Source organism: Streptomyces sp. NPDC006879 (genome assembly GCF_042869595.1).
Lineage (GTDB): Bacteria > Actinomycetota > Actinomycetes > Streptomycetales > Streptomycetaceae > Streptomyces.
The window spans coordinates 113,414-154,250 of the sequence record NZ_JBIAGC010000013.1; the positions used below are offsets into that span (position 1 = coordinate 113,414).

Annotated in this window: 40 protein-coding genes and 1 tRNA gene (1 of these 41 only partly in view); 22 read left to right on the plus strand and 19 right to left on the minus strand. The window is 69.4% G+C overall.

Annotated features, from left to right (window positions below; genetic code table 11):
- Positions 1 to 56, minus strand: partial view of a hypothetical protein gene (locus ACFYMC_RS13450; RefSeq protein WP_388523327.1) — the beginning only. 133 nt of this gene lie to the left of the window's left edge; the window shows 56 of its 189 coding nt (coding positions 1–56); it begins with the start codon at positions 54 to 56; its stop codon lies beyond the left edge, outside the window.
- Positions 57 to 677: 621 nt separating this feature from the next.
- Between ACFYMC_RS13450 and ACFYMC_RS13455 the strand changes: the two genes are divergently transcribed.
- Positions 678 to 1,670 carry a helix-turn-helix domain-containing protein gene (locus ACFYMC_RS13455; RefSeq protein ID WP_388523457.1) on the plus strand — a complete coding sequence of 331 codons (993 nt, stop codon included), beginning with the start codon at positions 678 to 680 and terminating at the stop codon, positions 1,668 to 1,670.
- A 49-nt stretch (positions 1,671 to 1,719) separates the two neighbouring features.
- Here the strand turns inward: ACFYMC_RS13455 and ACFYMC_RS13460 are convergent, their stop codons facing one another.
- The 5 genes from ACFYMC_RS13460 to clpB form a co-directional block, all read right to left on the minus strand.
- Positions 1,720 to 2,961 (minus strand): serine hydrolase domain-containing protein, encoded by a 1,242-nt coding sequence (locus tag ACFYMC_RS13460; RefSeq protein ID WP_388523330.1) that lies wholly within the window; start codon positions 2,959 to 2,961, stop codon positions 1,720 to 1,722.
- A 203-nt stretch (positions 2,962 to 3,164) separates the two neighbouring features.
- Positions 3,165 to 3,368, minus strand: coding sequence for a cold-shock protein (locus tag ACFYMC_RS13465; protein WP_388523333.1), 204 nt, complete (start codon positions 3,366 to 3,368; stop codon positions 3,165 to 3,167).
- 533 nt (positions 3,369 to 3,901) lie between these two features.
- Positions 3,902 to 4,333, minus strand: coding sequence for a DUF6083 domain-containing protein (locus ACFYMC_RS13470; protein WP_388523335.1), 432 nt, complete (start codon positions 4,331 to 4,333; stop codon positions 3,902 to 3,904).
- Between the two features lie 376 nt (positions 4,334 to 4,709).
- Complete coding sequence (locus ACFYMC_RS13475) at positions 4,710 to 5,240, minus strand: YbjN domain-containing protein (RefSeq protein WP_388523338.1); 531 nt, start codon at positions 5,238 to 5,240, stop codon at positions 4,710 to 4,712.
- Between the two features lie 108 nt (positions 5,241 to 5,348).
- Complete coding sequence (clpB, locus tag ACFYMC_RS13480) at positions 5,349 to 7,940, minus strand: ATP-dependent chaperone ClpB (RefSeq protein WP_388523340.1); 2,592 nt, start codon at positions 7,938 to 7,940, stop codon at positions 5,349 to 5,351.
- A gap of 113 nt (positions 7,941 to 8,053) precedes the next feature.
- Between clpB and ACFYMC_RS13485 the strand changes: the two genes are divergently transcribed.
- Positions 8,054 to 8,458 carry a TIGR03618 family F420-dependent PPOX class oxidoreductase gene (locus ACFYMC_RS13485; RefSeq protein ID WP_388523343.1) on the plus strand — a complete coding sequence of 135 codons (405 nt, stop codon included), beginning with the start codon at positions 8,054 to 8,056 and terminating at the stop codon, positions 8,456 to 8,458.
- 183 nt (positions 8,459 to 8,641) lie between these two features.
- Here the strand turns inward: ACFYMC_RS13485 and ACFYMC_RS13490 are convergent, their stop codons facing one another.
- Entirely contained in the window at positions 8,642 to 8,956 is a 315-nt protein-coding gene (locus ACFYMC_RS13490; protein ID WP_388523346.1) for a (2Fe-2S)-binding protein, read from the minus strand.
- The gene (locus ACFYMC_RS13495; RefSeq protein ID WP_388523349.1) at positions 8,953 to 9,180 is read right to left on the minus strand and encodes a hypothetical protein; all 228 of its coding nucleotides are present in this window, start codon (positions 9,178 to 9,180) and stop codon (positions 8,953 to 8,955) included. Before ACFYMC_RS13495 ends, ACFYMC_RS13490 begins: the two co-directional genes overlap by 4 nt.
- Positions 9,181 to 9,282: 102 nt before the next feature.
- Here ACFYMC_RS13495 and ACFYMC_RS13500 point away from each other — a divergent pair, with 102 nt between their 5' ends.
- Positions 9,283 to 10,296 (plus strand): helix-turn-helix transcriptional regulator, encoded by a 1,014-nt coding sequence (locus ACFYMC_RS13500; protein ID WP_388523352.1) that lies wholly within the window; start codon positions 9,283 to 9,285, stop codon positions 10,294 to 10,296.
- A 125-nt stretch (positions 10,297 to 10,421) separates the two neighbouring features.
- Here ACFYMC_RS13500 and ACFYMC_RS13505 read toward each other — a convergent pair whose 3' ends face one another.
- The 4 genes from ACFYMC_RS13505 to dnaK are packed head-to-tail and all read right to left on the minus strand — an operon-like array spanning position 10,422 to position 14,588.
- Positions 10,422 to 10,868 carry a heat shock protein transcriptional repressor HspR gene (locus ACFYMC_RS13505; RefSeq protein ID WP_388523355.1) on the minus strand — a complete coding sequence of 149 codons (447 nt, stop codon included), beginning with the start codon at positions 10,866 to 10,868 and terminating at the stop codon, positions 10,422 to 10,424.
- A gap of 1 nt (position 10,869) precedes the next feature.
- A complete protein-coding gene (gene dnaJ / locus ACFYMC_RS13510; RefSeq protein WP_388523358.1) occupies positions 10,870 to 12,048 on the minus strand; it encodes a molecular chaperone DnaJ in 1,179 nt (392 codons plus the stop codon).
- Positions 12,049 to 12,093: 45 nt separating this feature from the next.
- The gene (gene grpE, locus ACFYMC_RS13515) at positions 12,094 to 12,750 is read right to left on the minus strand and encodes a nucleotide exchange factor GrpE (protein ID WP_388523361.1); all 657 of its coding nucleotides are present in this window, start codon (positions 12,748 to 12,750) and stop codon (positions 12,094 to 12,096) included.
- Entirely contained in the window at positions 12,747 to 14,588 is a 1,842-nt protein-coding gene (dnaK, locus tag ACFYMC_RS13520; protein ID WP_388523364.1) for a molecular chaperone DnaK, read from the minus strand. The genes grpE and dnaK overlap by 4 nt, the downstream gene beginning before the upstream one ends.
- 193 nt (positions 14,589 to 14,781) lie before the next feature.
- Between dnaK and ACFYMC_RS13525 the strand changes: the two genes are divergently transcribed.
- The 3 genes from ACFYMC_RS13525 to ACFYMC_RS13535 all read left to right on the plus strand — a co-directional run bounded on the left by ACFYMC_RS13525 (position 14,782) and on the right by ACFYMC_RS13535 (position 18,980).
- On the plus strand, positions 14,782 to 15,456 hold the full coding sequence (locus ACFYMC_RS13525) for a sugar transferase (RefSeq protein ID WP_388523367.1): 675 nt from the start codon (positions 14,782 to 14,784) through the stop codon (positions 15,454 to 15,456).
- 75 nt (positions 15,457 to 15,531) lie between these two features.
- Positions 15,532 to 17,814, plus strand: coding sequence for a heterodisulfide reductase-related iron-sulfur binding cluster (locus ACFYMC_RS13530; RefSeq protein ID WP_388523370.1), 2,283 nt, complete (start codon positions 15,532 to 15,534; stop codon positions 17,812 to 17,814).
- 242 nt (positions 17,815 to 18,056) lie between these two features.
- Entirely contained in the window at positions 18,057 to 18,980 is a 924-nt protein-coding gene (locus ACFYMC_RS13535) for a Yip1 family protein (protein WP_388523372.1), read from the plus strand.
- Between the two features lie 78 nt (positions 18,981 to 19,058).
- Here ACFYMC_RS13535 and ACFYMC_RS13540 read toward each other — a convergent pair whose 3' ends face one another.
- Entirely contained in the window at positions 19,059 to 19,556 is a 498-nt protein-coding gene (locus tag ACFYMC_RS13540; protein WP_388523375.1) for a phosphoribosyltransferase, read from the minus strand.
- Positions 19,553 to 20,140, minus strand: a complete 588-nt coding sequence (gene dcd / locus ACFYMC_RS13545; protein ID WP_388523378.1) for a dCTP deaminase — start codon at positions 20,138 to 20,140, stop codon at positions 19,553 to 19,555. Before dcd (ACFYMC_RS13545) ends, ACFYMC_RS13540 begins: the two co-directional genes overlap by 4 nt.
- A gap of 483 nt (positions 20,141 to 20,623) precedes the next feature.
- Between dcd (ACFYMC_RS13545) and ACFYMC_RS13550 the strand changes: the two genes are divergently transcribed.
- Positions 20,624 to 20,694 (plus strand) — tRNA-Gly (locus ACFYMC_RS13550).
- A 222-nt stretch (positions 20,695 to 20,916) separates the two neighbouring features.
- A complete protein-coding gene (locus ACFYMC_RS13555; RefSeq protein WP_388523381.1) occupies positions 20,917 to 22,065 on the plus strand; it encodes a hypothetical protein in 1,149 nt (382 codons plus the stop codon).
- 52 nt (positions 22,066 to 22,117) lie between these two features.
- On the opposite strand, the gene ACFYMC_RS13560 is transcribed toward ACFYMC_RS13555, so the two are convergent.
- The 3 genes from ACFYMC_RS13560 to ACFYMC_RS13570 form a co-directional block, all read right to left on the minus strand.
- Positions 22,118 to 23,320, minus strand: a complete 1,203-nt coding sequence (locus ACFYMC_RS13560) for a tyrosine-type recombinase/integrase (protein WP_388523384.1) — start codon at positions 23,318 to 23,320, stop codon at positions 22,118 to 22,120.
- Positions 23,320 to 23,538, minus strand: coding sequence for an excisionase family DNA-binding protein (locus tag ACFYMC_RS13565; RefSeq protein WP_388523387.1), 219 nt, complete (start codon positions 23,536 to 23,538; stop codon positions 23,320 to 23,322). Before ACFYMC_RS13565 ends, ACFYMC_RS13560 begins: the two co-directional genes overlap by 1 nt.
- Before the next feature lie 185 nt (positions 23,539 to 23,723).
- The gene (locus tag ACFYMC_RS13570; protein WP_388523390.1) at positions 23,724 to 24,218 is read right to left on the minus strand and encodes a helix-turn-helix domain-containing protein; all 495 of its coding nucleotides are present in this window, start codon (positions 24,216 to 24,218) and stop codon (positions 23,724 to 23,726) included.
- A gap of 289 nt (positions 24,219 to 24,507) precedes the next feature.
- On the opposite strand from ACFYMC_RS13570, the gene ACFYMC_RS13575 reads away from it, so the two are divergent.
- The 4 genes from ACFYMC_RS13575 (at position 24,508) to ACFYMC_RS13590 (ending at position 29,433) form a co-directional block, all read left to right on the plus strand.
- Positions 24,508 to 25,710 (plus strand): DUF3631 domain-containing protein, encoded by a 1,203-nt coding sequence (locus ACFYMC_RS13575; RefSeq protein WP_388523460.1) that lies wholly within the window; start codon positions 24,508 to 24,510, stop codon positions 25,708 to 25,710.
- Positions 25,711 to 26,080: 370 nt separating this feature from the next.
- Positions 26,081 to 27,019, plus strand: coding sequence for a DUF2637 domain-containing protein (locus ACFYMC_RS13580; protein ID WP_388523393.1), 939 nt, complete (start codon positions 26,081 to 26,083; stop codon positions 27,017 to 27,019).
- 123 nt (positions 27,020 to 27,142) lie between these two features.
- Positions 27,143 to 27,721 (plus strand): plasmid mobilization protein, encoded by a 579-nt coding sequence (locus tag ACFYMC_RS13585; protein ID WP_388523396.1) that lies wholly within the window; start codon positions 27,143 to 27,145, stop codon positions 27,719 to 27,721.
- Positions 27,718 to 29,433 carry a relaxase/mobilization nuclease domain-containing protein gene (locus ACFYMC_RS13590; protein ID WP_388523398.1) on the plus strand — a complete coding sequence of 572 codons (1,716 nt, stop codon included), beginning with the start codon at positions 27,718 to 27,720 and terminating at the stop codon, positions 29,431 to 29,433. Before ACFYMC_RS13585 ends, ACFYMC_RS13590 begins: the two co-directional genes overlap by 4 nt.
- A gap of 272 nt (positions 29,434 to 29,705) precedes the next feature.
- On the opposite strand, the gene ACFYMC_RS13595 is transcribed toward ACFYMC_RS13590, so the two are convergent.
- Both ACFYMC_RS13595 and ACFYMC_RS13600 read right to left on the minus strand, forming a co-directional pair.
- Entirely contained in the window at positions 29,706 to 30,248 is a 543-nt protein-coding gene (locus ACFYMC_RS13595; RefSeq protein WP_388523401.1) for a flavoprotein, read from the minus strand.
- A complete protein-coding gene (locus ACFYMC_RS13600; RefSeq protein WP_388523404.1) occupies positions 30,245 to 31,528 on the minus strand; it encodes a helix-turn-helix domain-containing protein in 1,284 nt (427 codons plus the stop codon). Before ACFYMC_RS13600 ends, ACFYMC_RS13595 begins: the two co-directional genes overlap by 4 nt.
- 170 nt (positions 31,529 to 31,698) lie before the next feature.
- Here ACFYMC_RS13600 and ACFYMC_RS13605 point away from each other — a divergent pair, with 170 nt between their 5' ends.
- From ACFYMC_RS13605 to ACFYMC_RS13650, 10 genes are all read left to right on the plus strand, one after another.
- Positions 31,699 to 32,151: an ATP-binding protein gene (locus ACFYMC_RS13605; protein WP_388523407.1), complete on the plus strand. Its 453-nt coding sequence runs from the start codon at positions 31,699 to 31,701 to the stop codon at positions 32,149 to 32,151.
- Positions 32,148 to 33,470, plus strand: coding sequence for a UDP-N-acetylglucosamine 1-carboxyvinyltransferase (locus ACFYMC_RS13610; protein WP_388523410.1), 1,323 nt, complete (start codon positions 32,148 to 32,150; stop codon positions 33,468 to 33,470). Before ACFYMC_RS13605 ends, ACFYMC_RS13610 begins: the two co-directional genes overlap by 4 nt.
- Positions 33,467 to 34,699, plus strand: a complete 1,233-nt coding sequence (locus ACFYMC_RS13615) for a metallophosphoesterase (RefSeq protein ID WP_388523413.1) — start codon at positions 33,467 to 33,469, stop codon at positions 34,697 to 34,699. The genes ACFYMC_RS13610 and ACFYMC_RS13615 overlap by 4 nt, the downstream gene beginning before the upstream one ends.
- A complete protein-coding gene (dcd, locus tag ACFYMC_RS13620) occupies positions 34,696 to 35,235 on the plus strand; it encodes a dCTP deaminase (RefSeq protein WP_388523415.1) in 540 nt (179 codons plus the stop codon). The genes ACFYMC_RS13615 and dcd (ACFYMC_RS13620) overlap by 4 nt, the downstream gene beginning before the upstream one ends.
- Entirely contained in the window at positions 35,232 to 35,768 is a 537-nt protein-coding gene (locus ACFYMC_RS13625) for a deoxycytidine triphosphate deaminase (RefSeq protein ID WP_388523419.1), read from the plus strand. The genes dcd (ACFYMC_RS13620) and ACFYMC_RS13625 overlap by 4 nt, the downstream gene beginning before the upstream one ends.
- A gap of 29 nt (positions 35,769 to 35,797) precedes the next feature.
- Entirely contained in the window at positions 35,798 to 36,886 is a 1,089-nt protein-coding gene (locus ACFYMC_RS13630; protein ID WP_388523463.1) for a glycosyltransferase family 4 protein, read from the plus strand.
- Between the two features lie 115 nt (positions 36,887 to 37,001).
- Positions 37,002 to 38,045: a serine hydrolase domain-containing protein gene (locus tag ACFYMC_RS13635; RefSeq protein ID WP_388523422.1), complete on the plus strand. Its 1,044-nt coding sequence runs from the start codon at positions 37,002 to 37,004 to the stop codon at positions 38,043 to 38,045.
- 200 nt (positions 38,046 to 38,245) lie between these two features.
- Positions 38,246 to 38,749, plus strand: a complete 504-nt coding sequence (locus ACFYMC_RS13640; RefSeq protein ID WP_388523425.1) for a DUF4365 domain-containing protein — start codon at positions 38,246 to 38,248, stop codon at positions 38,747 to 38,749.
- 1 nt (position 38,750) lies between these two features.
- Positions 38,751 to 39,881 (plus strand): hypothetical protein, encoded by a 1,131-nt coding sequence (locus tag ACFYMC_RS13645; protein WP_388523428.1) that lies wholly within the window; start codon positions 38,751 to 38,753, stop codon positions 39,879 to 39,881.
- A 696-nt stretch (positions 39,882 to 40,577) separates the two neighbouring features.
- The coding region (locus tag ACFYMC_RS13650) for a transposase (RefSeq protein WP_388523466.1) at positions 40,578 to 40,837 on the plus strand (260 nt) is incomplete at its 3' end.

Consider the following 40,837-nt stretch of genomic DNA (forward strand, 5'->3'; position numbering starts at 1 on the left):
GCCGCACCCGAGAGAAGGACGACGGCGGCTGCGCGGGCGAGACTGCTGGAAAGCATGCGTATTCCTTCGCTGAGAGCGGTGATAGCGGAAATCCGGAAACCTGCCTGGTTTTGGTGCGAAACGGCTCGGTCCGGTTGTGGACGGCGTTTACGGTCCCGCCGATGACCCTCAGTTTTGCCCGACCAGCGACCCGGGTGAAGGGCGATCTGATGGCCGGATCCGGCCGAGGACCAAGGTGTCCACGATCTACGACAGGCAGGACGGGAGGCCCCCCGGAGCGCGCTGGTCTCGCATTCTGAGATGCCCCTGGCTTTAGGGCGCTCGGCAATTCCTGAGGACGACTTGCGGAGGGTTACGGTCCGCTCCATCGCCCCGAGTCCCGCCCCACGCACCCACCCGGTGGGCTGCGCGTTCACCCCGGGGCTGGGCACCCGCCCGCGCTCCTCGGCGAACTGCGGACGCCAGGACAGCCGACCTCATAAGGGGCACATTCGGGCGATCCAAGGAAAGGGCGACATGACGCGGCTATGACCTCCCGCTCTCCCGAGATAACCAGAAAGCCACTCACTCGAAGGGTTCTCACTCCCTCAGCGAACAGAGTTGTTTCAGCCACTCCGAGCCCTATATGGTCTCAGGTTTGCCGAAGGCATATGCCTTCATGGGCAAAGGGGGAAGAACTGCTCGACTCACTGGGGTTGGACCGACAGACGGAGTCCATCTACCGCGCAATGCTCGGCCATCCGCACGAGGGCTCGGCCGAACTGGGGAGGCGGCTCGGCCTACCACCGACCGAGGTCCACGCCGCCCAACAACAGCTGGCCGCGCTCGGCCTGGTCTCCGAATCCTTCGAATCACCGGGCCGGCTGCGCGCCGTGAGCCCCGACCTCGGACTGGAAGCCCTACTGGCCCGCCAGTCCGCCGAGTTGGCCGCCCACCAGCACCGCATCGAGGTCTCACGCGCCGCCGCGGCCAAACTCATCTCCGAGTACGCCGGCCAGGCCGACATCCCGAACTCAGGCATCGAACAGCTCATCGGCCTGGACCGGATCCGCGAACGACTGGCCGAACTCCAGCGTGGCATCCGCCAGGAAGTGATGAGCTTCGCACCCGACGGCGCACAGACCGAGGACGCTCTGCGCTCTTCCCGCCCCTTGGACGAGGACCTACTGCGCCGCGGGGTCCAGATGCGCACCATCTACCTCGACTCGGTACGCAACAGCTCCGCCACCATCGCCCATGCGGACCGCCTCACCGAACTGGGCGGCCAGGTACGCACCATCGCCGCCCTGCCGACCCGCATGCTGATCGCGGACCGTTCACTGGCCCTGCTGCCCATGGACTGCGAAGACACGAGCGCCGGCGCGGTCCTCCTCACCGGCAAGGGTGCCCTGACCGCACTCTGCGCCCTCTTCGAGAGCATCTGGGAGGGGGCACAACCCCTCGGCAGCGCGCGCCCCAAGGACGTGAACGGCCTCAACGGACAAGAAGCGATGGCCCTGCGCCTCCTCGCCCAAGTCCATACCGACGAGGCCATCGCCAAGCGGCTGGGCGTCTCCCACCGCACCGCACGTCGGATCGCCACCCAGCTGATGGAACGGCTCAACGCCCGAAGCCGGTTCGAAGCTGGCGTCCGTGCCGTCCAGTACGGCTGGCTACCCGGGGAGCCGTGAGTTTCGGCCCGGCCGGTCGGGGGCGGGCCCCCGCCCCCGACCGGCCGGATCAGCCCACCGGTCTGGGCTGGTCCGGCACCAGATAGTCGGCGATGCGGCCCATCAGGGCTTCGGCGGTGTTCCCTGCCGCAGCATCCGGCAAGGTAGTCGTCGCCACGGCGATCGCCACCCGCTCGCTCGGCAGGTACCCCTGAGCTGCCGCATAGCCGCTGAAGGACGGGTTCTGAACGACCCAGGCGTTGTTCACCTTGATACCGAGTCCGTAGTGCACGGCCTCGGTGTTGTGGTGGCAGACCTCCGGGGGGCAGTCCGCGGTGGGGCCGCCGAGCCCCACGGTGCCCGGGTCCAGCATCGTGGCGTAGGACTTCCTGGACAGCAACTCGCCCTTGCCTACGGCCACGGCCGAACGCGCCAGGTCGCAGATGTCGGTGGTCATCACCGCGCCGGGGGCAGTCGTCCACGAGGGGTTCCAGAAGGTGGACTCCTCGTAGGTCCCCCGCTCGTCGGTGAAAGCGTGCAGCACCGGTCGCGGGATTTGCGGCGTCCGGCTGCTGCGGGAGTTACGCAGGCCCAACGGGCGCAGCAGGCGCTGCTCCATCAGTTCCGCCAGAGGCGTGCGGGTGATCTTCTCCAGGGCCGCCCCGAGCAGGACGAAGTTGGCGTGCGAGTAGCTCCAGTTGGTTCCCGGCGCGTACCACAGCGGATGGCTGAGCGAGATGTCGACCAGTTCACGGGCGGTCCACTGACGGAAGGGGGCAGCGTCCAGCGCGGCGAGGAACTCCGGATCGGTGACGTAGTCGGCGTACCCCGAAGTGGAGCTGCCGAGCATGCGCAGGGTGACCTTGTCAGCAGCCGGTAGGTCGGGGAACCAGCGGGCGATGGGGTCATCAAGGCCCACCCGCCCCTCGTCCACGAGTTGCAGGAGGAGGTTGGCCATGTAGGCGATGGCGACGGAGCCGCTACGAAAATGCATGCGGGGGGTGGCCGGGACCCCGGTCATCGACTCGCCCAGCGCCTCGGTGGCCACTTCCCTGCCGTCCACGGTGACGCGGAGCAGCACCGACTTGAGCCGCAGCTCCTTCTTCGCCTGCTCTGCGATCCGCAGGATCTGCGCCCGCTGCCCGGCGGCCGGGCCCCATCCGCCGCGCGGGCTGGCCCCGCAGGGCCGGGCGTGCAGGGAGTCCGCCGCGAAGGAACCAGCTCCGGTCAGGGCCCCGGCAGGGGTGGCGGCTTGCACGCCGATGGCCGCCAGTGCCGCCGCACACAGGAATGAAAGGGTAATACGTCGCATGAAGCGCAGTATGGGATGAAGCGACACCATTCCCACCCCAGGGGATCGCGTGTCCCGCCCGGTAACCCGATAGGGGCCGCACGACCGCCGGCTGGCCCCCCGAACCGGATGGCGAGGGACCTTCGGCGCGCCAGCACTGATACGCCCCGGCACGGCTCGGGCCCGCACCAGGTGGTGCGGGCCCGAGCCGTGCGCGTCCGGATTCAGGAGGAGACGATGTTCTCCGCCTGCGGGCCCTTGGGGCCCTGGGTGATGTCGAAGGCGACCTTCTGGCCTTCCTGGAGCTCACGGAAGCCCGCGGCCACGATGTTGGAGTAGTGCGCGAAGACGTCAGCGCCACCCTCGTCCTGCTGGATGAATCCAAATCCCTTTTCCGCGTTGAACCATTTCACGGTACCGGTGGCCATCTTCGATCTCCTCTACTGCGGGGCAGTTCCGGGGGCCGCTACGTGCGGGCCCCGCGTCGCCGCAATGATTGCCCCGCCCCGACCCATAAAGCACCGGAAACGAAATTCGGGAACCAAAACTGCAACTGAAATCGACCCTAGCACGGGACCCAGGACATCCCTTCGGCATCGACACTCCACCTGAAATCTTCATAAGATTTCACTCACTCGGACGGACTGACGGATGGGCCCCCGTTCGCGCAGGCCAAGGACCCTGCGCGGCGAAGCGGGAGCGACCGGGAGGCGGCCCGAGGCCCTGGGCACAGCCGGATCGATCCTTTACCGAAGGCGACCTGCACAATTGCAGCCGGACCCCGAATGAGGTGCGGGTGCCGCCTCGGGCAATAGGGGTTGACGGTAGGGAACTCCATGCACGAAGCCTCACCGATCACCCAGGCGGCATCCCGCAAGAACAATTATCGGAATTACCTGGGAACTTATCCATGCACCGGCGTGCCCGCGCGCTCTCCGCCTCGGGCGACACCGCGCCGCGGTCAGATCGCACGGCCCCCCGCATTGCGGCGCCAGCGGGCGAGCATGACGGGTGAGCCGACCGGAGCAGGACGGTCGGGGCAGACGTCGAAATGGCTGATGCGACATGTGTCGGAAGGGCGGGAGGAGCCCAGGTTCACAGCGGTGCCGTCACCTGCGATCCGCCAGCGCTTACCCGCGGGCACCGCGGCCACCGGCCAGTCCCCGGGCTCCATCATGATCCAACGACCACGCACGGTCCGGTGCCAGAGCGCATTCGCCCCGCAGCCCCCACACACCGCGGCGCTCGCCCGCCGACCGTCCGGCACCGCGCGCCCCGTGCGGGCCGCCTGGCTCAGCGCGTCCGTGGTGACCGCGAGAACCTCGGCCAGCAGCACCGGAGCCCGCTCGGGACGCCCCGCCCCCGCGTCCTCGCACCCGGCACACAGTGCCATCCCCAGGCTGGCGACCCAACGGGCACAGGGCCCGGAGCAGGCGTCGCACTCCGCTCGGCGCGGGAGCGGCACCCGCGGCCGGACCGGCAGGCAGACCTCACAGGCAGCCGACCTTCCGGACGGACGACGGGACCGGACTGGACCCGCTCCGACGCACCTCTCGCACCCACGTCCCGCGACCATGACCCCACCCCGGCGAAGCGCTGACAGTCGACGTGGAAATCCTTCCACCCACCACTGACAGTCATGCCGGCCAGCGCTGGGGGTCGCTGCGGTGGCCGCCCCTGAAAACGGCCAAGGCCCTCCCCCGAACGGTGGTCATGGTGACCACCGGCCGGAGAGGGGCCTTCGCAGTGCCGGGGAGAGACGGGGGCCGTCAGCCCTCGTCGCCCGACTCGCCTTCGGCGGAGTCGATCTCCTGCTCCAGACCGAGCTGCTCGACGAGCCACTTGTCGAACTCGATCGAGGCGCGGACCCAGCTGACCGTGGAGGACACGAAGTGCTCCAGGCTGACGCCGGTGCCGATCAGCATCTGCGCCTCGCCGATCAGGCGGACGGAGCCGTCGTCGTGCGTGTGCGTGTAAACCTTGGGCCACAGGGTGCGGCGGTTCCAGTCGTCGATCGACTCGAGAAGCTGGGGCTTCTCCTCGATCTTGTGCGGCCGGTCGTAGAACGTGCGCACAGAGAAGACCTGCTGCTCGTCCTCACCGCGGAACATGAAGTACGTGCGGAATTCCTCCCACGGCGCCGCGAGGTCACCCTCGTCGTCGACGACGTACTTGAGCTCCATCTGATCCAGAAGCTGCTTGACCAGGTCCTGGTCTGGGACGACGGGGCCCGCCGGTCCTGTGGCCTGCGGATCGGGCTGGCCCCCGAAATTCGGAATCGAGGCCGGGTCGATGCTCACCGTGGATTTCCCTTCGTACGGATACAGCCATCCTCCCCCATGCGGCCCCGCATGTGGCAACCCCCACTGTCACGATCCGCTGCGGGCGGACAGCCCGGGGGCCCTGTTTCAGACCTTCGGGGCCCTGCCCACGGCCAGTCCCTCCTCGGCCACGTCGACCAGCACCGCATCACCGTCGCGCACCTCACCGGCGAGGATCTCCTTGGCCAGCCGGTCTCCGATGGCGGTCTGGATCAGGCGACGCAGCGGCCGGGCGCCGTAGGCCGGGTCATGGCCCTCCTCGGCGAGCCAGCCCAGGGCCGCCGGGGTGACCTCCAAGGTCAGGCGCCGGTCGGCGAGCCGCCCCGCCAGCCGGTCGATCTGAAGCCCGGCGATGTGCTGGAGCTGGTCCTTGTCCAGAGCCGAGAACACCACCAGATCGTCCAGCCGGTTGAGGAACTCCGGCTTGAAGGAGGCCCGCACGAGGTCCAGGACCTGCTGCTTCTTCTCCGCCTCGCTGGTCAGCGGCTCCACCAGGAACTGGCTGCCCAGGTTGGAGGTCAGGATCAAGATGGTGTTGCGGAAGTCGATGGTACGCCCCTGGCCGTCGGTGAGCCGGCCGTCGTCGAGGACCTGGAGCAGGACGTCGAAGACCTCGGGGTGGGCCTTCTCCACCTCGTCGAGCAGAACCACGCTGTACGGGCGCCGGCGCACCGCCTCGGTGAGCTGCCCGCCCTCCTCGTAGCCCACGTAGCCGGGGGGCGCCCCGACCAGCCGGGCCACGGAGTGCTTCTCCCCGTACTCCGACATGTCGATGCGGACCATCGCCCGCTCGTCGTCGAAGAGGAAGTCCGCGAGCGCCTTGGCCAGCTCCGTCTTGCCCACGCCGGTGGGGCCGAGGAAGAGGAAGGAACCGGTGGGCCGGTCCGGGTCGGCGATGCCGGCGCGGGTGCGCCGCACCGCGTCCGAGACCGCCTGCACGGCCTCGGTCTGGCCGATCAGGCGCCGGCCCAGCTCCGTTTCCATCCGCAGCAGCTTCTGCGTCTCGCCCTCCAACAGGCGACCGGCCGGAATACCGGTCCAGGAGCCCACCACGTCGGCGATGTCGTCGGGCCCCACCTCCTCCTTGACCATGGTGTCCTTGGCGGCCTCCCGCTCGGCCTCGGTGGCCTCCGCCAGCTCCCGCTCCAGCATTGGGATCTCTCCGTAGAGCAGTTTGGAGGCAGAGTCGAAGTCGCCGTCGCGCTGTGCCCGCTCGGCCTGTCCGCGCAGCTCGTCGAGGCGTTCCTTGAGCTCACCGACCCGGTTGAGCCCCTCCTTCTCCTTCTCCCAGCGGGCGGTGAGCCCGCGCAGGTCCTCCTCGCGGTCGGCGAGGTCCCGGCGGAGCTTGTCCAACCGCTGGAGCGAGGCCGGGTCGGACTCGTTCTTCAGGGCGAGCTCCTCCATCCGAAGGCGGTCCACCGAGCGCTGGAGCTCGTCGATCTCCACCGGGGAGGAGTCGATCTCCATGCGCAGCCGGGAGGCGGCCTCGTCGACGAGGTCGATGGCCTTGTCGGGCAGGAAGCGCGAGGTGATGTAGCGGTCGGAGAGGGTGGCTGCGGCGACCAGCGCACTGTCGTTGATCTGGACCTTGTGGTGGGCCTCGTAGCGCCCCTTGAGTCCGCGCAGGATCGCGATGGTGTCCTCGACCGTCGGCTCGGCCACCAGCACCTGCTGGAAGCGCCGCTCCAGCGCCGGGTCCTTCTCGATCCGCTCCCGGTACTCGTCCAGGGTGGTCGCGCCGACCATGCGCAGTTCACCGCGGGCCAGCATGGGCTTGAGCATGTTGCCCGCGTCCATGGCCGAGTCACCGCCGGCGCCGGCGCCCACGACCGTGTGCAGTTCGTCGATGAAGGTGATGATCTGGCCGTCACTGTTCTTGATCTCGGCCAGCACGGTCTTGAGCCGCTCCTCGAACTCCCCGCGGTACTTGGCGCCGGCCACCATGGCGCCGAGGTCCAGCGCCACCAGGCGCTTGTTGCGCAGCGACTCGGGGACGTCGCCCTTGACGATCCGCTGCGCCAGCCCCTCGACCACGGCGGTCTTGCCGACGCCCGGCTCGCCGATGAGCACCGGGTTGTTCTTCGTGCGCCGTGAGAGGACCTGGACGACCCGACGGATCTCGTGGTCCCGCCCGATGACCGGGTCGAGCTTGCCCTCGCGGGCGGCGGCGGTGAAGTCCGTACCGAACTTCTCCAGGGCCTTGTACTGGCCCTCCGGATCGGGAGTGGTCACCCGGCGTCCCCCTCGTACCGTCTCGAACGCCTCCACCAGCTTCTTCGGCGTGGCGCCCTGGCGGGCGAGCACCTCGCCCGCCGCGCCCCCCTTGGCTGCGATGCCGATCAGCAGGTGCTCGGTTGAGAGGTACTCGTCGCCGAGCTCCTTGGCCCGCTGCGCGGCGTCGGCGATGACGGCCAGCAGCTCGCGGCCCGGCTGCGGCGGCGCGACGGTGGAGCCGGTGACGCTGGGCAGTGCGGCCAGCAGTTGCTCGGCGCCGGAGCGGACGGCGGCCTGGTCGGCCTCCACGGCGGCGAGCAGATCGGTGATGTTGGCGTTCTCCTCGCCCGCGAGGAGGGCCAGCAGGAGGTGTGCCGGGGTCAGGTCGGCGTGTCCGTCCTTGACCGCCCGGCTCCCCGCGGCGTTCAGGGCCTCACGGCTCTTGTTGGTCAGCTCGGCGTCCACGTGTGCTCTCTCCTCCTCGCGGTGAACCTACAGGCCTGCTCCTTCCAACCTGCATAAAGTTGAGTCTATTCCACTCAAGGCAGCTGCGGTACCGGATGGCTACGCTTCCCGGCATGTCTTTGGACCCACTCCACCCGACGCCCGAGTTCCTCGCCTTCTGGGACGAGCGACACCTGGGCACGCTGACCACCCACCGTCCGGACGGGACCCCGCACGTGGTGCCGGTGGGCGTGACCTACGACCCGCGGCAGCGGGTGGCACGCGTGATCACCAGGAAGACCAGCAAGAAGGTGCGCAACGTCCTCGCCGGCGGCCCGCAGGGCATCCGGGCCGCGGTCTGCCAGCTGGCCGGAGCGCGCTGGCTGACGGTGGAGGGCACGGCGGTGCTCCGCACCGAGGCGGAGGTGGTCAAGGACGCCGAGAAGCGCTACGCGCTGCGTTACGGGCGGACGCCGAGCCCGAACCCCGACCGGGTGGTCGTGGAGATCAGCGTGGACCGCGTGATGGGGCGCCCCTGAGGAAGGCCCTGAAGGCCTCCCGAGAGCCCCGCGTCGGGCACCCGGGACGGGGCGCCGGCAGCCGACCCGGACACCCTCAGGGGCCCGGCTGCGGACAGCACAGCGGCGTCATCGTGTTCAGGTCCACGATGACGCCGCTGTGTGGGGGAAGCGCCTGAGCGATTTAACGACGGGGGAATCGCTTCAGGCACTGCGGGGGGTGGCGGTGACGGTTTCCGGCTCGGCCAACTGGTGGTCGCGCTGGTCGAGGTTGACAAAGACCATCCCGTAACGGATCGCGCAGCGCACGGGCTGCGGCGCGCCGCGCGGACGGCGAAGGCACCGGTAGGCGCGCACGTCCTCGTCCTCCTCGCGGACGACCACGATGGGCTCACCGAACAGGGTCACCATCAGCGAGTCGCCGCGGTGGGGGATTGCCGTGACGAGATCGATGAAGTGCCAACCCGAGCGGTAGGCAGAGGCCATCTCACGGCGGAAGGTGCGGTCGTCGGGGGTCATGCGTCCGCCTTCTCCGAGTCCGTGCCCAGGCCGTCGGCCGATCGAGCCGGGGCTATGTGCCAACCGGTGTCCATCGCAGTGGAGATGTCGTGCCAGCCAGTGTCCGGCGGTACGGCGTCGGCCACTGCACCCGACGTCCCGAACTCGGCGCCCCCCACCGCCCCGCAAGCCACAATGGCGGAGAAAACAACGGCAAGCGCCGAGCGAAGCATTCTCTTGTACATGGTCGGCTTCGTCCTCACTTGATGGAATCCTCTCCCCCGCGTGACAGACGATGGCTCATTTGGGCACGTCAGTGCCACAGGCACGATGCATCATGTTCTTGCATGTTCAGGACCCTGGGGGGTGGAGATTTGCCTAGAATCAGTACACAACCGACACATCCCCACCCCCTCACGGCCCTGTGCGACGAGGGAACACGGCTCTACGCCACTGCACTCAGTGCCGGGAGGGTCGCGCGGGTAGATGTCCAAAACGCGCCATGCCTGCTGGAATTCGCTCTGCTGCACCCGGATCCCGACGACCCCAACTCGCTGCGCCCGGTGCCGCCGTCCGTTGCACTCGCACAAAGACTCCATCCGCTGGAGCGCGAGATCCAGGACCGGCGGCGGCACTCGGTGGAACTGGCCGATGCTTTCGAGCCTTTTATGGCCATCAGCGCCCAAACCCCCTCCAGCACACACGCCATCACCGTGCTGGAGGGCTTCGACCGGATCAACGCCGCGCTGAACGTGGCCTCCGCCGAGTGCCACAGCGAGGTCCTCACCGTCCAGCCCGGCGGGGCCCGCCCCTCCATCTCCCTGACCCAGGCCCTGGAGCGCGAACAACCCCTCATCGACCGCGGCGTGTCCATCCGCACGCTCTACCAGCACACCGTGCGGCACAGTCAGGGCACCCTCGCCTACGTGGAACGCATCTCGGCCGGAAAGGTGGAGATCCGCACCCTCGAAGAACTCATCGAGCGCCTCATCGTCTTCGACCGGACTGTCGCCTTCATCCCGGCCAGCGACGACCGCCGGGTCGCCCTCGAACTGCGCCACCCGGGCCTGGTGGAGTACCTGGTCAAGGTCTTCGAGCAGTTGTGGCGACGAGCCACGCCGCTGTCCGACGACATCCGCTACGAGGCCACTCCCGCCGGCATCTCGGGCGTCCAACGCTCCATCGCGCAACTGCTCGTCGAAGGACACGTGGACGAGGCCATCGCGCGCCGCCTGGGCATGAACGTACGCACGGCCCGCGCCCACATCGCCAAACTCGCCACCACGCTGGGCAGCGGCAGCCGCGCCCAACTCGGCTATCTCATCGCCCGCTCGGGCATCTTGGAGGAGCCCGCCGGCTGAGCGCGAGGAGCCCACCGGATGAGCACCCGGCCACGCGCCCACGCACGACAGGCCCTGCATCGGACCGGGGGTCCACAGCAGGGCCTGTCAGGGCTCGGTGCGGCGAGTGCCACAGCGGAAACGGTTCAGTCAGATGGACGCTTGGGGCGCCAGACCACCAGGGCACTGGTCTGCTGCACGTCCTGGTACGGAACCAGGTCGCGGCGGTAGGAGGCGTGCACCTGTGCTTCCCGGGCCCGCAGCGTGGCAGCGGCGCCCTCCACAGCGGAGGAAAGCTCGGAGACCCGTGCTTGGAGCGCCGCCACCTGGTTCTCCAACTCGATGATCCGCTTGATGCCGGCGAGGTTGATCCCCTCGTCCTGGGACAACTGCTGCACGGTGCGCAGCAACTCGATGTCCCGGGCGGAGTAGCGCCGGCCCCGACCGGCTGCGCGGTCGGGGGAGACCAGGCCGAGCCGGTCGTACTGCCGCAGGGTCTGCGGATGCAGCCCGGACAACTGAGCGGCGACCGAAATCACGTACACCGGGGTCTCGTCGGTCAACTCGTAGGGATTCCTGCGGCGCCCGTCCATCTCAAGCCCCCTTCGCGGCCTGGAACAGTTCCGCCCTGGGGTCGTGGCCCGCCGTGGCCTCGCGGTAGGTCTCCAGGGCTTCCTTCGCCTTGTCGCTCAGCTCCGCCGGCACCGCCACCTCCACGGTGACGAGCAGGTCCCCACGGGAGCCGTCCTTGCGGACCGCGCCCTTCCCACGGGCCCGCATCGTACGCCCGTTGGGCGTACCGGGCGGCAGCTTCAACGTGACCGGCGGCCCGCCGAGAGTGGGCACCTTCACCTCGCCACCGAGTGCGGCCTCCGCGAAGGAGACCGGAACGGTGACGGTCAGGTTGTCGCCCTTGCGGCCGAACACCGAGTGGGCATCCACGTGCACGACCACGTAGAGGTCACCGGCCGGACCGCCGCGCTCACCCGGCGCGCCCTTGCCGCGCAGCCGAATCCGCTGCCCGTCGAGGACACCGGCCGGGATGCGCACCTGCATGGTGCGCGAGGAACGGGCACGTCCGCTGCCCTTGCAGACCTCACACGGGTTCTCGGCGATCAGCCCACGGCCCTTGCAGTCCACGCAGGGGTCGGTGAGGGAGAAGCCGCCACCGCCGCCGCGCGAGACCTGCCCGGTGCCGACACAGGTCGGGCACACCCGGGGGGTGCCGTTCTTGTCGCCGGTGCCGGAGCAAGCCTTGCAGGGCGCCTGACTGGACATCCGCAGCGGAACCGTGGCCCCGTCCACCGCCTCGGTGAAGCTGAGCGTCACCTCGGACTCGATGTCCTGGCCACGGCGCGGCTGGGTACGCGTACCCGGGCCGCCCCGGTTGAACAGGCCTCCGAAGACGTCTCCGATACCGCCGCCGAAACCACCCGCGCCACCACCGGTGCCGCCGGGCTGGGTGCCTCCGAAGAGGTCCCCCAGGTCGAAGTTGAACGAACCACCGGCGCCCGGACCGGGACGGAACCCGCCGTTCCCGAACAGCGCGCGCGCTTCGTCGTACTCCTTGCGCTTCTTGGCGTCACCGAGGACGTCGTTCGCCTCGGAGATCTCCTTGAAGCGCTCCTCGGCGGCGGCGTCACCCTTGTTGGCGTCCGGGTGGAACTCGCGGGCGAGCTTCCGGTACGCCTTCTTGATCTCGGCCTCGGTGGCGTCCTTGGGGACGCCGAGGACCTTGTAGTAGTCCTTCTCCACGAAGTCCTTGGTACTCATCCGCGGCGTCCCTCCTCTCGGACCGTCATTGCGTCAATCCCAGCGTCAGCCCTGTTCGGGGCCACCGCTCTCCTTCTCGGCGGAGTCCTCCTCCGCGGCCTTCGGCGCGCTCGCCCCGGGCTGGGGCTCGGCCACCGCCACCCGCGCGGGGCGGATGGTGCGCTCGCCGATCCGGTACCCCGGCTGAAGGATCGCCACGCAGGTCGTCTCCGTGACGTCCGGCGCGTAGCTGTGCATCAGGGCCTCGTGGATCGTCGGGTCGAAGGGCTCGCCCTCCTTACCGAACTGCTGGAGGCCCATCTTCGCGGCGACCGTCTCCAGGGACTCCGCCACCGACTTGAAACCACCGACCAACTCGCCGTGCTCCCGCGCCCGCCCGATGTCGTCGAGCGTGGGAAGGAGCTCGCTGAGGAGGCTCGCGACAGCGATCTCCTTGACCTGGACGCGGTCACGCTCCACCCGGCGGCGGTAGTTCTGGTACTCGGCCTGAAGCCGCTGGAGGTCCGCGGTGCGCTCGCCGAGCGCGGTACGGGACTGGTCCAGCTGCGCCAGCAGAGCGGTTTCCGCTCCCGCGGACTTGTTCTCCCCGGCCGGGGCCGCCTCCCCCTTGGAGGAGTCGGCGGCCTTCGGCTCGGCGTCTTCGGGGGTGGCGCCGGAGGGGACTTCGGGCTCCTCCTCGAAGCCCGGGGTCTCCTCGGTCACGCCTGGCCACCCTTCGGCTTGTCCTCGTCGACGATCTCGGCGTCGACGACGTCGTCCTCAGCCTTGGCGCCCGCATCACCGGCGGGGGCCTCGGCTCCGGCGGCCTGCGCGTCCGCATAGATCGCCTGGCCCAGCTTCTGGCTGACCGCGGCGACCTTCTCGGTCGCCGTGCGGATCTCGGCCGTGTCCTCGCCCTTGAGCTTCTCCTTCAGCTCGGCGATGGCGGTCTCCACCTCGGTCTTGACCTCGGCCGGGACCTTGTCCTCGTTGTCCTTGACGAACTTCTCCGTCTGGTACACGAGCTGCTCGGCCTGGTTACGGGTCTCGGCGGCCTCGCGACGGCGGTGGTCCTCCTCCGCGTACTGCTCGGCCTCCTGGCGCATCCGGTCGACCTCGTCCTTCGGCAGCGAGGAGCCGCCGGTGACGGTCATCTTCTGCTCCTTGCCCGTGCCCAGGTCCTTGGCGGTCACGTGCATGATGCCGTTGGCGTCGATGTCGAAGGCGACCTCGATCTGCGGGACGCCGCGGGGCGCCGGCGGCAGGCCGGTCAGCTCGAACATGCCCAGCTTCTTGTTGTACGCCGCGATCTCACGCTCGCCCTGGTACACCTGGATCTGCACGGACGGCTGGTTGTCCTCGGCCGTGGTGAAGATCTCGGACCGCTTCGTCGGGATCGTGGTGTTGCGCTCGATCAGCTTGGTCATGATGCCGCCCTTGGTCTCGATGCCGAGGGACAGCGGAGTCACGTCGAGGAGCAGGACGTCCTTGACCTCACCCTTGAGCACGCCGGCCTGGAGGGTGGCGCCGATGGCGACGACCTCGTCCGGGTTCACACCCTTGTTGGCCTCCTTGCCGCCAGTCAGCTCCTTGACGAGCTCGGCGACGGCCGGCATCCGGGTGGAGCCGCCGACCAGGACCACGTGGTCGATCTCGGACAGCGCGATGCCGGCGTCCTTGATGACGTTGTGGAACGGGGTCTTGCAGCGCTCCAGGAGATCCGCGGTGAGCTGCTGGAACTGAGAGCGGGTGAGCTTCTCGTCCAGGTGCAGCGGACCCTCGGCGGAGGCGGTGATGTAGGGGAGGTTGATCGTGGTCTCGGTAGAGGACGAGAGCTCGATCTTCGCCTTCTCGGCGGCCTCACGCAGGCGCTGGAGCGCCATCTTGTCCTTGCCGAGGTCGACCCCGTGTCCGTTCTGGAACTGCTGCACCAGGTACTCGACGACGCGCTGGTCCCAGTCGTCACCACCGAGGTGGTTGTCGCCGTTGGTGGCCTTCACCTCGACGACGCCGTCACCGATCTCCAGCAGGGACACGTCGAAGGTGCCGCCACCGAGGTCGAAGACGAGAATGGTCTGGTCGTCCTTGTCGAGGCCGTACGCCAGGGCGGCGGCGGTGGGCTCGTTGACGATGCGCAGGACGTTGAGACCCGCGATCTCACCGGCCTCCTTGGTGGCCTGGCGCTCGGAGTCGTTGAAGTACGCGGGCACGGTGATGACGGCGTCCGTGACCTTCTCACCGAGGTACGCCTCGGCGTCGCGCTTCAGCTTCTGCAGGATGAAGGCGCTCATCTGCTGCGGGTTGAAGGTCTTCCCGTCAAGGTCGATCTTCCAGTCCGTACCCATGTGACGCTTCACGGAGCGGATGGTCCGGTCCACGTTCGTCACGGCCTGGCGCTTGGCGACCTCGCCGACGAGCACCTCGCCGTTCTTGGCGAAGGCGACGACGGACGGCGTGGTCCTGGCACCCTCGGCGTTGGTGATGACGGTGGGCTCGCCGCCTTCGAGAACGCTGACGACGGAGTTAGTCGTGCCCAGGTCGATGCCGACCGCACGTGCCATTTCAATTCCTCCAACTGACTTGAGTGGAACAGGCTCAAGGATGCATGACCGTCGGCTCATAGTCAACAGACCTGAGCCGAAGGGGCTCAACTCTTCGGTCAGCCGCCCACTCATGCGCGGTCCGGGTGCCCCTGATCCGTGCGGTGCGCGTGGGAACGGGGGGATTCCCGCCGATTGGTGCAGCGTGCTCACCATGCCCTTGCCGCCGCCCTTCCGCCGGCCGCCACGCCCCCGGCCCGCCGAACGCACACCGACCCGCGGCGCGCTCGCCCACGCGCTGCGAACGTCCCCGCTGCGACTGCCCCGGCCCCCCGCCGCGAAACGGTCGCTGGACCTGGCCGGCGTCCTCCTGCTGGCCCCCCTGGCCGTGCCGGCGATCCTGCTGCTGGCCGCCCCGGCGGCCCTCCGCTCGCGGGCCGGGGCGCTCGTCGGCCGACCTTGCACGGGCTTGGGCGGGCGCCCCTTCCACGCCTGGACCCTGCGCACCGGATCCGGCCCGGTGGGCAGCTTCCTGCGCCGCTCCGGACTGGACACCCTGCCCCGGCTCCTGAACGTGGCCCGGGGGGAGATGTCCCTGGTCGGCCCCCGCCCCCTACCGCCCCCCGAGTCCGCGGACCACCCCGCCCCACGACACGGAGTGCGTCCGGGGATGACGGGGCTCTGGCAGGTCGGCCCGCGGTCCGATCTACCGTGGGAGGAGATGTCCCTACTCGATCTGCACTACGCCGAGCACCACTGGCTCGGCATGGACCTGTCCATCCTGGCCCGGACCCCCCTCGCTGCCCTGCGCAGGGGCCTCGGCCGGCCCGGTCAGGGTCGCCTGAGCGACACAGATCACCGCACGCCCGACTACAGTGCGGCGGCGTAAGTGGGTAATCTCAGCCCTGACTGACTAAGTTACTGCCCGGTAAGCGCCGGTAAGCGCCCGCCCGAGGAGCCCCCCATGCAACTCGCCGCGATCATCGTGTCGCTGGTCCTGACCGTGGTCGGCGTCGCAATGCTCTCGCGAGCCGTGGCGCAGATCTTCCGGTTCGTCTCACTCGGCCAGCCGGTTCCGGCCGGCAGCCGCACCGACGAACCGATGGCCCGCAGCAAGACCCTCGCCAAGGAGTTCCTCGGCCACACGCGGATGAACCGCTGGGGCATCGTGGGCTTCGCGCACTGGTTCGTCGCCATCGGCTTCCTGACCCTGGGCCTGACGATCGTCACCGCCTACGGTCAGCTCTTCCAGGCCGACTGGGTCCTGCCGATCCTCGGCGGCTGGCTGCCGTACGAGGTGTACACCGAGTTCATCGCCACCGCGACGACCATCGGCATCCTGATCCTGATGGCCATCCGGCTGCTGAACCTGCCCTCGCGCGCCGGCCGCAAGTCCCGCTTCGCCGGCTCCAAGGCCTGGCAGGCCTACTTCGTCGAGTACGTGATCCTGACCATCGGCGTCTGCATCATGGCGCTGCGCGGCCTGGAAGGCGCACTCCATCACGTCGAGGGTTACGAGGCCGCCTACTTCGCGTCCTACCCGCTGGTTCTGGCCTTCAAGGGACTCAGCGTCGCGGCGCTGCAGAACCTCGTCTACTTCTTCGCCATGGTCAAGCTCGGCGTGACCATGATCTGGGCGATCACCCTCGGCCTGAACACCAACATGGGCGTGGCCTGGCACCGCTTCCTGGCGTTCCCGAACATCTGGTTCAAGCGCAACGCCGCGGGCGAGACCGCGCTCGGCGCGCTCCAGCCGATGACCAGCGGTGGCCAGCCGATCGACTTCGAGGACCCGGGCGAGGACGACGTCTACGGCGTCTCCCAGGTGGAGCAGTTCTCCTGGAAGGGCATCCTCGACTTCTCCACCTGCACCGAGTGCGGTCGCTGCCAGTCGCAGTGCCCCGCCTGGAACACCGGCAAGCCGCTCTCCCCCAAGCTCCTGATCATGTCCCTGCGCGACCACGCGCATGCCAAGGCGCCCTACCTGCTGGCCGGCGGCGGCAAGACCATGGAGGGCGAGGAGAAGGCCTCCGAGGAGCAGCTCAGGGAGGTTCCGGCCGCAGCGCTGGCCGAGGCCGAGCGCCCGCTGATCGGCACCCTCGAAGAGAACGGCGTCATCGACCCGGACGTGCTGTGGTCGTGCACCACCTGCGGCGCCTGCGTCGAGCAGTGCCCCGTCGACATCGAGCACATCGACCACATCGTCGACATGCGCCGCTACCAGGTGATGATCGAGTCCTCGTTCCCCTCCGAAGCGGGCACGATGCTCAAGAACCTGGAGAAGAAGGGCAACCCCTGGGGCCTGGCCAAGAAGCAGCGGGTCGAGTGGACCAAGGAGGTCGACTTCGAGGTCCCGATCGTCGGCAAGGACGTCGAGGACCTGTCCGAGGTCGACTACCTGTACTGGGTCGGCTGCGCCGGCGCGCTGGAGGACCGGGCGAAGAAGACCACCAAGGCCTTCGCCGAGCTCCTGCACATGGCGGGTGTGCGGTTCGCGATCATGGGCGGCGACGAGAAGTGCACCGGTGACTCGCCCCGGCGCCTCGGCAACGAGCCGCTGTTCCAGCAGCTCGGCCAGGAGAACGTGGCCATGCTCAACATGGCTTTCGGCGAGTCCCTCGACGAGGACGGCGAGGTGGACCCGGCCACCAAGAAGCCGAAGTCCGCGAAGAAGATCGTCGCGACCTGCCCGCACTGCTTCAACACCATCGCAAACGAGTACCCCCAGCTCGGCGGCGAGTTCGAGGTCATCCACCACACCCAGCTGCTCCAGCACCTCATCGACGAGGGCAAGCTGGTCCCGGTCACCCCGGTCGAGGGCTTGATCACCTACCACGACCCCTGCTACCTGGGCCGGCACAACAAGGTGTACACCCCGCCGCGCGAGATCATGGACAAGGTCCCGGGCCTGCGCCAGCAGGAGATGCACCGCCACAAGGAACGCGGCTTCTGCTGCGGCGCCGGCGGAGCCCGGATGTGGATGGAAGAGCGCATCGGCAAGCGGATCAACAACGAGCGGGTCGATGAGGCGCTCTCCCTCAACCCGGACATCGTCTCCACCGCCTGCCCGTTCTGCCTGGTCATGTTGACCGACTCGGTCAACGGCAAGAAGAACGAAGGCCAGGCGAAGGACTCCGTGCAGGTCGTCGACGTGGCGCAGCTGCTGCTCGACTCGGTCAGGACCCCGGCCGATCCGGCGGGCGAGCCGGAGGCCGCCGACGCACCGGAGCCCGCGCCCGTGAAGTAGGCCCGCGGCGCCACGACGACGGCTGGAGGCCGGCCCCGGATGGGGCCGGCCTCCAGCCGTTCCTGCGGCCCCTCGCGTCGCCCGGTGTCGGTCGGACCCGTCGCGGAACGCCACATGCCGCCCCCGGCGAGCCGGCCCGAACCCCGGACCGTCCCTTAGGGGTTGTCACAGCTCAGACGCAAAGGCCCCCAGTCCGGCCCGCGATACCGCCCCAACCCCCGGGAACAGGTACGTTCGTGTACGTGGCTGGATTCAGGATCGGACGCGGCCGGGACAACCGCACCTCGCAACACCCCCCGCAACAGCAGCCGTACGGGCAACAACCGCCAGGCGGTCAGCCGTACGGCGCTCAGCCCTACCCGCAGGGACCACCGCAGCAGCAGTGGCCCCAGGCGCAGTCGGGGCACGGGGAGCCGGAGTACTTCGGGGACGGGCACCCGCACCCACCGCAGTACCCCGCCGGCGGCGGTGCACCGCACGGCGGCGGCACGGGCGCTCCGGCGGCGTACCCCGGGGGCGGCGATTCCCACGCCAACAACCCCGGCTACACACAGGCGTTCAGTGTGGGCGAGACCCCGTACGGAGCCGGCTCCGCCTACCAGGCGGGCCAGGCCCCTCCGGTCGGGGCCCGCATGCACTGGAAGGAACTACTGCGCGGCATCGTGATGAGCCCGGGCCAGACCTTCTGGCGCACCCGTGACCACGCAGTCTGGGGACCGGCGTTGGTCATCACCTTCGTGTACGGCCTGTTGGCGGTGTTCGGCCTTGAGGACGCCCGCGAGGACGCCATCAACGCCACCCTGACGAACGCCATCCCCATCGTGCTGTCCACCGGTGTCGCCTTCGTCATCTGCGGGCTGATCCTGGGCGGAGTCACGCACACCCTGGCCCGCCAGCTCGGCGGTGACGGGGCCTGGCAGCCCACCGTGGGCCTGTCCATGCTGATCATGTCCATTACGGACGCGCCGCGACTGCTCTTCGCGATGTTCCTCGGTGGCGAGAACGGACTGGTCCAGGTGTTGGGCTGGCTGACCTGGCTGGCCGCCGGTGCCCTGTTCACCTCGATGGTCAGCAAATCGCACGACCTGCCATGGCCGAAGGCCCTGGGCGCCTCCGCGATCCAACTGATCGCGCTGCTCTCGATCATCAAGCTCGGCACCCTCTAGGCGCCGCAGCCGCAACACTGAGGGAGGGTTTCTGGGACAGCCGGACGGCTGTCCCAGAAACCCTCCCTCAGTGCGTACTCAGGCGTCCAGGACCTGGCCCTCGCGCTTCACGACGGGCGGCTCCACGCTCCACGGGAACTCGATCCAGTCATCGGTGCGCTTCCAGACGTACTCGCACTTCACCAGCGAGTGCGACTTCTCGTAGACCACGGCACTGCGCACCTCCGCCACCGTGCCCAGGCAGAAGTCGTGGACGAGCTTGAGGGTCTTTCCGGTGTCCGCCACGTCGTCGGCAATCAGCACCTTCTTCTCGGAGAAGTCGATGGCGTCCGGCACCGGCGCCAGCATGACCGGCATCTCCAGCGTCGTACCCACCCCGGTGTAGAACTCGACATTGACCAGGTGGATGTTCTTGCAGTCCAGGGCGTACGCGAGGCCGCCGGCCACGAACACCCCGCCGCGGGCGATGGAGAGCACGATGTCCGGCTCGTAGCCGTCATCGGCGATGGTCTGCGCGAGCTCGCGCACGGCCCTACCGAAACCGTCGTACGTCAAGGACTCACGAACCGTGCTCATGCGGGCCTCCTGACCTGGGTTCGGTGGAAGTTCACGAAGGAGCGCGAGGCGGTCGGCCCCCGCTGCCCCTGGTACCGGGAACCGTAGCGATCACTGCCGTACGGGAACTCAGCCGGCGAGCTGAGCCGGAACATGCACAGCTGCCCGATCTTCATGCCCGGCCAGAGCTTGATCGGCAGTGTGGCGAGGTTCGACAGCTCAAGCGTGACGTGCCCGGAAAAGCCCGGGTCGATGAAGCCGGCGGTCGAGTGCGTGACCAGACCGAGGCGGCCCAGGCTGGACTTCCCCTCCAGCCTGGAGGCGATGTCGTCGGGCAGCGAGATGACCTCGTACGTCGAGGCGAGGACGAACTCACCCGGGTGCAGGATGAAGGCCTCGTCCCCCTCGGGCTCGACCTCCCGGGTCAGGTCGACCTGCTCGATGGCGGGATCGATGTGGGGGTAACGGTGGTTCTCGAACACCCGGAAGAACCGGTCGAGTCGCACGTCGATGCTGGAGGGCTGCACCATCGATTCCTCGAACGGGTCGATGCGCACCCGTCCGCTGTCGATCTCGGCCCGGATGTCCTTGTCTGAGAGAAGCACGTCCCGAGGATACGCAGGGTGCGCGGGCCCACCCCAATCGGACGGGCCCGCGCGCCCCCGTCAGCGCTTCGGCGCCCCCACCGGCACGGCATGCCGCAACCGGGCGCAACGCGGGCAACGCAGCAGTCGGCCGGGGCCGATCCGGCCCGGGCCGAGTTGCTGCATCGGGAACGTGGCGGTGCTGAACACGTGCCCTTCGGCACAACGGACGACGGTGTGATCCATCGAGTCCCTTTCCCCAACCAAGCCATCAAGCGATGAATCGCCACATTAAGGGATGAAGAGGATTCGACTCCAGGCGGCACTCCGCCTCCTCAGCCTACGCATCCGCTCACCCACCCAGGGTCCGGATCCACCCCAACTCCCGCCCAGCACAGGAGTTTCGACGAGCCCCGACACGAGGACGGCCCCGCGGCGCAGACGCCGGGGGCCGGGTATGAGGTAGAGTGTGCGGCGATGCGGGACAAGCAATTGGCCCAACTCGCGGATGTAGTTTAATGGTAGAACATGAGCTTCCCAAGCTTATAGCGCGGGTTCGATTCCCGTCATCCGCTCTTGAACGAAGCCCCAGGTCAGATACCTGGGGCTTCGTAGTTGTCTAGACCTCTTCGGGGTCGCGTGCCATTCGCGTGCCATACGGGACCTCGTGCGACGTCGGGGCAGAGGCCGATCACTCCAGCCGCGCCCCATCGGGAACGGCGACCTGGGTGAGAACGGGCACACAGCATGAGCCGAAGCCCACCCCGCCATGCGTGCGATTGGGTGATGATGGCGCCGTGATCGTGGACCTGAGCAACTACGAGCTGGTGTGGCCGACATCGCTGTTCGTGTCAGAAGGGGAACGCATCCTGAGGACCACGGGCTCGCGTTCCTCGTGGGAGGAGCGCGTGGAGTGGCTCCTGACCGAGGCCCTGGTCGGATCGACAGCCGTGGCGGACTTCCAAGAAGTCGAGGCCCCCCATGGCGGCTGGGGCTCCACGAGGGAGAGCCGACACAGGGGAGACAACCGGGAGGACTGGTTCTCGGAACTCATCAGCCGCGCTTCGGAGATCCGGCCCGCAGTCGCGCCCCGACCGTACTGGCCCCAGCGCCAGGGGCGCAGCCTGTCTGCCAATGGGAGCACCGCGCGAGATGTCCGGCGCGAGTTCGCGCTGATCGTCAGCGACTTCGCGAACAACGGCTACTTGGTCGAGCAGTTCGGCGAGGAGTGCGTCGACGGCCCGGAGGACCTGCCTGACGCCTCTGCTGTGATCGCGCGGCGCCTGGGCATCCCGGGCCTGTGGCCACTGACTCCGACGGTCTGGGACGAGGACATCTTCTACGGTCTGATCGAGGTCTTCCACGACCTCGTCAGCCGTCCCCGACTGCGACGCTTCCATTCCTACGGCGCATGCGGCTGGCACCACTCGGAGTTCCACAACGGCCCTGCCCGGATCTTGTACCGCGCGAAGATTAACGAGCTGCTGCATGAAGCCGGAATCGAGTATGAGCTCGCTGCAGAGGGCGAAGACTTGGGACGGCTTGTCACCGTGACCGACGATGCACGCCGTCACCTGGTGCACCGCGTCCTCAACGACAGCCCTCCTACCGTCACCGCCCGCGTCCGGCACTCCATCGCGCTCTTCCGCGCCCGCGACGCATCTCTGGAGAGCAAGCGGTCGGCCATCGTGGCCGCCGTCGGCATCCTGGAGGAACGCCGCACCTTGATCCGCGAAGACCTCGGGAAGCCTGACGACGGGGCCCTGTTCGAGATTGCCAACAGGTTCGACCTGCGCCACCGGCGCGCAGACCAGCTCGCCAACTACAACGACGTCTTCCTGGACTGGATCTTCTGGTGGTACCTAGCCACCATCGAACTCACCAACAAGCTGATCGAAGCAGCGGAACCCCCGAAGGCCGGCACCGGATCTGAGCCTCCCTTCTGACAGGCTCGGGAGCAGCAGGTGGAGGTCCGCTCTGGACCTCCACCTGGGCTTGTCACCTCGCTCGTGCAGTTCCCCCGGAGCCTGTCGGCAGAGCTGGAATCCCTTGGGCGGCAGCGGCTGCGCCCGGGACCCGACCCGCCGCGCGCTGACGGCGGACGTCGGCGTCGATGTCGTCGGCGAGCTTGCGCTGGTGGGCCTTGGTGGAGTGCTGGTAGATCAGCTGGGCCCGCTCGGAGGACTGGCCGGCGCGGACCATGAGGTCCTTGAGCTTGGCGCCGGTGTCGGCGGCGAGGGTGTTGCCGGTGTGCCGGAGGTCGTAGAAGCGGAACTCCTTCGGCAGGCCGACCGCGTCCCGCGCCTTGCGCCACTTCCGTCCGAAGGTGGTGCCACGGAGAGCAGCACCCCTCTCCCCCACGAAGACGAGGCCGTCGGGTCCATCCTGAGCGAACCACTCCAGGTGTCGGCGGACGTCGAGGAGGATGAAGCCGGGCAACATGATCTCCCGTTTGCCCGCACGGGACTTGGGATCGCCGATGACCCTGCGGCCGGTGTTCAGTTCCGGAGCGGCCCGCCGGACCCAGATCGAGCCCGCGTCGAGGTCGACGTCGGAGCGCCGCAGCTCGGCCAGTTCCTCCGGGCGCATGGAGGCGAAGGCCCCGAGCAGGACCATCAGCCGCCAGCGGATGCCGATGGCCTCGGCGAGCGCGAAGACCTGTTCGACGGTGGCGACGGGTCGTTCGTCCGCGTCCTCGCGGCCCGCCCCGCGGATGAAGCAGGGGTTCCGGCGGATCAGGTCGTCCTCAACGGCCGTCTGCATGATGGCCTTCAGCAGGCGGTACGACTTGGCGGTCGTCGTGGCGCCGGTCGCCTTCCGCCGTTCCGCGCGCCATGTCCTGACCTTCGCGGGGCTGATGACGTTGACGTACTGGCCGCCAAAGGTCGGCACCAGGTGGAGGCGGAGCAGCCGCCGGTACAGCTCCTCGGTCGTGGGCGCGACGCCGCGCTCGTCGATCCAGCGCGTGGCGTACTCCGAGAACAGCACCTCGCCGGCGGTCGGGTCGATCCAGTCGCCGCGCGACTGGTCGGCCTGGACCTGGGCGAGGAAGATCTCGGCTTCGCGCTTGGTCTCGTACGTATCAGGGGCGGCGCGTAGGACGCCGTCGGCTCCGGGGTAGCGGGCCTGCCAGCGGCCGGAGGGGAGCTGGCGGATCGCGCCAAAGCTGCGGCGCGGGGACCTCGTGCGGGGTCGTGCCATCAGGCCACCAGCCCGAAGCCGGAACGTCGGCCGCGGACGGGTTCGACCGTCCGCTCCTCGACGTAGGCAGTGAGCACGCTCTCCGAGATCCGGACGTGCTTGCCGAGCTTCACGTAGCGAATCCGGCGTTCCTGGATGAGCCGGCGGATGAAGCGGACGCCGGTGCCGAGGCGTTCGGCGGCCTCGTCGACCGTGAGCAGGCGGTCGTTGGTGTTCACCTCCTTTGCCGTGTGGGGCTCGGTGGAGGCATGGGGTATTGCCGTGTGGCGCAAGCGGGGTCCTCTCCTGGCCTCGGCTGGTGGGGCGGCAACCCCGGCCGGGCCGTGTCGTTCAGGGATGGGATGGGCGTGTGATGCGGCCGGGGTCCCTGGGGTTTGCGGGCCAGGGCGGCCAAAGGAGCGGGCTATGGCTGCGGTGGCAGACCGAACTCCTCCTGGTTGATCTTCATGGTGCTCTCGGCGATGGCGTTGCTGACCACCGCGTTGGCCTCCTCACGGATGTCCGGGTGCTCGTCGAGGTAGGCGATGAGTTCGGCGTTGACCCGGCGGTACGCGTGCTGGGCGCGCTGGGCTGCCGCGTTGGCGGCCACGACGGTGTCGATCAGTTCCATGGCGCGGCCGGCGGCGGCCAGGGCGGGCGGGCCGACGAGGTTGGACAGCGACACCCCGAAGACCTCGGCGAAGCCGATCGCCTCGTCGAGGTTGATGCGGCGCTTGCCGTTCTCAATCCGCCAGACAGCCGACGGGTTCATCTCATACCCGGCCTCGTTGAGGCGGTCGGAGAGCGTGGTGGTACTCCAGCCACGGTTCTCGCGCTCGGCCTTGATCCGCTTGGCGGCATTGTCCTCGCCCTTGAGCAGGACGCCCTCGGGCTCGTCCTCGCGTTCTTCGTCGGACATTCCCCCTCCTTCCTATCGCAGCACGTTCCTGCAATTCGCAGCAGCCTAAACAGTACATCATGTTCTGCCGCTTGCATAGCCGCTATGCGCGTGGCATGGTTGTTGTGCTGGACCGCTGCTGTCCGCAGGAGACCGCCAGCACCTAGCCAGACATGCAAAAAGCCCCCCGGTGCTTGCGACACCGAGGGGCTCAAAGCGCAAACCTCACGCCGCCCATCCCTGAACGACTAGCTGCAGTGCCGGGATTGCCGTCCCATATGGCCGCAGATTGAGGAGCTCGATGTCCAGTATGGACGAAGCCACCCCGAACACGCCATCGCTTCCCTTCGAGTGGCCGCCGACCGCCATCCCCGGCCAGCCAGCCGTCCCCGCGCCCACCCCGGACCCCGAGGGCATAGAGGTCCTGGACCTGCTCCGGGCTGCCATCCGGCGCTACGTCGTCATGCCGAGCGAGGAGGCGCTGACCGCGACCACGCTGTGGGCGGCGGCGACGCACCTGCAGACGGTGTGGCAGCACGCGCCGCGCCTGGCGGTGGTCGGTCCGGCCAAGCGGTGCGGGAAGTCGCGGCTCCTTGAGGTCCTGATCGAGGCGGTCCACGAGCCGCTGATCACGGTCAACGCCTCCGCTGCCGCAATCTTCCGGTCGATCGGCGAGGGCGACCCGCCCACACTCCTCGTCGACGAGGTCGACACGATCTTCGGCAGCGCGAAGGTCGCGGAGAAGAACGAGGAGATGCGGGGCCTGCTCAACGCCGGCCACCAGCGCAACCGTCCCACCCTGCGCGTCACCGGCCCCAACCACGAGGTGGTCAAGTTCCCCACCTTCGCCATGGCCGCCCTCGCCGGCATCGGGGACCTGCCCGACACGATCATGGACCGGTCGGTCGTCATCCGCATGCGCCGCCGAGCCGAGACCGAGAAGGTCAGCTTCTGGCGCTACGGCCGCGACGACCTGGCCGTACGCGAGCTCCGCACACGGCTGGCAGCCTGGCTGGCCTCCGTACGCGAGAAGGCCCTCGCCCTGGAGCCGAAGCTGCCGGTCGAGGACCGTGCCGCCGACACCTGGGCGCCGCTGATCAGCGTCGCCGACCTCGCGGGCGGGCACTGGCCCGTCCTGGCCCACACCGCGTGCACGGCCATGACCGACTACGAGGCCGGGCGGGACGAGGACGGTGGGCTCAAGATCCGTATCCTGGCCGACATCCGCCGCGCCTTCACCTCCGAGGGCGACCAGCCGGTACTCCGCACCGGCCGCCTACTGGAGATCCTCAACGCCGATCCCGAGGCGCCCTGGGCCGAGCACAGCCCCAACGGGCTCACCCCGCGCGGCCTGCAGATCCTGCTCCAGGACTACGGCATCAAGTCGGCTAACCGCCGCTTCCCCGGCGGCCACCAGGCCAAGGGCTTCACCCGCGCCCAGTTCACCGACGCCTGGACCCGCTACTGCCCGCCCGAGGCAGCCGCCACCCTCCCCGCCGAGCCCGGCGCCTGACCCTCCCTGACTCGTCCCACTCGTCCCCGCGCAGGTCAGCGCGGGGACGAGTCACCGACCCGCAACGAGTCGACTCGACATCACCGCCCCACCCGTACCTGCCCTGACCAGCGGCGGGACGAGTGGGACGAGTCCCCACTGCCCAGGGCCGCCCAGGCCCAGTGGCCACACCCAGCCCTGCGCCAGCTCGTCTTCCCTCACCCCGGAGAACACCCCCTTGCACTCCCCTGCCCCAAGCGCACCGGCAGTCATACGCACCATCCGCGCCGGCATCGCGCGGCTCACGTCCGGCGCCAAGAACGCGGCCCCCGATGAACGTGATGACGCTGGCGACGCTCGCCGAGCACCCGAGCCCGCTGGGAGTCGTCGCGTGAACCGCACGGGACGCATCGCCCTCGTCCTCGGCCTGGTGGCCGTCGTCCTCATGGCCTTCCGAGTCTCATGGAACGCGCTGTCCGACGTGGCCCGCGCCATCGGCGCCGACTCCACCGCCGCCTTCCTCTACCCGATCGTCGTCGACGGCCTGATGGCCCTCGCGCTGATCGCCACACTCGTGCTGACCGACGCCGACCGGAAGTTCGCGCTGCGGGTCCTGGCGACCTACACGATCGCCAGCCTCCTGCTGAACTACGTGCACGGCCTCGTACCGGCCCTGCACACCGACTCGATCCAGTGGGGCCGACTGACCGACCTGGACTACGCGAACTGGGCCCTCGTACTGCTGGCGACCTCACTCCCGGTCGGGTCGATCTACTTCGGGTCGGACCTCGTGGCCAAGGTGCTGCACCACAACCCCGAGTCGGCCGACTCCCCCGAAACGACCCCTGCCCAGTCAGCCGACGAGCAGGCCCCACAGTCGACCCCTGACCGGCCCGGTTCCGTCCCCGAGCAGTTGACCGAGTCGACCCCCAGGGAGGCCACCGAAGCACCCGTGACGGGGCCGACCGTGCGAGCCGAATCGTCCCCCGCCACCCGGCCGCCCCGATCGGCCACAGCAGCGGAGTCGACCGGAGCCGCCCCGCGTCGAGCGACCGGTCGGATCCCGGCCGACACCAAGTCGACCGCCGACCGCACCGGCATCTCGCCCGAACTCCTCGACCGGGCCCGACTCCTGACCGCCGACTGGACCGGCGACCAGCTCACCGCCGTGCGTCTACGCAAAGACCTTCGGATCGGCCAGGAGCCCTCTCGCATCCTCCGCGACCAACTGCAGGCCGAACGCGCCGAGGCCAGGCCCGTCGCGGATGACGACACCAAGGCCGGGTCACCCGACGGACTCGACGAAGCCGCTCCCGCCGACTCCGTCTGACCCGCGCAGAGGCACCGAACGCCCGCCCTTCCGCGCATCCCGTGGCCCCGTGCAGCCGAGCACGGGGACACAGGGCCTCGCGCAGCCAAGCCCCCGGCACCAGCACCCACGGAGAACCGATCCATGCACGACCCGAACCATGAACTCCCCACCACCCAGCAGGAGACGACCGCCGGCCCCAACGGCGCAGCAAGTTGTCGGGTAAGGAGTCCTTACCCGGCCTCCGCCCCAGGGGAGGCGGAGGCATCCGGCGCCGAGGGGGCACCGGGGTCGGCCGGCCCGGGGAAGCCGACTCGGGGAGAAGCCACGCAGCCGCCCGCGCCGCGCCGCCGTCTTCGCGAACCCACGCTGCGTGAGAAGCGCGTCCACCCGCGCTACAGCCACGACGAGTTCGTCCTCCTCGCGACAGCCGCTCACCTCAGCCGTATGTCGGTCGGCGGCTACGTCGCCGAGACCTCGCTCGCCGCCGCCCGCTCCGACGACCCCACCGCCGCGGTCGCCGACTACCGCGCCATGGTCAAGGCGCTGATGGCCGCCAACGGGCAACTCGGCAAGATCGGCGGCAACCTCAACCAGCTCGCCTGGCACCTCAACAAGGACGGCGCGTGGCCCGCGCTGGACCTCGCTGGACCGGGTCGAGGCGTCGATCGCCGATGTGGACCTGGCCGTCGCCCAGGTGACCTCCGGGCGGTGACCACGTGATACCGAAGATCATCCTCGGCAAGGGTGCCCGCGCCACCCGCCGCCTCATCGGCTACCTGTACGGACCGGGCTCCGCCAACGAGCACACCGACCCGCGCCTGGTCGCGTCCTGGAACGACTTCGCCCCCGACCCCGGCCGCAGCCCCCACCGCAACCCCAAGGATGTCGAGGACCAGCTCGCCGCGCAGCTCGACCAGCCCGTGAAGATGCTCGGCGACAAGGCCCCGACCACCACGGTGTGGCACTGCCCCGTGCGTGCCGCGCCCGAGGACCCGATCCTCACCGACGCCCAGTGGGCGGACATCGCCCGCCGGATCGTGGCCGCCGCCGGCATCGCCCCCGAAGGCGACGAGGAAGCCTGCCGCTGGGTGGCGGTCCGCCACGCCGACGACCACATCCACATCGCCGCCACCCTCGTACGCCAGGACGGCCGCCGCCCCCGCCGCGACCACGACATCCGCGCCGTCCAGCGCGAAGCCCGCAAGATCGAAGCCGACCTCGGCCTGCGCCGCCTCAACCCCGGCGACGGCACCGCCGCCAAACGCCCCACCAGCAGGGAGCACTTCAAGGCCAAGCGCCAGGGCCAGGACACCACGACCCGCGAGATCCTGCGCATGCGCGTCCGCCGCGCCGTGGCAGCCGCCTCCACCGAGACCGAGTTCTTCGCCCTGCTGGAAGCGACCGGCGTCGCAGTGCGGCCCAAGACCGGACCGTCCGGAGACGTTCTCGGCTACAGCGTCGCCCTGCCCGGCGACTTCAACAAGCACGGCGAACCCATCTGGTTCTCCGGCTCCACCCTCGCCGGCGACCTCTCCCTGCCCAAGATCCGCCACCGCCTCACCGACACCCGCACCGAACCGACCACCGCCCGGCCGGCCGACCCCTGGCACCAGGCCACCGCCGCCACCGAACGCATCCCCCACCACCTCACCCACGGAGACGACCCCATCGCCCAAGGCCAGCTCGTCGCCCTCGGCGGAACCCTCGACCTCCTCCCCCTCACCGCACCAGCCGCCGCCAGGACCGAACTCGAACGCGCCGCCGCCCTCTTCGAGCGCGCCACCCGCTCCCGCATCACCGCCGACGCCGACAGCGCCCGCGTCCTGCGCCGCAGCGTCCAGACGATCCTGCGCACCCCCGCCGCGACACGCGACGGAGCCGGGCTGGCCATGCTGTTCGACGCCGCCCTCATCGCCGTCGCCTTCGCGAAGCACTGGCACCGCACCCACCGGCACGCCCAGCAGGAAGCGGCAGCCCAGCAGGCCCTCGTCCGCCTCCAGACCGCGTACGCCCAGGTCGCCGTCCCGGTCCTGGACGACCTTGCCCGCCGCACCCCCGGCATCCGGACCAAGCACCGCTACGCCCGCCACCTCCAGCAGGCCGCCCCCGATCACGCAGCCCGCATCCTGAAGGACCCCGCCTGGGACGCCCTCGCCACCGTCCTCGCCGACGCCGAAACAGCCGGCCACAACCCGACCACGCTCCTCGACCAGGCCCTCGGCCAACGCACCCTCGACGACGCCCGCAACCCCGCCCGCGCCCTGACCTGGCGCATCCACCGCCTCGGCCAACGCCACGCACCCGGCCCTCGCGCCCAGGCAGCCATGGCTCGCAGCACCACACGCCGTCCCAGCGCCCAGATCCACCCGCCGACGGCCACACCAGCCACACCGGCCGCTGCACCGCAGCAGCCACACGTGCGACGACGTTGATCCTGGCGCTGAGGACACCCACGGTGAGCACTACGGGATGTTCACGGAGTGAACAGATGGGGCGTTCACTGCGTGAACGGCCCATCTGTTCACTGAATGAACGGGGCAAGCAACCGGTGAGACCTAGCCGTGCAGTCCCATGCCGGCCGAGTGATGTCGAGGCCGTGGCGCTCCCTGGAACGCACGCAGTCACCGCCCCGCCGCGTTCCCCAAAGGAACATCGAATGCGTTCCCTTGGGGAACAGCCGTCGCGTTCCCCAAGGGAACGGCGATCACCTTCCGGAAGAGCCTGCGATCTTGCCGTCCAACAGCTCCAGCGCCTCCTCCCACCGGAAGCGGTCCGCTCCACCGCCTGCCTTGGGGCGGTGAGGCTCGTACGACCCGACCAGCACGCCCATCTCGCGCAGCTGGTCCAGGCTCCGGCCGTACGCCGGGTGTGCGGCCATGGCGGCATTCACGTACGGCAGGACGGCAGTCGGAATGCCCATCCCGTATGCCTCGCACAGGATCCCGAGGGCGAGGGTGTCGGCGATGCCTGCCGCCCACTTGTTGATCGTGTTGAACGTGGCTGGCGCGACGGCGATGGCGTCGGCCGGCGGGAGCGGGCGCGGGTCACCCGGGCTGCGCCAGGCCGAGCGGATCGGGTAGCCGGTCTGGGCCTCGATCGCCTCGGTGTCGAGGAAGCCGAGCCCTTGGGGGGTGGCTATGACGCCGACGCCCCAGCCCTGCTCCTGCGCGGCGGTGATCAGCTTGTGAGTCTCGCCCGCGATGCCGGCGGCGCAGACGACGACGTACAGGAACGGCTGTGCGGTCACGCGGGGACTCCCAGTCGGCGGCTGAAGTGGTGGAGCTCGGGCAGCGTACGTCGCCGGTCGCGGGCGGCCATGTCGGCGACCAGGTCGCGGACGGCGGGGCGGCGTACGTCCTGGGCGGCGCAGGTCTCGGCGATACGGAGGGCCTGGTAGCCCTCGGCCAGGCGGCCCTGCTGGTTGTAGGCACGCGCGACTTCCACCCAGAGCGCTGCTCGTCGTTCGGGCGCGGGAATGTGCCGGCGCATGAGGGGTGCCGCGGCGTTCAGGGCGATACCGGCGTCGCCGAAGGACACTGCGGCGCTGACGGCATGGATCGCGACGTTGGTCGGGCTGAAGTTGGCCCAGGCGTCGGGCTGGTCGAGCGCGACGTACCGGGCGACCTCCCGTGCCTCGTCGAGGAACTCCCGGGTGGCTGCGCGGTCACCGCCACGGCTGGCCGCGGTCGCTCCCCGTAGAAGCAGCAGACCGACGGCGGCGAGGTATCGGGGCGGATGTCGATCGTAGGAGCCGGCGAGCTGGCCCGCGGTGTGGCGGACGAGGGTGACGGCCTGGGCGGTGTGTTTCTCGCGGGTCAGGACGTGGGCGTGAAGGCGGACGCTGGAGGCGAGGACGACGGGGTCGCCGGAGCGCTCGGCCTCTGCCATGGCTCGTCCCACCGCCAACCAGGCGTTGCCCTGGTCGCCCTGCTTGAGCAGCAGGCTCGTCGAGGTCCTGTACGCGGTGGCCAGAAGCCCGGCCGTCTCCTCGGTGTTGCGGTGATCACCTGTCGCCTCCCGCAGATCGGCGATGAGACCGGGCAGCATCGCCTCCAGCTCCGCGTAGTCGCAGGTGCAGAAGAGGCGGCGGGCGGTGGTCAGTCTGTCCCGCAGGGGCTGCATCTCTCCGTTCCACGAAGAGGCGGAGCCTGCTCTGGGGCCAGGGAGAAGTGCGCGTACAAGGTCGTCATGGGCGGCGGTGGCGGGTGTCGCCGGGGCCGTGAGGGAGGCGATGCTCGCGGCGAGGAATGTGCGGCGGCGCATGTCTTCTGTCTCGGGATCGTCGGTCGTTTCTACGGACGGGCCGGGGTCGCTCAGGCCAAGAAAATGGAAGGCGATGCCCAGTTCGGAGGCGACAGCGCGTAAGACCCGGGTGTCCTCCGTGCCCCGTCCGTTCTCCAGGCGGCTGAGCTTCGACTGGTGGTAGCCCAGCGCGGTGGCAACGTCCGTCTGCGAGCGGCCGGCGCGCTGTCGGGCGTGCTTGATCGTCTCGCCGATCTTCTCGGCCTCGGTCTTCACGTCTGCCATCCATGCCCTTCCGTCCGCGTCGAGCATGCCCCTGCGGTCGAGCGTAGGCGAGCGATGCAGAGGCTTCATGCAGCTTCTGCATAGACGATGCGGGACGGGCACACGGCGTCGCGAACTGGGCTGACCGCGCGGTTTCTTGGGGTGGTCGATCCGACTTCTGGAGGCCGCTCGTGGAAGCGCACCAGCTCACCTTGACTCTCCCGCCCACACTGGCCGCCGTGCCCACGGCACGACGCCAGATGCGGGAGGCCATAACCGCCTGCCCGACGGTGACAGCGGCGTCGGAAGCCATCCAGACGGCCGAGCTGGTCGTCAGCGAGCTCGTCACGAACGCGGTCCGGTACGCCGGCCACCAGCCGATCAGCTTCGTCATCCAGTTCTGCGCCGCGGCCCTGCGGGTGGAGGTCAGCGACGCGAGCCGCACTCTGCCGAAACCGGCGCTGCCGGACGAGGACAGCGAGGGCGGACGCGGTCTCTTCCTCGTCGGTGTCCTCGCGGACCGCTTCGGCACGACGCCGACTGACTCCGGCAAGTGCTGCTGGGCCGAGATCGACTTGGCTGCCGCGCCTCTGACCGGGGCTGCTGCCGCCATGTCCCTTCCCACGCAAAGGAGTTGTACGTGAGTACCCACGTCCCCGCCGTCATGTCCCAGGTCATCGCGATCCGGCCCGGCCGACCCCTCACCGGTGCCGTGACGGTCGACGGTTCGAAGAACGCCGCGCTCCCGCTCGTAGCCGCTGCGGCAGCCCTCCTTCGCCCCGTCCGGCTCGACAACGTGCCCGCCAGCTCGGACGTCCAGACCCTGCTGGACCTGCTGCGGCAGGCGGGCTGGAACACCGCCCATCCGGTCGGGGACGACCACACCGTCCTCGTCCTTCCCCGCGAGATGGCCCCGACGCCCGACGGCCTGGGCGAGGCCGCTTCCAGCATCCGTGCCTCGTACTACCTCGTCCCCGCTCTGATCGCCCTGTGCGGCCGGGCCCGGCTTCCCTGGCCGGGCGGATGCCGGATCGGCGACCGCGGCATGGAGCAGCACTTCAAGGTGTACGAAGCCTTCGGCGACCGCGTCCGCGTAGATGACAACGGGTACGTCGTCGAAGCCGGTAAGACGGTCCGCGGCACGGTGTCCCTGGTGCTGCCGTTCCGCTCGCGCGGGGCGACGATCGCCGCAGTCCTGCGCGCTGTAGTGGCCGGTACGCCGCTGCGGCTCGGGCAGCCGAACCTCTCCCCGGAGGTCCTCGGCGTCCTGAACGCACTGACGGCTGTGGGGTACCAGTGCCGTGCCGGCGAACGCATCCTCACTCTCGTGCCGCCGTCTTCCGTCCCGGAGGAGGACGTACCCGTCTGGAAGGTGCCAGGAGACAAGATCGAGGCCGGGACCTTGGCCTGCGCCGTGGCCGCAACCGGCGGCACCGCGCGGATCGAGGGCGTCCACGCACCCGATGTCGCGCCGCTGGTCGGCGCCCTCCAACGGATGGGCATCCCCACGACCAACGAACCGGAGACCCTGGTCGTCCACGGACGGGACACCCAGCCGACCGGCCGCCCTCTGCGGGCCATGGCCACTCTGGCTCCCGGTGGCCTCGATGCCGACTTCGAGCCGCCGCTCCTCGGCCTCGCCCTGGGCTTCCCCGGCACCCACCTGTTCTCGGACCCGATCAACCCCGGGCGCCACAGCAACCTCATCCCCCAGCTCGTCCGCATGGGCGGGGAGATCACCGAACTGTCCTCCACCGAATGCCGGTTCACCGGCCCCCAAAGGCTGACGGGTGCCGGAGTAGAGGCAACCGACATCCGCACGGGCTCGGCACTGATGGTCGCCGGCCTCGCCGCCCGCGGCGTCACGACACTCGGCGGCGTCGACCAGATCCGCCGCGGCCACGCCGACCTGCCCGGCAAGCTCCTCGCTCTCGGAGCCGACATCTGCGAGGTCACCCCATGACCGCAACCAGGCGCTTCCAGCGAATCATCGCCACCACCGACGTCCACTCGGCCTTCGCCGACGCCGTGCCGATGCTCGCGCACCTGCACGCCATGGGGCACGACAGCTTCGTCGTCGACTGCGGGGACTTCTTCGAGGGCACCGGCTACTACCGGCTGGGCAAGGGCGCCATCGAGAGGGAGATCCTCACGACGCTGTACGACGTGCTGGCGCCCGGCAACCACGGCTGGCCCCACTACTTCGAGCCCGGACTGCGCGAGATGACGGTCTGCGCCAACGCCGTCGACGACGCCACCGGACGACCGCTGTTCGACCGTCTCCGCGTCGTCGACGTGCACGGCCGCCGGGTCGCTGTCACCGCGGTCATCGGCGTGAGCGCGTTCCACACCATCCCCGCAGGCCAGCGGGCCGGGCACCACGTAACGGCCCCCGTGGCAGCGCTGCGCGAGCTGATGCTGGAACACCATCACCACGTGGACTCGTGGATCGTGCTGTCTCACTCCGGTTTCGACGAGGACCTCAAGCTCGCCGGGGCCTGCCCGTTCGTGGACGTCATCTTCGCCGGCCACTGCCACAGCGACACCTACGGACCGGTGCACGTCGACGACACCCTCGTGGTCAAGGGCCGGGAGCTGGCCGCCGGATACGCCGCCGCCGAACCCGTCGGCTCCGGCTGGGCCGCCCGTACCGCCCTCTTCCCCACTCCGACACCGGTACCGGACGACCTCGCCGACCTGGACGAGGAGATCGCCTCCACCTACCGAATGCTCGCCACGGCCCTCGGCACCGTCAATGAGCCCTACCGCGACGCCGTCCTCGACCGACACCAGCTCCTCCAGGACGTCGCCTCCCGGCTCCACACCGGCCTCGGAGCCGACGCCGTCATCCTCAACGACACCGCCCTACGGCCCACGTACCTCGGCGACACCCTGACGCTCGGAGACCTGCTGGCCATCGAGCCGTTCGACAACCAGCTCGTCCACGCCTTCCTCCCTGACAGATACGCCGACGCCCCGGACAGCTTGCTCAAGCACCTGACCGAGCAGACCGGCCCACTGGCCGTCGCGCCCTGGCCATTGCCGCAGGGCATCCGGTCCGTCCTGACGACCGACTACCTCGCCGACACCCACCTCGGCGGACGCACCCACCAGGCCGGCCTCCGCCTCGGCGAGGCCGTCCGCCGCACCCTCGCCACCCCGCTGCCCGCCCAGGAGGAAGGCGCACGATGATCCTCACCGGCCCCGAGATCACCGCCGCCGCCCACGACGGCCGCCTCACGATCAGCCCGTTCGAACCCGGGCAGGTCAACCCCAACAGCTACAACGTCCGCCTCGGTCCCACCCTGCTGACCTACACGACCACGGTCATCGACGCCCACCAGCCCAACCCGACCGCCACGGTCGAGATCGGCGAGGACGGGTACGTCCTCCAGCCCGGCGAGCTCTACCTCGGCCACACCCTCGAACAGGTCGGCTCCGACACCTTCGTCCCGCTGCTGTTCGGCCGCTCCTCCGTCGGCCGGCTCGGTCTGTTCGTCGAGATCACCGCCCCCATCGGCGACATCGGCTTCCACGGCCAGTGGACCCTGATGCTCTCCCCGATCCGGCCCCTGCGCGTGTACGCGGGCATGAAGATCGGGCAGATCATGTTCTTCGTCTCCACCGGCGACATCGACCTGTACGCGGGCAAGTACCAGGCCGCCGACGGCCCCCAGCCCTCCCGTTACTGGCGGGACGCCGCCCGCGTCGGGGCGGTCGCCCCGTGATCCTCACCGGCCCCGCGATCACCGCCGCCGTTCGCGCCGACGAGATCACCATCGACCCATACGACCCCGCCCGCGTCTCCCCGAACGCCTACGACTGGCGCCTCGGCAACACCCTCCGCGTGTGCGCCGGCGACCTCGACGCCGCAGCCCCTACCGCTTACACCGAGCAGACGATCCCCAGCACCGGCCTGGTCCTCCAGCCCGGACTGCTCTACCTCGGCGTCACCCACGAGCGCACCGGCTCGGAGACGTACGCGCAGATGCTCAACGGCGACCGCACCATCGGAGCCCTCGGCATCTGGGTCCACGTCTCCGCCCCGCTCGGGCACCAGGGCCACGCGATCCACTGGACCCTGGAGATCCGGGCCGCCCGGCCCGTCCGCGTCTACCCGGGCATGACGTTCGGCAAGCTGGTCTTTCTGACAACCCAGGGCACACCGGCCAGCTACCAGCGGCAGCTCGCAAAGTACGCCGCCTCAGACGGCATCGACATCTCACGCCTCTACGAGGAGATCGACGGAGGCCGCCGGTGAGTCTCCACGTCAGCCCCACCCCGGAACCGATGCCCGCTACGTTCCTGGACCTGCCCGCCGGCAGCCCCGGCGGCAGCGTCGAGCTGTTCCTCGACCTCTACACCGGCGAGAAACCCCTCATCCCCGCGAGGGCCTTCATGCTCGCCCCAGCCGGACCCCGCCCCCGGACACCGGCCGGCCTCGACCTGCTCAGCGCGGGCGGCAAGTGCCTGGAGGGACCGGCCTTCGGCCGCTACGTCGCCGCCCTGCGCAGAGCCCTGACGGCGGCGATCAACCCCTCCCCGATCGACGTCCTGCACCTGCACCACCTCGCCTTCGGCGCCACCCCCGCCCTGATGAGGGCCCTGCCCGCGCACCCCCGCATCGCCCTGGTACACGGCACCGACCTGCTCTTCGCCGAAGCCCACCGCGACCAGCTCCAGGTCCTGCGGGCGACCGCGCGGGCCGCCGACGCCATCGTCGTCCCCACCGGCGCCATGGCCGACCGCCTCCTCAAGCTCGCCCCGCAGACCGACCGCCGCAAGATCACCCACATCCCCTGGGGCATCCCCGACCGCCTCCTCGCTCACCCGCCCGCGCGCACCACCCGCACGTCCAAGAGCCACCTCCGTTTGCTGTACGCGGGCCGGCTCACCGCCGAGAAGGGCGTCGAGGCCCTGATCCGGAGCGTGGCCCCGCTCCAGGGCGTCGAGTTGTCGATCGCCGCCCCCAACGCCCAGTTCCGCGTGCTGGCCCCACGGCTGCAACGGGCCGGGGTGAGGGCTCGCTATCTCGGCTGGCTCCGCCGTCCCCAGCTGTGGAAAACGTTCGCCGAGCACGACGTGCTCGTCATGCCCTCCACGACCCTGGAGGCCATGGGCCTGGTCGCTCTGGAAGCCCAAGCCTGCGGCCTCCCCGTCCTCTACCAGCCCGTCCCCGGCCTCAGCGAAGCCCTCGCCCGCTCCGGTATGGCCACCGACTTCACCCACCCCTCCGCGCTCACCCGGGATCTGGACCGCCTGCGAACCGAACCCGGTCTCCTCCCCGCCCTCAGGCAGGCCGGATACGCCAACGCTGCCCAGTACCCCCTGTCGAAGACCGCCCGAGAACTGGCCGACCTCGGCCGCCAGCTCACCTGAGAACCGACGGGGCTGGGCCGGGCAATGCCCCGCGACCACCGGCACGCCGTTGCCCGGCCCGGCCGGCCGACGTCACTACGCTGGCCGCTGGGATGCCCACACGAAGAGGGAGACCATGCCGTACCGCACCGACCGCATCGAGAATCTGCTGAGCGAAGGCGTCCGCGACAAGGTCTACCCGGGAGCGGTGTGGGCCGTCGGCGACTCCGGCGGAGTCCGGGCGACGGGCGCCACCGGTGTCTTGGACCCCGACGAACCGGACGTGAGGATGCGTCCGAACACCGTCTTCGACGCCGCCAGCCTCACCAAGATCCTCGCCGTCTGGGCGTCCATCGGCGCCCTGTGGGAGGACAGCGTCCTCGACCTCGACGTGCCACTCGGCACCTTCTGGGACGAGGTCACCGGCCACCCCCTCGGCACCGTGACCACCCGGCAGCTCCTGACCCACACCGCTGGCCTCCCCCTCCGGGCCCAGCTGAAGAACCTCTACGGCACCGACCCCGCGGACATCCGCCGCGGAGTCCTGCACGAAGCCCTCAACCGGCCGCCCGGCGAAGCCGTCGAGTACACCGACAGGGCAGCCCTCATCCTCGGCTACCTCGCCGAACACCTCTCCGGCCAGCCCCTCGACCAGCTCTGCGAGACGAGAACCTGGCGCCCGCTCGGCATGGACTCGACCCGCTTCGGCCCGCTGCCCGCCGGCATCGCGTCCCGCTGCGCTCCCACCGAGCTCGACCAGGACACCGGCACCCACCTCAAGGGCACCGCCCACGACTTCTCCGCCCGGCTCCTCGGCGGGGTGTGCGGCATCGCCGGCACCTTCACCGTCCTCGACGATCTGGCCGTCTTCCTGCGCTACATGCTCGCCCCCACCACGGCCCCCGCCCAGGCCGGCTTCGGAGCCGAGTGGAGCGCCCGCTCCCTCACCGTGCAGACCGGCGGCCTCCAGCCGGAACGCGGCCTGTTCTGGCACCCGGCCCCCGGCACCCCAGGGGAGCAAGACGTCTGGGTCCACTACGGCTTCACCGGCACCGGCATGTGGATCTCCCCCACCCAGGACCGGTGGGCGGTGCTGCTCACCAACAAGCTCTACTACACCCGCGACCGCCAGCCGCTGACCGACGTCCGCAACGCCTTCCGCCAGGAGGCATTCGTCTGATCTCTCCCTACGGCCCAGAGCAGACCGCCCATGTCACTGACGGCAAACGGCTTCATGGACGAGGACTCGTGCCCCTGCTGGAGAGGCATGGCTCAAAAGAAGCGCTGTCGACGCCTACAGCCTGTCTGCGCGTTGAGGCCCTGTTCCCCCATGCTTCGCCCGCACCTATTCTCCCGATCAAGCGACAAGGGGGAGGGCGCGTGGCAGGCGAAGCGACAAGCTGGCAGAAGGAACAGATCAGTCGCGCGTACGTACACGCTCTCGCTTCCCAAGGCGGTTACACCGTGGGCGATTGGAACGTCGACAAGGACGGTGTGGACGTCACGCTCCGGGACGGCGGCCTGATGGTGGACTTCCAGCTCAAGTGCACCCAGAGTCCGCGAACCATCCGAGGCGGGTACAGCTTCGACCTGGACGTCGAGACCTACAACAAGCTCCGCAGCAGGGAGCGTTCGGCGCCGGGCCACCTGGTTCTCCTGGTGGTGCCCTCCAACCTCGAACTCTGGGTCACCCAGCACTCCGACTCCATCGTGCTGGCCTGCCACGGGTACTGGGCCTGCTTGCACGGCCGCGACTCGGTTGCCAGCCGTGCCACGACCGCGATCAGTCTCCCGGAGGAGCAACAGCTCTCGGTGAAGTCCATGCGCGGCATGTTCGAGATGGCACGCAGCATTCTCCTGTCCGGCAGCACGGGGGTGCACTGACATGGCGACCGACACGCTTCCCTTCGGGCCCGACGAGATCCGGAGCTACCTCAAGGTCACCGGCTGGTCCACCGTGTCCGGCGGCGACGTGGCCGAGCTCTGGCGCCTGCCAGGACCGACCGAGGAAGTCGTGCTCGTCCCCATGAAGCCGGGAGCCCCGGACTTCGGGAAACGCGCACGCATGCTCGTCGAAGACCTGGCGCGTATCAGCGCCGAAGACACGCGGACCGTGCAGGACGCCATCGCGTCCGTGTACCACGACGTCACGGACCTCAGGGCCTCCCACCCCACCATTCGCGACGGATCGATTCCGCTGGACGCCGGATTCGAGCTGTTCCAGTCCGCCAAGCGCCTCCGCGTGGCCTCGGCCGCAGCCACCATCCGCCGCCAGGGACACTTTCGCAACTTCCCGACTCGCGCCCGGGATCAGGCCCGCGACGTCCGCCTCGGACAGACCCGCAAGGGCTCCTACATCGTGCCCATCATCAGCCAGGCACGATCGCCGCTGGACGTGTACGAGCGGGGACAGGAACAGATCGACATCGAGGTCGAGGAGACGCTCTTCGACCGACGGGTCACCGCGACCATGTCCCGTGCCCTGGGCGTCCTGGAGGAAATGGCTGGTGCCGAGCGGGTACCCACCCCCAGCGAGATCACGGATTCCATCGGGGAGGGCGTCTCGTACGAGCTCTGCCAAGCTCTCTCGAAGGTCGTGAACAGCGAAGCGGTCGACACACTGGACGTCACCTTCAACTGGTCCCGCGTGGCTTCAGCCCCACCCGGCACACCACGGGAGGTCGAGTTCAACCACGACGCCATCGCGATCGTGGAGCGGGTGTCCGACCAGCTCAAGACGAGCGTCTACAGCCGCGAGAACGTGATCTTCGGCCTGGTCACCCACCTCAACCGCCATCCGGACGACGAGACAGGCAGGGTGGGCGTGCAAGCCCTCATCCAGAGACGCAGCCGCACGGTCTGGATGGACCTCCCCGACGCCGGCTACCACGAAGCGGTCCGCTGCCACGACTCCGGCATCCCCGTGCGCGTCCGCGGGGTCCTCAACAGCCCGCCCGGAGGATCGGCCACCTTGCAGGTCGCCGACTTCGGACCGGATCCATCACTTGGGCAGTAGCTGCTGTTCTGCTGCGCAGCTCAGCCGTGTGAGCCGAAGGCCCGCACGGCTGGCACCAGCCCTTGCGGCACTGGCGCCGTAAAGGCAGCGGTGCCGCGTAACCAGCACGTCCATCACCGTCCGAGCCGAAGACTTCGAAACCACCCTCCGCGCGCCTGAGCAACGAGACCACCCCTGCACCCGTCCGCTGAGCCGCCCTTGCCCGGGCTGTGGTCCGGCAATCCGCCGGAGGGCTCGGCCCGGCCATGACCAGCCGATACCCGCCCCCTCAGGCGACCATGCCACGACGTGCCGGTAGAAGCACTGAGAACATCGTCGTCGAGGGTGACGTGGCGGGTGGGGTGGCCGGCGCGGACCATCCCGTGCGCGCATGACCTTCCTCCTCTAGCCTCGCGCTTTCATGAAGCAGGCTGTCCGGCAGGCGGTCAGGAAAGCAGAAAGTGCCTCTAATGGGTCTCGTCGGGCCGTAGGAGACTACGGTTCGTAGCTGCCAGCGGGTGAGCACTCCGTACCTCCGAGCCATTGCGAGTTCTGTGGTCAGACCGTGCCCCCGTTGGTCGGCCGGGAGGCCTGACTGCTGATGGGATGGCGTGCCCGCCCGGTGGTTGGGCGTGAGCACTTGATCCATTAGAGAGCGAGCCGTGTCTCCCGCGGGCTGCACGTCGTGATCGGAAGAGAGCGAGGGGGCGGGTGCTGGTGCTGTTCATCGGTGACGACTGGGCCGAAGACCACCACGATGTCGAGATCCAGGACGAGACGGGCCGCAAGCTCGCCACCGCGCGGCTACCGGAAGGCGTGGAAGGCATCGCGAAGCTCCACGCCCTCATCGCCCGGCACAACAGCGAGGACCCGGAGCCCGGGCAGGTGATGGTCGGGATCGAGACCGACCGGGGGCCTTGGGTGCAGGCACTGATCGCAGCCGGCTACCGCATCTACGCGGTCAACCCCCGACAGGC

Excerpts from the sequence above, each read along its gene's own strand:
- ACFYMC_RS13575 (WP_388523460.1), top strand. The coding sequence starts at position 24,508 with ATGGACGAAGCCACCCCGAACACGCCATCGCTTCCCTTCGAGTGGCCG.
- ACFYMC_RS13645 (WP_388523428.1), top strand. The coding sequence starts at position 38,751 with ATGGCGACCGACACGCTTCCCTTCGGGCCCGACGAGATCCGGAGCTAC.
- ACFYMC_RS13465 (WP_388523333.1), bottom strand. The coding sequence starts at position 3,368 with ATGGCCACCGGTACCGTGAAATGGTTCAACGCGGAAAAGGGATTTGGA.
- ACFYMC_RS13470 (WP_388523335.1), bottom strand. The coding sequence starts at position 4,333 with ATGGCACTGTGTGCCGGGTGCGAGGACGCGGGGGCGGGGCGTCCCGAG.
- dcd (WP_388523415.1), top strand. The coding sequence starts at position 34,696 with ATGATCCTCACCGGCCCCGAGATCACCGCCGCCGCCCACGACGGCCGC.
- ACFYMC_RS13495 (WP_388523349.1), bottom strand. The coding sequence starts at position 9,180 with ATGTACAAGAGAATGCTTCGCTCGGCGCTTGCCGTTGTTTTCTCCGCC.
- ACFYMC_RS13630 (WP_388523463.1), top strand. The coding sequence starts at position 35,798 with ATGCCCGCTACGTTCCTGGACCTGCCCGCCGGCAGCCCCGGCGGCAGC.
- ACFYMC_RS13635 (WP_388523422.1), top strand. The coding sequence starts at position 37,002 with ATGCCGTACCGCACCGACCGCATCGAGAATCTGCTGAGCGAAGGCGTC.
- dnaJ (WP_388523358.1), bottom strand. The coding sequence starts at position 12,048 with ATGAGTACCAAGGACTTCGTGGAGAAGGACTACTACAAGGTCCTCGGC.
- ACFYMC_RS13540 (WP_388523375.1), bottom strand. The coding sequence starts at position 19,556 with ATGAGCACGGTTCGTGAGTCCTTGACGTACGACGGTTTCGGTAGGGCC.
- ACFYMC_RS13615 (WP_388523413.1), top strand. The coding sequence starts at position 33,467 with ATGACCGCAACCAGGCGCTTCCAGCGAATCATCGCCACCACCGACGTC.
- ACFYMC_RS13530 (WP_388523370.1), top strand. The coding sequence starts at position 15,532 with ATGCAACTCGCCGCGATCATCGTGTCGCTGGTCCTGACCGTGGTCGGC.
- ACFYMC_RS13525 (WP_388523367.1), top strand. The coding sequence starts at position 14,782 with ATGCCCTTGCCGCCGCCCTTCCGCCGGCCGCCACGCCCCCGGCCCGCC.
- ACFYMC_RS13485 (WP_388523343.1), top strand. The coding sequence starts at position 8,054 with ATGTCTTTGGACCCACTCCACCCGACGCCCGAGTTCCTCGCCTTCTGG.
- ACFYMC_RS13505 (WP_388523355.1), bottom strand. The coding sequence starts at position 10,868 with ATGGACGGGCGCCGCAGGAATCCCTACGAGTTGACCGACGAGACCCCG.
- ACFYMC_RS13460 (WP_388523330.1), bottom strand. The coding sequence starts at position 2,961 with ATGCGACGTATTACCCTTTCATTCCTGTGTGCGGCGGCACTGGCGGCC.
- ACFYMC_RS13500 (WP_388523352.1), top strand. The coding sequence starts at position 9,283 with ATGTTCAGGACCCTGGGGGGTGGAGATTTGCCTAGAATCAGTACACAA.
- ACFYMC_RS13490 (WP_388523346.1), bottom strand. The coding sequence starts at position 8,956 with ATGACCCCCGACGACCGCACCTTCCGCCGTGAGATGGCCTCTGCCTAC.
- ACFYMC_RS13570 (WP_388523390.1), bottom strand. The coding sequence starts at position 24,218 with ATGTCCGACGAAGAACGCGAGGACGAGCCCGAGGGCGTCCTGCTCAAG.
- ACFYMC_RS13560 (WP_388523384.1), bottom strand. The coding sequence starts at position 23,320 with ATGGCACGACCCCGCACGAGGTCCCCGCGCCGCAGCTTTGGCGCGATC.
- dnaK (WP_388523364.1), bottom strand. The coding sequence starts at position 14,588 with ATGGCACGTGCGGTCGGCATCGACCTGGGCACGACTAACTCCGTCGTC.
- ACFYMC_RS13585 (WP_388523396.1), top strand. The coding sequence starts at position 27,143 with ATGCACGACCCGAACCATGAACTCCCCACCACCCAGCAGGAGACGACC.
- ACFYMC_RS13600 (WP_388523404.1), bottom strand. The coding sequence starts at position 31,528 with ATGGCAGACGTGAAGACCGAGGCCGAGAAGATCGGCGAGACGATCAAG.